The sequence below is a fragment of the Pseudofrankia sp. EUN1h genome (genome assembly GCF_001854645.1).
In the GTDB taxonomy this organism is placed as follows: domain Bacteria; phylum Actinomycetota; class Actinomycetes; order Frankiales; family Frankiaceae; genus Pseudofrankia; species Pseudofrankia saprophytica.
In genome coordinates, this window is sequence record NZ_MBLN01000051.1 from 1 (window position 1) to 57671 (window position 57671).

Annotated in this window: 52 protein-coding genes (1 of these 52 running past the window's edge); 17 read left to right on the plus strand and 35 right to left on the minus strand. The window is 72.4% G+C overall.

Annotation, left to right across the window (positions count from 1 at the left end):
* From BCD49_RS16615 to BCD49_RS16625, 3 genes are all read left to right on the plus strand, one after another.
* On the plus strand, nt 1-608 hold a 608-nt coding region (locus tag BCD49_RS16615; RefSeq protein ID WP_131803475.1), incomplete at its 5' end, for a WD40 repeat domain-containing protein.
* Nucleotides 609-807: 199 nt separating this feature from the next.
* Nucleotides 808-2046, plus strand: a complete 1239-nt coding sequence (locus BCD49_RS16620) for an LLM class flavin-dependent oxidoreductase (RefSeq protein WP_007514232.1) — start codon at nt 808-810, stop codon at nt 2044-2046.
* Between the two features lie 177 nt (nt 2047-2223).
* A complete protein-coding gene (locus BCD49_RS16625; protein WP_027141246.1) occupies nt 2224-3039 on the plus strand; it encodes an IclR family transcriptional regulator in 816 nt (271 codons plus the stop codon).
* Between the two features lie 124 nt (nt 3040-3163).
* On the opposite strand, the gene BCD49_RS40695 is transcribed toward BCD49_RS16625, so the two are convergent.
* On the minus strand, nt 3164-4339 hold the full coding sequence (locus BCD49_RS40695) for a DUF222 domain-containing protein (protein WP_007514234.1): 1176 nt from the start codon (nt 4337-4339) through the stop codon (nt 3164-3166).
* Nucleotides 4340-5088: 749 nt separating this feature from the next.
* Here BCD49_RS40695 and BCD49_RS16635 point away from each other — a divergent pair.
* The gene (locus BCD49_RS16635) at nt 5089-5430 is read left to right on the plus strand and encodes a hypothetical protein (protein ID WP_131803477.1); all 342 of its coding nucleotides are present in this window, start codon (nt 5089-5091) and stop codon (nt 5428-5430) included.
* Nucleotides 5431-5687: 257 nt separating this feature from the next.
* Here BCD49_RS16635 and BCD49_RS16640 read toward each other — a convergent pair whose 3' ends face one another.
* From BCD49_RS16640 to BCD49_RS16665, 6 genes are all read right to left on the minus strand, one after another.
* Nucleotides 5688-6137, minus strand: a complete 450-nt coding sequence (locus BCD49_RS16640; protein ID WP_007514236.1) for a peroxiredoxin — start codon at nt 6135-6137, stop codon at nt 5688-5690.
* Nucleotides 6138-6479: 342 nt separating this feature from the next.
* Entirely contained in the window at nt 6480-7253 is a 774-nt protein-coding gene (locus tag BCD49_RS16645) for a class I SAM-dependent methyltransferase (protein WP_007514237.1), read from the minus strand.
* A 51-nt stretch (nt 7254-7304) separates the two neighbouring features.
* On the minus strand, nt 7305-7982 hold the full coding sequence (locus BCD49_RS16650; RefSeq protein WP_007514238.1) for a response regulator: 678 nt from the start codon (nt 7980-7982) through the stop codon (nt 7305-7307).
* Nucleotides 7979-9271: a sensor histidine kinase gene (locus BCD49_RS16655; RefSeq protein ID WP_007514239.1), complete on the minus strand. Its 1293-nt coding sequence runs from the start codon at nt 9269-9271 to the stop codon at nt 7979-7981. The genes BCD49_RS16650 and BCD49_RS16655 overlap by 4 nt, the downstream gene beginning before the upstream one ends.
* Entirely contained in the window at nt 9268-9990 is a 723-nt protein-coding gene (locus tag BCD49_RS16660; protein ID WP_007514240.1) for a hypothetical protein, read from the minus strand. The genes BCD49_RS16655 and BCD49_RS16660 overlap by 4 nt, the downstream gene beginning before the upstream one ends.
* The gene (locus BCD49_RS16665) at nt 9987-10736 is read right to left on the minus strand and encodes an ABC transporter ATP-binding protein (protein ID WP_071041651.1); all 750 of its coding nucleotides are present in this window, start codon (nt 10734-10736) and stop codon (nt 9987-9989) included. Before BCD49_RS16665 ends, BCD49_RS16660 begins: the two co-directional genes overlap by 4 nt.
* Nucleotides 10737-11011: 275 nt before the next feature.
* Here BCD49_RS16665 and BCD49_RS16670 point away from each other — a divergent pair, with 275 nt between their 5' ends.
* Nucleotides 11012-12175: a methyltransferase domain-containing protein gene (locus BCD49_RS16670; protein WP_007514242.1), complete on the plus strand. Its 1164-nt coding sequence runs from the start codon at nt 11012-11014 to the stop codon at nt 12173-12175.
* 155 nt (nt 12176-12330) lie between these two features.
* Entirely contained in the window at nt 12331-13350 is a 1020-nt protein-coding gene (locus BCD49_RS16675; protein ID WP_063630330.1) for an SDR family NAD(P)-dependent oxidoreductase, read from the plus strand.
* Between the two features lie 64 nt (nt 13351-13414).
* Here BCD49_RS16675 and BCD49_RS16680 read toward each other — a convergent pair whose 3' ends face one another.
* Nucleotides 13415-14677, minus strand: coding sequence for an amidohydrolase family protein (locus tag BCD49_RS16680; protein WP_007514244.1), 1263 nt, complete (start codon nt 14675-14677; stop codon nt 13415-13417).
* Nucleotides 14678-14780: 103 nt separating this feature from the next.
* Between BCD49_RS16680 and BCD49_RS16685 the strand changes: the two genes are divergently transcribed.
* Nucleotides 14781-15716, plus strand: coding sequence for an AraC family transcriptional regulator (locus BCD49_RS16685; RefSeq protein WP_083401509.1), 936 nt, complete (start codon nt 14781-14783; stop codon nt 15714-15716).
* A 16-nt stretch (nt 15717-15732) separates the two neighbouring features.
* On the opposite strand, the gene BCD49_RS16690 is transcribed toward BCD49_RS16685, so the two are convergent.
* Nucleotides 15733-17199, minus strand: a complete 1467-nt coding sequence (locus tag BCD49_RS16690) for an MFS transporter (RefSeq protein ID WP_007514246.1) — start codon at nt 17197-17199, stop codon at nt 15733-15735.
* Nucleotides 17200-17285: 86 nt separating this feature from the next.
* Between BCD49_RS16690 and BCD49_RS16695 the strand changes: the two genes are divergently transcribed.
* The gene (locus BCD49_RS16695; RefSeq protein WP_241832345.1) at nt 17286-19190 is read left to right on the plus strand and encodes a glycoside hydrolase family 3 protein; all 1905 of its coding nucleotides are present in this window, start codon (nt 17286-17288) and stop codon (nt 19188-19190) included.
* A gap of 11 nt (nt 19191-19201) precedes the next feature.
* On the opposite strand, the gene BCD49_RS16700 is transcribed toward BCD49_RS16695, so the two are convergent.
* Nucleotides 19202-19957, minus strand: a complete 756-nt coding sequence (locus BCD49_RS16700) for an SDR family NAD(P)-dependent oxidoreductase (protein ID WP_007514248.1) — start codon at nt 19955-19957, stop codon at nt 19202-19204.
* A gap of 66 nt (nt 19958-20023) precedes the next feature.
* Between BCD49_RS16700 and BCD49_RS16705 the strand changes: the two genes are divergently transcribed.
* Entirely contained in the window at nt 20024-20890 is an 867-nt protein-coding gene (locus BCD49_RS16705) for an SDR family NAD(P)-dependent oxidoreductase (protein WP_007514249.1), read from the plus strand.
* Between the two features lie 36 nt (nt 20891-20926).
* On the opposite strand, the gene BCD49_RS16710 is transcribed toward BCD49_RS16705, so the two are convergent.
* A complete protein-coding gene (locus tag BCD49_RS16710) occupies nt 20927-21808 on the minus strand; it encodes a bifunctional 5,10-methylenetetrahydrofolate dehydrogenase/5,10-methenyltetrahydrofolate cyclohydrolase (protein WP_007514250.1) in 882 nt (293 codons plus the stop codon).
* A 113-nt stretch (nt 21809-21921) separates the two neighbouring features.
* On the opposite strand from BCD49_RS16710, the gene BCD49_RS16715 reads away from it, so the two are divergent.
* Entirely contained in the window at nt 21922-23103 is a 1182-nt protein-coding gene (locus tag BCD49_RS16715; RefSeq protein WP_071041652.1) for a lactate 2-monooxygenase, read from the plus strand.
* A 9-nt stretch (nt 23104-23112) separates the two neighbouring features.
* Here the strand turns inward: BCD49_RS16715 and BCD49_RS16720 are convergent, their stop codons facing one another.
* Nucleotides 23113-23616: a hemerythrin domain-containing protein gene (locus BCD49_RS16720; RefSeq protein WP_007514252.1), complete on the minus strand. Its 504-nt coding sequence runs from the start codon at nt 23614-23616 to the stop codon at nt 23113-23115.
* Nucleotides 23617-24012: 396 nt separating this feature from the next.
* On the opposite strand from BCD49_RS16720, the gene BCD49_RS16725 reads away from it, so the two are divergent.
* Both BCD49_RS16725 and BCD49_RS16730 read left to right on the plus strand, forming a co-directional pair.
* On the plus strand, nt 24013-24282 hold the full coding sequence (locus tag BCD49_RS16725; RefSeq protein ID WP_007514253.1) for a GlsB/YeaQ/YmgE family stress response membrane protein: 270 nt from the start codon (nt 24013-24015) through the stop codon (nt 24280-24282).
* A 378-nt stretch (nt 24283-24660) separates the two neighbouring features.
* Nucleotides 24661-25083 carry an ATP-binding protein gene (locus BCD49_RS16730; RefSeq protein ID WP_232794353.1) on the plus strand — a complete coding sequence of 141 codons (423 nt, stop codon included), beginning with the start codon at nt 24661-24663 and terminating at the stop codon, nt 25081-25083.
* Between the two features lie 65 nt (nt 25084-25148).
* Here BCD49_RS16730 and BCD49_RS16735 read toward each other — a convergent pair whose 3' ends face one another.
* Complete coding sequence (locus tag BCD49_RS16735; protein WP_007514255.1) at nt 25149-26459, minus strand: PP2C family protein-serine/threonine phosphatase; 1311 nt, start codon at nt 26457-26459, stop codon at nt 25149-25151.
* Nucleotides 26460-26594: 135 nt separating this feature from the next.
* Nucleotides 26595-27893, minus strand: a complete 1299-nt coding sequence (locus BCD49_RS16740; protein WP_241832346.1) for an acyltransferase family protein — start codon at nt 27891-27893, stop codon at nt 26595-26597.
* Nucleotides 27894-28910: 1017 nt separating this feature from the next.
* Between BCD49_RS16740 and BCD49_RS16745 the strand changes: the two genes are divergently transcribed.
* Nucleotides 28911-29837, plus strand: a complete 927-nt coding sequence (locus tag BCD49_RS16745; protein ID WP_007514257.1) for a TauD/TfdA dioxygenase family protein — start codon at nt 28911-28913, stop codon at nt 29835-29837.
* Here the strand turns inward: BCD49_RS16745 and BCD49_RS16750 are convergent.
* From BCD49_RS16750 to BCD49_RS16790, 9 genes are all read right to left on the minus strand, one after another.
* Nucleotides 29809-30855, minus strand: a complete 1047-nt coding sequence (locus BCD49_RS16750) for an isopenicillin N synthase family dioxygenase (protein ID WP_007514258.1) — start codon at nt 30853-30855, stop codon at nt 29809-29811. The two genes, BCD49_RS16745 and BCD49_RS16750, sit on opposite strands and share 29 nt — an antisense overlap.
* Nucleotides 30856-30862: 7 nt before the next feature.
* A complete protein-coding gene (locus BCD49_RS16755; protein ID WP_071041653.1) occupies nt 30863-31936 on the minus strand; it encodes an isopenicillin N synthase family dioxygenase in 1074 nt (357 codons plus the stop codon).
* A 100-nt stretch (nt 31937-32036) separates the two neighbouring features.
* Nucleotides 32037-33641 (minus strand): ABC transporter substrate-binding protein, encoded by a 1605-nt coding sequence (locus tag BCD49_RS16760; protein WP_007514260.1) that lies wholly within the window; start codon nt 33639-33641, stop codon nt 32037-32039.
* A 138-nt stretch (nt 33642-33779) separates the two neighbouring features.
* Complete coding sequence (locus BCD49_RS16765; protein WP_071041654.1) at nt 33780-34766, minus strand: ABC transporter permease; 987 nt, start codon at nt 34764-34766, stop codon at nt 33780-33782.
* Nucleotides 34763-35638, minus strand: a complete 876-nt coding sequence (locus BCD49_RS16770; RefSeq protein ID WP_007514262.1) for an ABC transporter permease — start codon at nt 35636-35638, stop codon at nt 34763-34765. The genes BCD49_RS16765 and BCD49_RS16770 overlap by 4 nt, the downstream gene beginning before the upstream one ends.
* Nucleotides 35635-37572: an oligopeptide/dipeptide ABC transporter ATP-binding protein gene (locus BCD49_RS16775; RefSeq protein ID WP_083401515.1), complete on the minus strand. Its 1938-nt coding sequence runs from the start codon at nt 37570-37572 to the stop codon at nt 35635-35637. Before BCD49_RS16775 ends, BCD49_RS16770 begins: the two co-directional genes overlap by 4 nt.
* The gene (locus tag BCD49_RS16780) at nt 37565-38557 is read right to left on the minus strand and encodes a polysaccharide deacetylase family protein (RefSeq protein WP_007514264.1); all 993 of its coding nucleotides are present in this window, start codon (nt 38555-38557) and stop codon (nt 37565-37567) included. Before BCD49_RS16780 ends, BCD49_RS16775 begins: the two co-directional genes overlap by 8 nt.
* Nucleotides 38554-40089 (minus strand): amidohydrolase family protein, encoded by a 1536-nt coding sequence (locus BCD49_RS16785; protein WP_007514265.1) that lies wholly within the window; start codon nt 40087-40089, stop codon nt 38554-38556. Before BCD49_RS16785 ends, BCD49_RS16780 begins: the two co-directional genes overlap by 4 nt.
* The gene (locus tag BCD49_RS16790) at nt 40086-40808 is read right to left on the minus strand and encodes an aspartate/glutamate racemase family protein (protein ID WP_232794355.1); all 723 of its coding nucleotides are present in this window, start codon (nt 40806-40808) and stop codon (nt 40086-40088) included. Before BCD49_RS16790 ends, BCD49_RS16785 begins: the two co-directional genes overlap by 4 nt.
* A 244-nt stretch (nt 40809-41052) precedes the next feature.
* Here BCD49_RS16790 and BCD49_RS16795 point away from each other — a divergent pair, with 244 nt between their 5' ends.
* Nucleotides 41053-41778 (plus strand): GntR family transcriptional regulator, encoded by a 726-nt coding sequence (locus tag BCD49_RS16795; protein ID WP_083401511.1) that lies wholly within the window; start codon nt 41053-41055, stop codon nt 41776-41778.
* Here BCD49_RS16795 and pabB read toward each other — a convergent pair.
* The 3 genes from pabB to BCD49_RS16810 all read right to left on the minus strand — a co-directional run bounded on the left by pabB (nt 41775) and on the right by BCD49_RS16810 (nt 43871).
* Complete coding sequence (pabB, locus tag BCD49_RS16800) at nt 41775-42932, minus strand: aminodeoxychorismate synthase component I (protein WP_007514269.1); 1158 nt, start codon at nt 42930-42932, stop codon at nt 41775-41777. The genes BCD49_RS16795 and pabB overlap by 4 nt on opposite strands.
* Nucleotides 42933-43046: 114 nt before the next feature.
* Nucleotides 43047-43442, minus strand: coding sequence for a DoxX family protein (locus BCD49_RS16805; protein WP_007514271.1), 396 nt, complete (start codon nt 43440-43442; stop codon nt 43047-43049).
* A 57-nt stretch (nt 43443-43499) separates the two neighbouring features.
* On the minus strand, nt 43500-43871 hold the full coding sequence (locus BCD49_RS16810; RefSeq protein WP_007514272.1) for a nuclear transport factor 2 family protein: 372 nt from the start codon (nt 43869-43871) through the stop codon (nt 43500-43502).
* A 620-nt stretch (nt 43872-44491) separates the two neighbouring features.
* Between BCD49_RS16810 and BCD49_RS16815 the strand changes: the two genes are divergently transcribed.
* On the plus strand, nt 44492-44761 hold the full coding sequence (locus BCD49_RS16815) for a GlsB/YeaQ/YmgE family stress response membrane protein (RefSeq protein WP_007514273.1): 270 nt from the start codon (nt 44492-44494) through the stop codon (nt 44759-44761).
* A 123-nt stretch (nt 44762-44884) separates the two neighbouring features.
* On the opposite strand, the gene BCD49_RS16820 is transcribed toward BCD49_RS16815, so the two are convergent.
* The 4 genes from BCD49_RS16820 to BCD49_RS16835 form a co-directional block, all read right to left on the minus strand.
* On the minus strand, nt 44885-45352 hold the full coding sequence (locus BCD49_RS16820; RefSeq protein WP_007514274.1) for a nuclear transport factor 2 family protein: 468 nt from the start codon (nt 45350-45352) through the stop codon (nt 44885-44887).
* 193 nt (nt 45353-45545) lie between these two features.
* Entirely contained in the window at nt 45546-46766 is a 1221-nt protein-coding gene (locus BCD49_RS16825; RefSeq protein ID WP_007514275.1) for a cytochrome P450, read from the minus strand.
* Nucleotides 46767-46832: 66 nt separating this feature from the next.
* Complete coding sequence (locus tag BCD49_RS16830) at nt 46833-47288, minus strand: nuclear transport factor 2 family protein (RefSeq protein WP_007514276.1); 456 nt, start codon at nt 47286-47288, stop codon at nt 46833-46835.
* A gap of 233 nt (nt 47289-47521) precedes the next feature.
* On the minus strand, nt 47522-48181 hold the full coding sequence (locus tag BCD49_RS16835; protein WP_071041655.1) for a DedA family protein: 660 nt from the start codon (nt 48179-48181) through the stop codon (nt 47522-47524).
* Nucleotides 48182-48514: 333 nt separating this feature from the next.
* Between BCD49_RS16835 and BCD49_RS16840 the strand changes: the two genes are divergently transcribed.
* Nucleotides 48515-49489: an aldo/keto reductase gene (locus BCD49_RS16840; protein WP_007514278.1), complete on the plus strand. Its 975-nt coding sequence runs from the start codon at nt 48515-48517 to the stop codon at nt 49487-49489.
* A gap of 144 nt (nt 49490-49633) precedes the next feature.
* On the opposite strand, the gene BCD49_RS16845 is transcribed toward BCD49_RS16840, so the two are convergent.
* Nucleotides 49634-50473, minus strand: a complete 840-nt coding sequence (locus BCD49_RS16845) for an alpha/beta hydrolase (RefSeq protein ID WP_071041656.1) — start codon at nt 50471-50473, stop codon at nt 49634-49636.
* 324 nt (nt 50474-50797) lie between these two features.
* Here BCD49_RS16845 and BCD49_RS16850 point away from each other — a divergent pair, with 324 nt between their 5' ends.
* Nucleotides 50798-51403, plus strand: a complete 606-nt coding sequence (locus tag BCD49_RS16850) for a TetR family transcriptional regulator (protein WP_007514280.1) — start codon at nt 50798-50800, stop codon at nt 51401-51403.
* Nucleotides 51404-51539: 136 nt separating this feature from the next.
* Here the strand turns inward: BCD49_RS16850 and BCD49_RS16855 are convergent, their stop codons facing one another.
* The 4 genes from BCD49_RS16855 to BCD49_RS16870 all read right to left on the minus strand — a co-directional run.
* The gene (locus BCD49_RS16855; RefSeq protein WP_007514281.1) at nt 51540-52352 is read right to left on the minus strand and encodes an MBL fold metallo-hydrolase; all 813 of its coding nucleotides are present in this window, start codon (nt 52350-52352) and stop codon (nt 51540-51542) included.
* A 201-nt stretch (nt 52353-52553) separates the two neighbouring features.
* Nucleotides 52554-55817, minus strand: a complete 3264-nt coding sequence (locus BCD49_RS16860; RefSeq protein WP_158072949.1) for a helix-turn-helix transcriptional regulator — start codon at nt 55815-55817, stop codon at nt 52554-52556.
* Nucleotides 55818-56010: 193 nt separating this feature from the next.
* Nucleotides 56011-57024 (minus strand): SDR family NAD(P)-dependent oxidoreductase, encoded by a 1014-nt coding sequence (locus BCD49_RS16865; RefSeq protein ID WP_071041657.1) that lies wholly within the window; start codon nt 57022-57024, stop codon nt 56011-56013.
* 281 nt (nt 57025-57305) lie between these two features.
* Nucleotides 57306-57671, minus strand: the end of a protein-coding gene (locus tag BCD49_RS16870) for a nucleotide disphospho-sugar-binding domain-containing protein (RefSeq protein ID WP_007514285.1). The gene runs 783 nt beyond the window's last position; the window shows 366 of its 1149 coding nt (coding positions 784-1149); its start codon lies off the right edge, out of view — the gene reads right to left on this strand; it ends in the stop codon at nt 57306-57308.

Genomic DNA, 57671 nt, shown 5'->3' on the forward strand with positions numbered 1-57671 from the left:
GCACCGTCCGCCTGTGGGACGTCGCCACCGGCCGGGAGACCCGCACCCTCACCGGCCACCGCGGCGTCGTCTGGTCGGTGGCGTTCTCCCCGGACGGCAACGCCCTCGCCACCGCCGGAAGCGACGGCACCGCGCGCCTCTGGGATCTCGCCACCGGCCAGGAGACCCGCACCTTCAGCGGCCACCGCGGCATCGTCTGGTCGGTGGCGTTCACGCCGGACGGCGGCAGCCTCGCCACCGCGGCGGACGACGGCGTCGCACGGCTCTGGGAGGTGGCCACCGGCCGGGAGATCCGCACGATCGCCGGTCATCAGGACTGGCTGCTCGGGGTGGCGTTCTCTCCGGACGGACGCACCCTCGCCACCGCCGCGGACGACGGCACCGCACGGCTCTGGGACGTCGAGTCGGGGCTGCTGGTCGCCACGTTGACGGGCTTCGGTGACGGTGGTTGGGCGGCGTTGCTACCGGACGGGTCCTACCAGCTGGAGGGCGACGCCGGCGACCGGTTGTGGTGGGTGATGAAGCAGCGACGGTTCGCGCCCGGAGAACTCGATGGGCTGGCTCCCGAGGTCCGCCGGCGTGGGTGGGACGAGCCAATCGCGCGGTAGACGGCGACCAGGCGACGAGACCCGGCGGTCGCGTCGCCCGGCCGGGTATCCGCGTGCTATGACACCGCCCACATCGACAGCCCACGAACAGGCATATTGCGCCCACCGCAACAAGGCTGTTGCGGCGTGAGGGACCAATCCGGGACCGTGCTGTGCCAAACGGCCCGCATCTCTGGCTTTGCCGGTCCCGGAGGCTCCCGTGCAGTTCTCGTTGTTCTATCCCGTGGCCGTCGCCCGTAGCGACCAGCTCGGCACCGGTCTTCTCGGACTCGACAACGCGCTCTATGGCACCGCGATCGCGGAACTCAGGGAACAGGCGGTCTGCGCGGACGAGTACGGCTGGACGTCGCTGATGCTCGCCGAACACCATTTCGAGGTCGAGGGCTACCAGGTGACCCCGAACCCGCTGATGCTCAACGTCTATCTGGCGCAGCACACCACACGGCTGCGCCACGGCCAGATGGGGCTCGTCCTGCCCAACTGGAACCCGCTGCGGCTCGCCGAGGACATCGCGATGGCCGACCACCTGACCGGCGGCCGCCTCGACATCGGGCTCAGCCGCGGCTATCAGACCAGGTCCGTCGGCACGCTGGCCCAGCACCACGGAGTCGGCGCCGCCGGCACCGACCGGGCCGAGGCCGAGGCGCGCAACCGGGAGGTCTTCGAGGAGTGGTTCGAGGTCATGCACCGCTCCTGGACGCGGGACCTGTGGTCGTACTCCGGCGCGTTCATCCAGGTCCCGCCGCCGGGCCTCGCCTGGCCGCACCCGATCTCGGCGCGGCTCGGCGCCGGGATCACCGACGGTGAGGTCACCCAGGTCGCGACGGTTCCCAAACCGCTGCAGACGCCGCACCCGCCGCTGTTCACCACCCTGACGCAGAGCCCACGCACCCTCGACTGGGCGGCCCGGGTGGGCAGCACCATCGTCACGATCGCCACCGATCCGGGGATGACCCGCGGCCTGTTCGAGGCCTACGCGGCGGCGGCCGCGACCCATGGCCGCGAGGTCCGCGTCGGTGAGTACCGCCGCGACGGCGGGGTCGCGCTGTGCAGGATGCTGGCCGTGGGTGCCACGCACGAGGAGGCGTGGGAGACGGCGCGGCAGAGCGTCGTGTTCGCTACCGACTGGCTCGGCGAGTTCGGTTTCTTCGAGGCCTGGCGGCTACCCGGCCAGGTGGGCCCGGTACCTCGCACGCTCGAGCAGATGGTCGCCGCCGGCGCCATCCTCGTCGGCACTCCGGACGAGGTGGGCGAACAGATCGAGAAGCTGCGTGACGCGACGGGCGTCGAGTACATCATCTTTCAGGGCATGGGTGGTCTGGTCGAGCACCAGCGCATGCTCGACACGATCTCGCTGTTCGGCGAACGAGTGATCCCGGCGCTGTCGGCGCGGGAGACGCCACCCGCGAGCGAGATCCCGGCATCGGCGGTGCGCTGATTCTTTTCGGCGAAAAGAGACCGCCGGGCGCTTGGGCGTGCGAGCCTGATCGCACGGGCGAGGTCTTGGTTTCTCGGCCTGGGTTGCGTGCGTGCAATGAATCGTAACGCGTCGGAAACAAACATCCGCTGGAACCCGTCCTTGTCGAAGTCAGCCACTGCGGTATGTGAAGGAGCCATGAGCGTCGACGGACACTCGAGCCGGATGGACGGGGTGCGCTCGGTCGACCGGGCCTTCAACGCGTTGGAACTGCTCGTCGAGGCCGCGCCGCACACGGTGCGAGTGGTGGACGTGGCCGCTCGGATTGGAGCGGATCCGGCGACCGCGTCCCGTCTCCTGGCGACGTTGACCAACCGCGGCTACGCCAGCCGCACGCCGCAGCGGCGCTACACGGTCGGGCCGCGCTCGCTACGGATGGCATCCGGCTGGGTGGAGCGTCTCCAGGTGGCGAGCGCGGGGCCGATGGAGCGGATGTCGCGCGCCACCGGCGAGGTCGTCATGCTCACCCAGTTGCTCGGTACGCACGCCGTGCCCATCGCGAGCCGGGTGCCGCCGGGCCGGGGCGTCGACTCGCTTCCCGCCTTCGACGACGGCATTCCCGGCGACGGTGGCATGGGCGCCGCCTACCCCGTCTGGGCAACGGCGGCCGGGCGCGCGCTGCTCGCCGCCCTGCCGCCGGTGGAACGGCGCCGGGCGTTGCCACTCGAGCCGTATCCCAGCTTCACCGCCCGGACCCCGACCAACTGGCCCGACCTCCGTGACCTGGTGCGGACCGGCGTACGTGACGGCATGCATTTCGAACAGGGTGAGGCGGTCGCCGGACTCTGGTGCTACGCGCTGCCATTACCCCGGGGCACCCAGGGCGAGGTCCTCTCGCTCTCCGTCCTCGCCACCGGCGACCTGAACCCGTCCAGGCATGCCCGCATCCTGCGCGCCCTGCGCGCCGAAAGCCGAACGCTGGGCGACCACATCGCGCTCGTTCCCACCCCGTAACCCCGGCGGCGCTCACGCCGCCCCCGCCAAGAGGTCGGCCGCGGGCTGCCTGAGGCATACCGACTCGACAAGCCCGGCGTCTACCGCCGGCCCGACGTCTACCACCAGCGCCGATCGGGCGTGGTCATGCAGCCCTTCCGCCCGCGAGCGGTTGGTCGGGTAGGCGCCGGTGCTGCATGAGGACATAGAGCGAGTCGTCCCAGCTGAGCCGGCCGCCGGCACGGGTGTGGATCGCGTGAGGCGCCACCTGCCCGACCGCGCCGGCGAGCGTCTCGGCAGGCCGGGCACCCGGGTCGAGACGGGGCGCCGGCAGGAGGACGAATCCATCGATCCCCGGCTCGTCGATCCCCGGCTCGTCGATCTCCCGCTCCGCGGCGGTCGGCCCGGCAGCCCCATGCCCGGCGGAGTCAGTCCGGTCCGCGGCCTCCGGGCCGGTTCCGACGATCTCGCCGCCCGCCCCGCCCGCCCCGCCCGCCCCGCGCACGGCGAGCAGGGTGTCCGCGTCGATGTGCACGGTCAGCGTGTGTACCTGGTCCAGCAGGCCGGGTGCCGGACGACGCAGAAACCCATCCGCCAAGACCACCAGCGCGTCGGCGTCGGCGCGACGGTCGCGCGGCGCGACCACCACTTCTCCATCGGACAACGCCGCCTCGCTCCCGGCCGGCGCAGAGACGTCGTCCAGGCTGGCCCGAGCCGCGTCGATCGCCGCCGCGAGCCGGGCGCCTTCCTGGGCCGTCAGCACCGCTGACAACCGAAACAGGCCATCCGAACGGGTACTCCAGGTCGCCTTCCGCGCCGCCCGCTGCGCGGTGGGGTCGGCCGTCAACTGGTGATACCGCGACGCCAGGCGTTCCAGCTGCCCCGCCGAGCAGTGCAGGGCATGCGCCAGCCAGGTCGACTCCGTATCCGCGTCAGCGACCCGTGCCACGGCGCGCACCTTCGAGTACGACAGCTGTCCCGCCGCGAACGCCGCCCGCACCGCCGGCAGCTTCTCCAGCGCGCGCCCGACCGCCACGTGCTCCTGCGCCGTGCGCACGCTCAGCCCGCACCGCCACGCCAGCCAGTGCCCGCACGACGCCATCCCCAGCCCCGACCAGCCACCCCGGCGGTCGAACTCCGCGAGCAGCAGCAACATCCGACACGTCGCCGCCGCGATCCGCCCCGCCCATCCGCAGATCTCCCGCTCCAGCACCTCCAACGGTGCCGAGTCCGCATCACCCGCCTGGACCGTCACCTCGTCAAAGGCCGCCGGACCAGTCGTCGCCGGACCAGTCGCCGCATCGATCATGAGAGTGGCCATCAAGATCCCCCAGGTCCAAGGGCTGGATCAACCGCACGCCAAGGCTCCCACCCGCCTCCGACAATCTCGGGACGCCGAGCCCTCCCCCGTCAGGTGCTCGCCATGACCGCGTCCACTACCGCGACCGCGACCGCGGCTGCGGCTGCGGCTGCGGCTGCGGCTGGATCTTCGCCGGCTCTCGGGAGGCGACAGGCAGCAAGCCCGGCCGAGCGTGCCGGTCTTCCATCAGCGGCTCTGATCCACCATGCGCCGATCTTCGCGTTCCGCGGAACGCGAGTGGGGCGAGGCAGAGCGCACGGAACCCGGGCCAGGCGGGGTCGGCCGCGGCGCCCTGCGCCTCCACCATGCGCCGATCTTCGCGTTCCGCGGAACGCGAGTGGGGCGAGGCAGAGCGCACGGAACCCGGGCCAGGCGGGGTTGGCCGCGGCGCCCTGCGCCTCCGCCGCCGGAACAGCGCTCGCTCCCGCCGATCGAGCGGCAGCCGGGCGGGCGAGCGGCTGCCGGGCGGGCGAGCAGCGGCCACTACCTCCGCGGAACGATGGTCGGGCGGCGGAGGAGGGCGACTGAGAGAGTAGGAGCCGGGGAACGGACCAGGACGCGCAGGCGGGCTAGGAGCGCGCGCCGGAGGAACGACAGTGGGAACTGGCGGAAAAGGCACCGTGATCACCCTCGCCCTTCCTCGCCCTGAGTTTCCCGGCCCTGAGTTTCCCGCCGTGACCGGAGAGAACGCCGTGACCAGAGAGAACGCCGTGACTGGAAAGAACGAACGGAACGACGTCGACGACTTCGGGGGGATCAGCCGCGGCGGGGCGGTCCTTGTCGTGACGGCCGTGACCATCGCGCACCCCTGGCAGGCGCTCAGGGAGCTGCTCGCGCTCGCCCGTCGCCTGGGCCGCCGCGCGCTCAATCTCGCCATGGCCCCCATCGTGCTCGTGGCCGCGGCCCTCTGGGGGCGCCGAGGAGACCGACGTCCGACCTTCGAGGACTACCTGCATAACGTCCGCGACGAGGTTGACCACCCGCGACCGACATCGACGGTCACGGATACCGAGCTCCCGCAGGCTCCGCCGGGAGACTCGCGGCAGGGGTAGACGTCACCTCGCCGCCGGCCCAATGTCCTCGGTCGAGCGGTCGAGCGGTCGAGCGGTCGAGCGCCGAGCAGCGGAGCCGTGGGGCAAAAGTAGAAAGGCCGGAGGTCGTCCGCAGGCAGCCGGCCCCACCGCCAGGACGCGCGTCAACCGCTCCCGCGGCCGGGCCGGAACCACCAGAGTCAGGTGGCCCGGCTCGCGGAACCGTCGGGCATTGCCGAGGCGGACGCCACTTCGAGGCCGGCTACTTCCCAGCCGGGCTACTTGGCAGCCGAGCGGAGCGCCTCCAGTGCCTCGTCCGCATGCTTGTTCATGGCGAACTCGGACTCGATACGCGCCAGCACCACGCCGTCCGCGCCGAGGACGAAGGTGGCGCGCTTGTTCGGGCCCCGCTTGCGGCGGACGCCGAACGCGTCGGCGATCTTCCGGTCCGTGTCGGCGATGAGTGGGAAACCCAACGAATGCTTCGCGCTGAAGGCCGCCTGCTTCTCGACGTCATCGGCGCTGATTCCGACGAGGCCGGCGCCGACGGCGGCGAACTCATCGGCCAGGTCACGGAAGTGGCAGCTCTCCTTGGTGCATCCGTAGGTCATCGCCGCCGGGTAGAAGAAGACCACCAGTGGCCCCTTGGCCAACAGGTCGGCCAGGCGCAGGGTCGCGCCCGTCTCGTCCACTCCGGACAGATCCTCGATGTGGTCGCCGACGTTCATTTCCGGCTGATCCTCTCCTCATTTGGTCGGCAGCACCGGCCGCCGGACGAGCACTCCGTGTCCGTGCGCCAGTTGTCTGGTCCGGGCCGAGCCACCACACGCCGACGCGGTCCGTCACGGCTCCCGGTGCCGACGCGTCGGGTGGCGGGACGTATCCGTTGGCTCACGGCCTATCAGGTAAGCCCCAGGGCGCGGGCGATGTTCCCAAGCCGCCGGCGTTTCTCGAGCCGCCCGCACGCCTGCATTTCCATTCCGGCGGTGACAACGCCTGGACGCCCCCGGTACCGGCCGTCGCAGCCTCGCGGCCTCGCAGTTTCGCGACCTCGCGCCGCCCGCGGGCCGTCATTCCGGCCGACGGGCCTCGACCAGGAACCGCTGGGCGTGGGTGACGAAGGGACCGTCCTGGCGGATCCGTTCGTGCAGCGCGAACAGTCGGTCCCGGTAGCGGTCGACGGTGAAGCCCGGGATCGTCCAGAGGACCTTGCGCAGGAAGTGGACGACCGCGCCGACGTCGTTGAAGGTGGCGCGTAGCGCCGCCTGGCGCAGGTCGACCACGACGAGCCCGGCCGCCTCGGCCTCCCGGACGGCCCGGTCGGAGCTCCGGGCGTCGCCGATCGGCTGGGGACCCATGAGGAAGTCGATGAGCTCGCGGTTCGAGCCGGCGCCGATCTGCTGGGAGAGGTAGCTTCCCCCGGGCCGCAGCACCCGGGAGATCTCGCTCCACCCGGTGACCACCGGATGCCGGCTCACGATGAGGTCGAAGGATCCGGCGACGAACGGCAGGGCGCCGTCGTCCGCCGCCCCGACCACATGGACCCCGCGGGGGCGCAGCCGGTCCCGGGCGAGCCGCCGGTTTGGCGGCCAGGACTCCGTCGCGGCCAGCCTCGGCGGCACCCGGCCGGCCTGGCCCAGCGCCCAGCCGAACACCTCGCCGCCCCCGGTCTGCACCTCGAGCACGGAGTCGACGGCGCCGATCCGCCCGGCGATGGTCCCGGCGTAGCCCCACGGTGCCCGTTCCTCGGTGGCCCTCCCCGCGAACCAGGAGAAGTCCCACCCCTCGACCGGAACGGACGCGCCTTCCTCGATCAGCTCCTCGAAGGTCCCGAGTCCGTCCACACCGCCCGACGCTACCGAGCGGCGGCACCCCGCGAACCCGGGGCGGCCCTCTCAGGCTGGCTCGCCCGCGACGACGACGCCGTTCTCGTAGGCGAGTACCACGGCCTGGACCCGGTCGCGCAGACCGAGCTTGGTGAGGACGGCGCCCACGTGGCTCTTCACCGTCGCCTCGGTCACGACCAGACGCCCGGCGATCTCGGTGTTCGACAGTCCGCGGGCGATCAGTACCAGCACCTCACGCTCGCGTGGCGTCAGGGCGTCGAGCAGGCCGGGCGGCGTTGGCGGCGTGGGCGGCCGAGCGCGCGCGGCGAACGTCTCGACCAACCGCCGGGTGATGGCGGGCGACAGCAGCGCGTCGCCGGCGTTCAGCACGCGGATCGCCTCGATCAGGCGTTCGCGGGAGGCGTCCTTGAGCAGGAACCCGGCCGCGCCCGCGCGCAGCGCGCCGAACACGTACTCGTCCAGGTCGAAGGTGGTCAGGATGAGCACCCGCGGCGGTGGGGTGAGCCCGCCGGCGGTCAGGCGGGCGGTGGTCTCCACGCCGTCCATGCGCGGCATGCGGATGTCGAGCAGGACGACGTCGGGCCGCAGCTCCTGAGCGCGTGCGAGCGCCTCCTGGCCATCCGCCGCCTCGCCGACCACCTCGAAGTCGTCCTGGGCCTCGAGAATCAACCGCAGGCCTATCCGGATCAGCTCCTGGTCGTCCACGATCAACAGGCGGATGCTCATCCGGTACTCGTTTCCGGGAGGCGGACGGCGACGCGGAACCCGCCGCCGGGGCGGGGCCCGAACGCCAGCTCGCCGCCCAGCACGGCGGCCCGCTCCCGCATCCCGATGAGACCGTGCCCGGCCGGGCCGACGGTCACGGGCGCGTTCCCAGGCGCGTTCCCGGGCACGTTTTCGGGGACGGCCACGGGGGCGTTTGCGGCGGCGCCGAACGCCGCCGCCCGCATCGGCTCGGTGGCCGTCCCGTCGTTGACCACCTCGATGTCGATGCCTTGGTCACCATAGGCGAGTCCGACCGTGACCTGGCTCGGGTGCGCGTGCTTCACGGCGTTGGTCAGCGCCTCCTCGATGATGCGGTAGGCGGACAGCTCCAGCCCTCCGGGCAGCGGGCGCCGCTCCCCCGTCACCCGCAGCTCGACGGGGATCCCCGCGGCACCGTACTCGGCTACGAGCCCGTCCAGGTCTCCCAGGCAGGGGGCGGGTCGGGAGTCGGCGGGCGTTCCCGGGGCGCGTAGCACGGTCAGCATCCGGCGGAGCTCGGTGAGGCTCTGCTCTCCGCTGGTCTCGACCCGTGCCAGCGTGTCGTCGGCCCGGTCCGGTGAGGTGCGCAGCACGTCCCGGGCGCCGCGCACGCCGAGCAGCATCACGGTCACCGAATGGGCGACGATGTCGTGCAGCTCGCGGGCGATCGACGCGCGTTCCTCGTGGGCCGCGATCCGGGCGAGCTGGTCCCGCTCGCGCTGGAGATGGCGGGCGCGTTCCTCGAGTGCCCGGACGTAGCGCCGGCGGGTCCGCGCGTAGCAGCCCAGCGCCAGGGCACCCGCCGTCACCGGGACGGAGACGATGGACCACACCGCGAGCAGTACCGAGGTCGGCACGAAGGCGACGAGCCCGAGCCGCCAGTCGTCACGTTCGCCGATCGAGTAGAGCGCCACCAGGACGGGCACCCCGGCCGGCGCGTCCCCGGTGGCCATGAGAGTCCCGGCCAGGGCGAGCGTCGCGAGAAGCACCAGCCACGGTGCTCGGCGGCGGGCCGTGAGCAGGGCACCGGAGCCGACCGCCAGCAGCACCGTCGACACGCGCGCGGTGTGGCCGTCGTCGAGGAGGAGGCTGAGCTCGGCGACCGTGGCGGCCACCGCGACGAGGAGATCGAAGGCCAGCGCGCGCCGGTTGCGGGGGCCGTCCTCCCGCGCGTCGCGCGGTGCCAGGACGGCCGCCCGTACCCGTGCCCAGACGGGGCTCCACCCCTCGTGGTCCCGCCTCCGCCGCGGCCCAGCCTCCTCGGCGGTCATGCCAGGTCGCGGCGACGTTCGCCGGCCAGCGCCGCGGCCAGGAGCCCCACCGTCCACGTGCCCAGGACGATCGCGGCCGCGAGCAGGGAGATCCGGTCCGGCCCGTGGGACATGCGGGTCAGCACCGCGACCGCGCCGAGCGGCGTGTAGTCCGACCCGCCCGCCCGGACGAGATCGATCATCGGGTTCACGACGAAGGTCAGGACCAGCGCACCCACTACGGCCAGGACCTGGTTGCGGATCAGCGCCCCGACGGCCACACCGATCAGCACCGCCAGCACCGAGGACGCCAGCAGTCCCACCGCGACACCGGCCGCCTCACCGGCGCCCAGCGCGGGCCCGGGCTGCCGGGCCAGCAACGGCAGGCCCGCGCCGAGCGACACCCCCGCCATCAGCAGCCCGACGGCCAGGCCGGCGACCGCGTAGGCCGCGGCGCGCCCGAGCAGCAGCAGGGCCCGGGAGGCGCCGGAGGCGAGCGCCGCCGGGGCGGCGGTGCGGTGGCGGTACTCGCCGGCGGCGCCGACCGCGCCGAGCAGGAGCAACAGGATCGGCATGCCGGAGAGGGCCTCCTCCTTCTCCCCCACCTCGTCGAGCGTCCCCGAGGCAACAGCGACGAGCACGACGTTGGCGGCCGTCAGGACGACCGAGGCAGCCGCGAAGGCCGGCGCCGTGCGCGTGCTCAGAATTTTGATCAGCTCACCGCGGACCAGCCGGTTCATGCGTCCCGCGCTCCGGTCAGGTTAAGGAAAATGTCCTCGAGCGACGACCCCCGCGCGGTGAGGGCACCGATCGGGCCCTCATGCGCGACACGTCCCCGGTGGATGACGATGACGTCGTCGACCAGCCGCTCGGCATCGAGTAGCGAGTGGCTGGAGAGCAGGACGGTGCGGCCGGCGTCCGCCCGTTCCCGCAGCAGGGTCCGCAGCCACCGGATCCCATGCGGGTCCAGCCCGTTCGTCGGTTCGTCCAGCATCAGGATGTCCGGATCCGCCAGCAGCGCCGCCGCGAGCCCGAGCCGCTGGCGCATACCGAGCGAGTACTTTCCGACCGGGCGGCGGGCGTCCCGCTCCAGGCCGACCAGCGTGAGCACCTCGGACACCCGCGTTCGGGGCAGCCCGGCCACGGCCGCCAGCGAGCGCAGGTGCGCGTGGGCCGTGCGGCCCGGATGGGCGCCGCAGGGCTCGATGAGGACCCCCAGCGTGCGCGCGTCCCCGGTGCGCGCCGACCGGCCGTGCAGCAGCACCTTCCCGGCGTTCGCCCTGGCCAGTCCACTGATCACCTTGAGTACCGTGGTCTTCCCGGCGCCATTGGKACCGAAAAAGCCGGTGATGGCGCCGCTACGCACGCTGAAGGACACATCCTCGATCGCGGCACGCCCGCCGTAGCGTTTCGTCAGCCCTTCGGCGGCTATCGCGGCCTCGGTCGTGGCGGCCGCGGGCGATTCAGCCGTTCGTGAGATTTCCATGGTCGGAAGAATCCAGCCGGGCGATCTCGCGGTCATCGGTACGCGGACTGATCTCTGGATTCGACCGCGGGCGGAGGCCCGGCGGCGGCCGCTGCGCCCAGGGACGGAGACGGGCGGGCGACGCGGCGCGATCGGCGCGAACAGACCGGGCCGCACGCTGTCTGTCAAAATCTACACATCTGTGGTAATTCGCGTGACTAATGACCTGAGGATGGGGAAGAGAAACAGCATTGAGTGCCCGCGGGACGACGCGGACGACGAAGGAGCGCAACGCCATGCGGCGACACCTGCACGATGGTCGGCCCGATCTGGACCAGGCATCTCCCGAGCAGCCTCGCGGCGGCCCGGTCGCCGGCGGCCCGGCCCGGCTGCGCCCAACCCCMGGCCGCGCTCCGGCCCGCGCCGCGACGAGCTCTCGGACCGACACCGTCGCGAGAACGGGCGATGCCGACACCGTCGCCGGAGGCACCGTCGACGGGCACAGCGTCAACGGACACAGCGTCAACGGACACGGGGACGGGGACGACGTCGAGGTCGGTCGTCGCTCCGTCGACGAGCCCGACGGCCGCCAGCTTCTCGCCCTGGTCGACGGCGTCCCCGACTACGACTATGTCGCCCATACGGCCACGTTGCGCGGAGTCGTGCGGCAGCGTCTCGTCACCCGGGCGCTACGTACCCATCTGCCGCCCGCCCCCGCCCGCATCGTCGACGTCGGCGGCGGGACCGGCGTCCAGGCGCTCGCGCTGGCCAGCCTCGGCTACGAGGTGACCGTCTGCGAACCGGATCGGCGGATGATGGCCGAGGCCACCCACGCCGTCGCCGCCGCGCCCCGGGCCGTCCGGGACCGGATCCAGCTCGTCCAGGGCGATGGCCTCGACGTGGCCAACCTGGTGGGACGCGACTTCGACGCGGCCCTCTGCCACGGGGTCATCATGTTCATCCCGGAGCCGGAGGAGCTCCTGCGCGTCCTCGTCGACGTGACCCGGCCGGGCGGCACGATCTCGGTCGTCGGCAAGAACGGCCCTGCCCTGGCGCTGCGCGCCGGCCTGCAGGGGCGCTGGAGCGATGTGCTGGAGCAGCTCGCGGACGCCGGCGCCGGCGATTCCGGCGCCCCCGGCCGGGCGCCCGGCGACCATCACGACCGTGATGACCAGGCGGCGCGCCGTGACACCGACGGCACGCACCCCGGGCCCGTCGTGCTCGGCCCGGCCCCGACCAACCGCGGCGACGACCCGTCCCACGTCCGGGCCGTGCTCGCCGCCGAGGGCGCCGAACCGCTCGCCTGGTACGGGATCAGGACGTTCACCGACCACCTGGCCGACGAGCCCCCCGGTGCCGACCTCGACGAGGTCGTCGACGCCGAATGGCTCGCGGGCTCCCGCGACCCCTATCGGCAGCTTGCCCGCCTGGTCCATCTCGTCCACCGCCGCCGGCCCTGAACCGCCGATCGCGACCTCGGCCGCGGCGACTCGGGGCGCCGCGGCCGGCCGGACGGCACGAAGCCGCCGGCACCGGTCGTCAGCCGGTCGACATGTCTTATCAGCATGGTGACAATGCCGCTCCGGGCGGAGGGCAACGCTTTACGGTCGGCGTTGTGAAGCAGCAGAAGGTCATCGTCGTCACCGGGGCGAACGGCGGTATCGGTGCAGCGGCTGCGCGCGAGCTGGCGCGGCAGGGGCACCGACTGGCGCTGATCGGACTCGAGCGGGCGGACACCGAGCGGATCGCGGCAGAGCTCGGGGCGACGGCATACGTCGCGGATTTCTCCTCGTTCGCGCAGGTGCGCGAGCTGGGCCGGCGGCTGCTGGCCGACCTGCCACGCATCGACGTCCTGGTGAACAACGCCGGGATGATGAGCGGCGCGCGGCGCGCGGTCACCGAGGACGGCAACGAGTGGACCCTGCAGGTCAACCACCTCGCGCCGTTTCTCCTGACCCAGCTGCTCGCGCCGCGCCTCGCCGAGTGGGACGGCCGGGTGGTCGTCACGGCCAGCCTGATGAGCAGCAGCCGACTCGCCCGTTTCGATCCCGAACGGATGGTCAACGGCCGCCGCTATCGGGCGCTCGACGCGTATGCCGCCTCAAAGCTGGCGAACATCGCGTTCGCCGCCGAGATGCCCGAACGAATTGGCGGGGTCCGGGCGGTGTCGTTTCATCCGGGCATCGTGCGCACGAACTTCGGGGCCGAGGGCCCGATGTTCGTGCGCACGTTCATGCGCTCCCCGTTCCGCGCGCTCCTGCGCTCGCCCGAGCAGGCCGCCGACACGCTGGTGTGGCTCGCCACCGTCGAGGGCACGCGGCTCGTCGACGGCGCCTACTACTTCGACCGCCGTCCGGCCCAGCCGAACCCGCTCGTGTTCGACCGCCGGTTCCGGCGCGCCCTGTGGCGGCGTACGTCCGAGCTGGTGAACGCGACTGGGGCGCACGCGCCCATGGCCGAGGCCGGCCAGGTCAACGCGGCGTCGGCGGCCGCGGCGCTGACCGATGCGGCCCACACAGCCAGGTTGGACGCGGCCCGGTTCGAGGCCGTCCGGCTGGACGCGGTGAGCGCGGCGCTGGCCAACGTTCGGCAACGTGCCGGCGAACCCGACTCGCTGACCGCCGGCGCTCTCTGAGACGGACGAGGGGCCCGGGGGCGGCTTTCGCCGCCCCCGGGCCCCTCGTCGACTGCTGCGCCGGCTACGCGGCCGCCGCGTGCTTCGCGGCGTAGCGACGGGCCCACTCGGCGCGGGGGACGATGGCCGTCTCCACGTCGGTGGCGGTCGCGCGCAGAGCGCCGACCGTGGCCTTCTCCTTCGGGATCTGCGCGAACGTGTCCCAGTTGAAGAAGCGGGAGGCGTTCTCCCAGGTGATCTTGTTGATGTCCGCGTCGTCGGCGCCGGCGTTGTTCAGCTCGTTCAGGACGAACTCGGGAGCGGTCGGCCAGATCGAGTCGGAGTGCGGGTAGTCGCACTCCCAGGCGATGTTGTCGATGCCGATCTCGTGGCGCAGCTTCAGCGTGGTCGGGTCGGTGACGTAGCAGGCCAGCGTGTGCTCGCGGAAGACCTCGCTCGGCAGCCTTCCGCCGAAGTCCCGGCGCAGCCAGCGCTGGTTCGTGTAATGGCGGTCGCAGCGGTCCAGGTAGAACGGGATCCAGCCGATGCCGCCCTCGGAGAACGCGAACTTCAGGTCGGGGTAGGAGCGCATCGCCGGGCCCCACAGGACGTCCTGCGCGGCCAGCGCCGAGATCTGGCAGGCCAGGATGATCAGGTTGTCGATCGGCGCGTCCGGCGCGCCCTTGATGGCGCCGAAGCCCTGGCCGATGTGCAGGCACCAGACCAGGCCGGTGTCGGACATCGCCTTGAAGACCGGGCCCCAGTAGTCGATGTCGTGGTAGCTCGGCAGGCCTTCGAGGTGGGGCTGCTCGGGCATCGTGACGGCCTTGACCCCGCGGGCGGCGACCCGGTGGATCTCGTTGACCATCAGCTGCGGGTCCCAGGTCGGCACCAGCGCGATCGGGATGAACCGGCCCGGGTAGGCGCCCGCCCAGCCGTCGACGTGCCAGTCGTTGTACGCCTCGATCATCGAGACGGTGATCTCGTCCTTGTAGTGGGTGAGATGACCGGCAGAGAAGCCCGTGAAGGTCGGGAAGCACATCGAGGCGAGGATGCCGTTGCGGTCCATGTCGCGGACGCGGGCGTGGATGTCGTAGGCGCCGGGACGCATCTCGGCGAAGCTCGCCGGGTTCTTGTCCCACTCCTCGGCGGGCCAGGAGACGACGGCGTTCAGGCCGGAGACGCCGGTCGGGCGGCCGCGGTAGATCCACCGCTCGATGCCGTCCTCGCCCTTCTCGACGTGCGGCGCGAGGTCCGCCCACTTCGCCGGCACACGGCCGTCGAACATGTCCGGCGGCTCGACCACATGATCATCGATGCTGACCAGGATCATCTCGTCGATGTTCATCTGGCACTTACCTCCTCAAACGCGGGGCGACGGGGCCAGGCGGCTGGGCACGGAAGAACATCGGCCTGTGCCTGACCCTCAGCTAGTTGTACGCTTCGTCACCATGTCCGTCTCCGCACGTTCGGCCAGGAATCCCACCGAAACGGCCACGGACCAGGCTACGGCACAAATCGTCGACGCGAGGTGGCTGGCCGAAAGCCCGCGGTCACGGTTCTCGCCGGGACCACCCACCACCGACCAGGGGCGGATCCACCGTGGCACGGTCGACCTGCGCCAGGGTGGGGCCGCGCTTGGCRGCGGCTACCAGTACGAGGGCGAGCGGCTGGTCACCGGCTGGCACTCACACGACATGCACCAGATCGAGTACGGCGTCTCCGGCGTCGTCGAGGTGGAGACCGCCGCCGGCCACTACCTGCTGCCGCCGCAGCAGGCCGCCTGGATCCCGGCGGGCCTGGAGCACCAGGCGACGATGAACGCCGCGGTGCGCACGGTGTCGGTGATGTTCGACCCGCGCATCGTGCCGTACCCCGGCGACCGGGCCCGCATCCTCGCGGTCTCCCCGTTGATCCGGGAGATGATGCTCTACGCCCTGCGCTGGCCGATCTCGCGGCCCGAGTCCAACGAGGTCTCCGACGGGTTCTTCCGGACGCTCGCCCACCTGGTCGCCGAGTCGCTCGATCACGAGGAGCCGCTGAGCCTGCCGACCTCGACCGACCCGGTGGTGGCGGCGGCGATGGTCTACACCCGCGAGCATCTCGACACGGTCACCGCGGCCGCGGTGAGCCATGCGATCGGGGTGTCCGAGCGGACGCTGCGCCGCCAGTTCGCCGCCGAGCTGGGCATGCCCTGGCGCGGCTACCTGCTACAGGCCCGGCTGCTGCGGGCGATGGCGCTGCTCGCCGAGCCGGGCCCTTCGGTGCTGGACGTGTCGCTGGCGGTCGGCTTCGAGAACGTCAGCGCCTTCGCCCGCGCGTTCGCCCAGCGCTGCGGCGAGACCCCGTCGGCCTACCGCCGCCGCGTGGCCGGCGCGCCAGGCTGATCACGCGCCAGGCTGATCACGGGCCCGGCAGGGTTATCTGGACCTCCGGGCTGGCGGCGATCGACGGGGCGCTGGTGTCGGCGATCCGGCGCGCGACGCGCCACCACAGGGCCAGCTGGGCGAGTGCGAGCAGGATGGCGAACGGGAACAACGTCCACGCTCCCGCGACCTGCAGCAGCGTGCCGGCCAACCAGGGCAGCAGTGCGCCGCCCACCAGCCCGCCGGCGGTGAGCACCCCGATGGCGGTCGGCACGAGGCCCGCGGAGGTCAGGCGCGGCGTGACCGCCATGGCCGTCGGGAAGATCGGGCCGAGGAAGAAGCCGAGCAGCAGGAACGCGGCGCTCGCCAGGCCCGCCGTGCCCGGCGCCGCCCACGCGAGCACGCCCGCGACCGTCGTCCCGGCCATGCACGCGTACATCAGGCCGGTCTGGGTCAGCCGCAGCCGGGCGGTGACCGGGGTGGTGAGGAACCGGCCGGCGGTGAGGCCGAGCCAGTACCCGCTGGTCGTGTAGCCCGCCAGCAGGCCGGAAACGGACCGTTCCTCGACAAGGTAGGTATAACCCCAGTTTCCGACGGCGATCTCCAGGCCGACGTAGACGGCCAGCATGCCCGCGCCGAGCAGCACCGCCGGCTGGCGCAGCACCGCGGGAAGGCCAGCGGCCGGCCGCCCGCCGCCGCCCGCCGCTGACCCGGTCGACCCGTCCGGGGGTGCGGACGCGGTCAGCAGCGGGTCGGCGGCGGGTGCCGGGAAGGTGACGGCGGCGGCCAGGAGTGTCGGCGCGGTGACGACCGCGAGCACCAGCATCACGGTCGGCCAGCCGGTGAACGTCAGCAGCCACGCCGCGAGCAGCGGGCCGATCAGCGCGCCGACGCCGAAGAAGGCGTGCAACCGGTTGAGCAACGCCGTCGACCCCGGCCGAGCGGTGAGGTAGACGTTCAGGACGCATTCCAGCAGGCCCGTCGCGAAGCCCATGAGCAGCGACAGCACGACGAACACGAGGAAGGGCGGCCGCGTCGAGGTGAAGAGCCACGCACACAGGAGCAGCGCGCCGAAGCCGAGCAGCATGCGCCGGGTACCGAGCCGGCCGACGATGGGTCCGGTCAGCGAGCTGGCGATGACGTAGCCGGCCGCGCTGGTGAAGAACGTCGCGCCGATCGTCGCCTCGTCCACGCCGTAGTCGGCCATCTGCGCCGGCAGCAGCACGCCGCCGACGCCGGCGGAGATACCGAACACCACGAACAGCGCATAGGAGACGGCCACCGACGCCAGCCGCGTCGCCGACCACTTCTCCGCGACGGTGGCACTCGCGGCGGTGGCCCCGGTCCCGCCCTCTGTCCCAGCCGCGGCTATGACGACTCCCTCGCGCGTCCGCCGGCCGGGCCCGGCCGGCGACGCCGCCCGCGGAAACCGGCCTGTAACGAGTTCACCATCACGGCCGGGCCCCGTGGCGGATTCGAGTGCGAGCACCGCCTCGATGATCACCAGATCGTCCCTGAGACCGTCTGTGAGCGCGCCCGGCCACCGGGTTAAATTCCACCGTGCCGTCAACGAGACTGTCCAGAACGCTCTTGTCCCGGCTGTCGAACGGACACGCCCTGGTCGCGCTCGCGATTGCCGCGGTCGTTCTGCCCGTCGTGGCGGYCGGATGCGCAAAAGGGAAGGCACCCGCTTCTTTTCCCTATCTCGACCCGGCGGTGCCGGTCGACCAGCGGGTTTCCGACCTGCTCGGCCGGATGACGCTGGACGAGAAGGTCGGCCAGATGACGCAGGCCGACCGTGGCGCCGTCGCCAAGGACCCGTCCATGGTCACGTCACTCGGGCTCGGCTCGGTGCTGTCCGGTCCGGCCCTGGTGCCAGCCGACGACACCCCGTCCGCCTGGGCCAACCTGGTCGACGGCCTCCAGTCGCGCGCGCTCACCACCAGGCTGCGGATTCCGCTGCTGTACGGCACCGACTCGGTGCACGGGGACAACAACCTCATCGGCGCCACGATCTTCCCGCACAACATCGCGATGGGCGCGACCCGCGACCCGGACCTCGTCCGCGAGGCGGCGCGGGTCACCGCCACCGAGACCAGGGCGACCGGCCCGCAGTGGGTCTTCGCGCCCTGCCTGTGCGTCTCCCGCGACCTGCGCTGGGGCCGCACCTACGAGAGCTTCGGCGAGGACCCGAACCTCGTCATCCAGATGGAGACGGTCCTGGAAGGTCTCCAGGGCAAGGGCACCGGGGATCTCGCCGACCCGACGCGCGTTCTCGCCACCGCCAAACACTTCGCGGGCGACGGCGACACCGCCTACGGGACGTCCACCAGTTTCGCGTACACCATCGACCAGGGCGTCACGGTCACCGACCGCGCCCACTTCGACCAGGTCGACCTCGCGCCCTACGTGACGGCCGTCGAGAAGTACCACGTCGGCAGCATCATGCCGTCGTACTCCAGCGTCGACTGGACGGAGGACGGCGTCGGCAACCCGGTGCGGATGAGCGCGAACAAGGAGCTGCTCACCGACGTCCTCAAGGAGAAGATCGGGTTCGACGGGTTCCTCGTCAGCGACCTGATGGCGATCCAGCAGCTCCCCGGTGACTACGCCGCCCAGGTCCGTGCCGGCGTCAATGCCGGGATCGACATGTTCATGGAACCCAACAGCGCGCCGCGGTTCGCCCGGACGCTGCTGGACGAGGTACGGGCCGGGCGGGTCCCGATGTCGCGCATCGACGACGCGGTGGGCCGGATCCTCACGGCCAAGTTCGAGCTGGGCCTCTTCGAGCGTCCCTTCACCAACCGCGGGAACATCGGCACGGTCGGCTCGCCAGAGCACCGCGCCGTCGCCCGCCGGGCCGTCGCCGCGTCGCAGGTGCTCCTGAAGAACGACGGCGACACGCTGCCGCTGCGGTCCTCCCAGCGCGTCTACGTGGCCGGGGTGAACGCGAGCGACCTCGGCAACCAGGCGGGCGGCTGGACCGCCACCTGGCAGGGAGCCCCCGGGAACACCATCCCCGGGACCACGATCCTGCAGGGCGTTCAGCATTACGCAGCGAACGTGACCTACAGCGCCGACGCGTCCGCGCCGACCGCGGGCCACGACGTCGGCGTCGTCGTCATCGGCGAGACTCCGTACGCGGAGGGGTTGGGCGACGTCGGCAACGGCCACACGCTGAACCTGTCCGGCACCGACCGCGCGAACATCGACCACGTGTGCGGCGCCATCAGCACCTGCGTCGTCCTGGACGTCGCCGGCCGCCCGCAGATCGTCACCGACGAGCTCGCGAAGATGGACGCGTTCGTCATGTCGTGGCTGCCGGGCAGCGAGGGCGCCGGCGTCGCCGACACCCTGTTCGGCGACCGCCCCTACTCCGGTCGCCTCCCGGTCACCTGGCCGCGCGCCGAGTCCCAGGAACCCATCAACATCGGCGACAAGGACTACGACCCGCTCTTCCCCTACGACTACGGCCTGACCACCGCCCGTCGCTGACCGGGCGGCTGTCAGTTCGTCGTGGCGCCGCCGTTGAGGTTGATGGTCTGCCCGGTCAGCCAGGACGCCTCCGGGGAGGCGAGGAAGACGACCGCGGCGCCCACGTCCTCGGGGGTGCCGAGGCGCTTCGCCGGGACCGAGGCCGCCAGGTGGGCGGTGACCGACGCGTCGCCCCGGGCCGCGTTGTTCATCAGTCCGAGGGCCAGGCTGTTCGCCGTCACGCCCTGGGCCGCGACCTCCTGGGAGAGGTGCCGGATGAAGCCCTCGATGCCGCTCTTGCCGGTGCCATAGACCGCGACGCCGATGTTCAGGCCCGTGCGGCCGGCGCCGGAGGAGATCTGCACGATCCGTCCCCAGCCCGCCGTGCACATGTCCTCGAGCACGGCGTGAATGCAGTGCAGCGAGCCGTAGATGTTCAGGTCGATCGGCCCACGCCACCGGGCCGGGTCGAGCTGGCGGAACGGGACGGCTCCCATGTCCGGGTGAATGCCGGCATTGTTCACCAGGATGTCGACKGGCCGGCCGACCTCGGCCCGGATCCGCGCCACCGCCGCCCGCACCGCGTCGGCGTCCAGGACATCGAACGCGATCGCGATCGCCGTCCCGCCGGCCGCCTCGATCTCCTTGCGCGTGGCCTCGGCCCGCTCGAGAGAAAGATCGTTCACGGCGACCATGGCCCCCTGGGCGGCTAACGCGCGCGCCGCGCCCGCGCCCATGTTCTGCCCAGCCCCGGTCACCAGCGCCACATGCCCCGCCAGTTCGAACATCCCGCACCTCTCCCCTACTAGAACTCTGTTCTCGCCGCCCGCTTCGGAGAAGGGTACGGTGCCCCGATGATTGGGCGCGAGGAACGGCGGGCCACGCAGGTGCCGTCGATAGAGAACTGGAACCGGCTTCTTGAAGGGCGGGTCGCCGTGGTCACCGGGGGTGGCGACGGGATCGGCGGCGCCATCGCTCGGCTGTTCGCCGAGCATGGCGCTCTCGTCGAGGTYGCCGAGATCGACCCGGAGCGGGCCGAACGGTTACGCGCCGAGGTGACGGGTGCGGGCGGGACGGTACGCGCGCACGTTGTCGACGTCAGGGCCGAGCAGGACGTGGCACGGCTGGCGGACACGGTGCTCTCCGAGCACGGGCGGGTCGACGTGCTGGTGAACAACGTCGGCGACTACCGGCCGCTGGCGCGGTTCCCCCAGTCGTCGACCGAGTCGTGGCGGCAGATGTACGAGACCAACCTGCTGCACGTCTTCGCCGTCACGCGCGCGTTCATCCCGTCGATGATGGAGCGGCGTAGCGGGAGCATCGTCAACATCCACTCGGTCGAGGGGATGCGCGGCTACCCGGGTGACCCGGTCTACGGCGCCATGAAGGCCGGCGCAGCCCATTTCACGACCGGCCTGGCGGTGACCATGGGCCGCCACGGCATCCGGGTCAACGGAATCGGYCCCGACCTCACCCAGACGCCACAGGTCGACTACCTCACCGGCTACGAGGACCACGACGACCTCTGGGCCTCCTGGGCGCCCGTCGGTCGGCTCGGCTGGCCCGAGGACCAGGCCCGCGTCGCGCTCTTCCTCGCCAGCGACCTCTCGTCGTTCGTCACCGGCCACAACATCCCCGTCGACGGCGGCACGAAGGCCGGCGCCGGCTGGTTCTACTCGCCGAAGGAAGGCCGCTTCGTCAACCGCCCCAGACACCTGTGACCGGGCGGCACAGCCGCCAGCACGGGGCAGGCCCGCCTAGTTCTCAGGGGTGCCGGCGGGGGTGAGGTCACCGGCGCGGGCGGACTCGCGTGCACGGGCGGCCTGCATGGTCTGGTCGATGAGGACGGCGATGGTCATCGGGCCGACGCCGCCGGGGACCGGGGTGATGTAGGCGGCGCGCTCCGCGGCCGGGGCGTATTCGACATCGCCCTGGTTGTCGGCGTAGCCGGCGTCGACGACCACGGCGCCGGGCTTGATCCAGTCACCCTTGATCAGGGCCGGACGACCGACGGCGGCGACGACGACATCGGCACGGGCGACGTGGTCGGCCAGGTCCGCGGTGCGGGAGTGGCAGTAGGTGACGGTGGCGTTGCGGGCCAGCAGCAGCATGCCGACCGGCTTGCCGAGGATGGGGCTGCGCCCGACGACGACGGCGTGCTTGCCGGCCAGCGGAATGTCGTAGGCGTCGATCAACGCCATGATCCCGCCCGGCGTGGCCGACCGGAAGCCGCCCTCGTCGAACGCCATCATCGCGAACGACGTCCTCGTGACGCCGTCGACGTCCTTCGACGGGGCGATCGCCTCGAAGGCCGCCCGCTCGTCGATCTGGTCAGGCACCGGGTGCTGCAGCAGGATGCCGTCGACCTCCGGGTCGGCGGACAGCTCCCGGATCGCCTCGATCAGGGTCTCCGTCGAGATCGACGCGTCCAGCTCCAGGCGGCGCGACTGCATGCCGACCTTGGCGCAGCGGTTCGCCTTCATCCGGACATAGGTGCGGGAGGCCGGATCGTCGCCGACGAGCACCGTCGCGAGCACCGGGACGCGGCCGTGGGCGGTGACGAACTCGGTCACCTCCCGCTCGACGCGATCAAGAATCGCCGTCGACTGGGCCCTGCCGTCAAGGATCTGCGCGGTCATACGGTCTCGGTCTCCTGGGAGTCGGTCCTGGCGCCGGGCGCGCCGCGATGCCAGGCTACGGCGCGGGCGAGCACCAGGCGTGCCACGCCAGCCCGGAACGGAGGGGATCAGGGGTGGGTGACGGGCTTCCGCGGCCGTTCGGTGACTACCAGGTGGAGATCTACCTCCAGGGCCTGAGCGGTGTCCTGCCGACGCTGCCGATGGTCTTCGACGAGCTGGAGCGGCGGGCGGCGAGCGCGCTGTCACCGTCGGTCTGGTCGTATGTGGCCGGTGGGGCGGGTGACGAGGCGACCCAGCGGGCCAACCACGCGGCCTTCGGCGGCTGGGGACTGGTACCGCGGATGCTGGTCGGCGCGACGGAACGCGACCTGTCGGTGGAACTGTGGGGTCGGCGGTGGCCGGCACCGGTGTTCCTCGCGCCTATCGGCGTCATCGGGTTGTGCGCGCAGAGCGGGCACGGCGACCTCGAGACCGCCCGGGCAGCGGCCAGGGCCGGCGTCCCGATGGTCGCCTCGACGCTGACCGTTGATCCGCTGGAGGAGGTCGCGGCCGAGCTCGGCGAGACACCGGGTTTCTTCCAGCTGTACACGCCCAAGGACCGCGAACTCGCCGAAAGCCTGGTGAGCCGCGCCGAGCGGGCCGGTTTCGCTGGCATCGTCGTCACCCTGGACACCTGGGTCACCGGGTGGCGGCCCCGCGACCTGGCCACGTCGAACTTCCCGCAGCTGCGCGGACACTGCCTGGCGAACTACTACACCGATCCCCGGTTCAGGGCGATGCTCGGCGCCGACCCCGCGTCCGACCCTMAGGCCGCCGTCCTGCAGTGGGTGATGACGTTCGGCCACGCGGTGACCTGGGACGACCTGCGCTGGCTGCGCTCGCTCACCAGGCTCCCGCTGATCCTCAAGGGGATCCAGCACCCGGACGACGCCCGCCGCGCCGCCGACGCGGGCGTCGACGGCATCTACTGCTCGAACCACGGCGGCCGGCAGGCCAACGGCGGCCTGCCCGCCCTCGACTGCCTGCCCGGCGTCGTCGCGGCGGCGGGCGGCCTGCCCGTCCTGTTCGACTCGGGCATCCGCTCCGGCGCCGACGTGGTCAAGGCGCTGGCCCTGGGCGCGTCCGCGGTCGGGATCGGTCGGCCATACGCGTACGGCCTCGCCCTCGGCGGCGTCGAAGGCGTCATCCACGTGCTCCGCTCCATCCTCGCCGAGGCCGACCTGATCATGGCCGTCGACGGCTATCGCGCCCTGGTCGACCTCACTCCGGACGCTCTGCGCCGCGTCAGCGGCTAGGCGGCAGGGTCAGCTGTTGGTCTCGATGTAGTCCGCCGCGTCCTTGCTTTTCGTGTTCACCCCTGCGCCGGCCTGGTGGTCGGCGTAGAACTGCAGCCACCGCATTGCCAGCTGGTGACGCAGTTCCGGGCTGGTGCTCTTGATGAAATCCGGGATCGCCTCGCGTTCCTCCTCGTCCAGGTGTTTGCCGTTCTCGGTCCGGGCCTCACCCACCGCCTCGAACCAGACCTTGCTCCCGGCCCGGTGGGAGCGGGCCTCGGCGACCGCGTCGCGGATCTTGTTGTGGTCATCGATCGCGTCCTCGGTCTCGTCTTCCGGATCACCGGCTTCACCCTTCTTCAGCAGAGTCGGGTAGAACACCGTCTCCTCCGCGTCCGCGTGGGTGTCCAACCGGATCGCCAGCACCTCCCACACCGCCTTCAACTCGGCGTTGCTGGTGGCGTAGTCGAGGTAGAAGAACTGGCGCCGCAACCAATCGTGATCCGCGTAGACCAAATCGACAATGTCAGCCATACAAGATCTCCCTAATTTGTTGATCCACGGTCATCGTTACCACCGGCGATCACCGCCCAAACGCTTTGATGGCCGCCGCCCGATGCGCGGGCGGGCCTGCTGGTCGCCTGCCGGTGCGCATACGGCCGGAGGCCGGTCGAGGCTGGGTGGCCGGTCGAGGCTGGGTGGCGACGCGCTCGCCACCGTTCGTGGCGAACCGGCCCGCCGGGTCCATACCTACGCGCGCGGACGCCGCGCCCAGGCGACGCGCGCCCCGCCACCTCGGCCGGCCCCTGACTGGGGCGGCGGAAAATAGCGTTTCACGGCGCGAGATTTCAGCAATTGAGCGGGATTAGGCGGAGGTCCGCCGGGTAGACCCCTCGGCAGCAGACATCATCAACAGGCGGGAAAGTGAACATGGGTATTATCGCGTGGATCGCGCTCGGTCTGGTCGCCGGAATCATCGCCGAAAAGCTGACCGGTGAGCGGACGAGCTGGGTGGTCGCCGGGGTCGTCGGGATTGTCGGCGCCCTGCTGGGTGGCTGGCTCGCCAAGGTGATTTTCCATGTGCACTCGCTGAACACGTTCTTCAACATCTCCACCTGGATCACCGCGATCGTCGGCGCCGTGGTTCTCCTGCTCATCGTGCGCGCGGTGACCGGCGGCCGGCGTGGAGCCCGGATCTAGCACCACAGGAAGATCGCCGATCCACCTCCGCGCGATGTTCCCGCGCCGTCTCCTCGGGCTCGTCGCCGATGGGGCGGAGATCGGCGGCCGACCCGACCTCGGGCCGGCCGCCGACTTCGCGTTGGTGGGTCGCGGCCCCGACAGGGCCCGACCGTTCCACGCCATCCGTGTGACTCTCGTCGAGAGCAATGCCGCCGCAACGCGGCGGAGCATCCGCAGGGCACCGGTTTCGGCCCGCGGTGAGCAAGGGGAGGACGGAGTGACTCGGCACCGGCAACGTCCACCMGCCCATCCGCGTCCCGTCCTCACCGCCTCGCGGCCCGACAAGTCCGGCCTGAATCGGACGCCATCTCGGACGCGGCTGCGACTCCTCACATGATGACCGAGCGGATCGAGGAGTTCAGGATCGGGCGTGATCCCATGGCCGTCCGGGACATGCGCCACGCCGTGCGCCGAATGTGCTGCAGCGCCGATCTACCCGCCGATACCTGCGATACCGCCATGCTGCTGACCAGTGAGACCGTCACCAACGCGATCGTGCACGCAGGCACGTCCGCGCGCCTGGTCATCCGGGCCTCATCGGGCTGTATCCGCGTCGAGGTCACCGATGACAACAACCGCTCACCCACCACCGCCCCCACCAGGACCGACGCGACGCATGGCCGGGGCATCGGGCTGATAGACACCCTCGCGACCCGCTGGGGCATCCAGCGACACACCCATGGAAAAACCGTGTGGTTCGAGATCGTCCCGGAATCCTCGATCGCGCCGCACCACCTGGTCCTGCCGCCAACCGGCTGACGCGCCGGCCTCGGTGGCGTTGGGCCGGCCAACCGGGGCGGGCCGGCGCGGGGCCGGACGGACGGTTATCCGGTGGGGACGTGCAGGATGAGCAGAGCGGTGTCGTCGGTAGCGTGGCCCTCGGTGAATTCCAGAATGGCGGCTTCCAGGGCGTGCGCGAGGTGCGCGGCGCCCTGGCCGCCGTTGGCGTGCAGGACGTGGCGCAGCCGGGTGTCGCCGAAGAACTCCCGTGTATGTGGGTGGCGTGCCTCGGTCACGCCGTCGGTGTAAAGCAGGAGGCTGTCGCCGGGTCGCAGCGCGAAGCGGGTGTCGGTCAGGTCGGGATCGGGCACGATGCCGAGCGCGGTTCCCGGCTCACCCACGGCGCTGATCCCGCCGTCGGCACGGCGCAGCAGCGGTGGTTCGTGGCCGCCAAGCGCAAGACTCCCGTGGACCGAGCCGTCACCCCGCGGCGGGTGCAGCACCGCGTAGATCGCCGTAAGGAAGCGATGATCGTCGACTCGTTGCGTCGCCAGAGCGTCGTTCAGGTGTGCCAGCACCTGGGCGGGTGACCGTTGCCGGGTCGCGGCGGCCCGGATCGTGTAACGCGCCAACGCCGTCACCTTCGCCGCGTCGAGCCCCTTGCCGCAGACATCGCCCAGCGCGACGCCCCACAACCGGTCGTGATGCGGGAACAGGTCATAGAAGTCGCCGACCACCTCGGTGCCGCTCGCCGTGGCCGGGAGGTACCGGGCAGCGATCTCGACGCCGGGCACGGCCGGCAGCATCGGCGGCAGGAGGCTGTCCTGCAAGGTGCGGGCCAACGCCACGGCCTGCGTCGCGCTGCGCTGGGCACGACTCGCGGTCTCTCGAAGCTCCACCTCGCTGGAGGCGGCCTTCGCCAGACCGGAGATCGTCAGAATGTCCCGGTCACTCCACTGCCGGCTGCGGCGGTCCACCGCGCACAGCGTGCCCAGGATCAACCCGTCGGGCGAGCGGACGGGAAACCCGATCCAGGCGCCGATGCCCATCGACGCCACCGACGGGTTGTCCCTGGTCCGAGGATCGACCGCCGCGTCCGTCACGATCAACTCGGCGCCCGAATCGATGACGTACTGGCAGAAGCTCTCACTGACCGCGTTCTGCCGCTCGGCCGGGTCGGTCACATCGACACCGATACAACTCTTCCAGAACGAACGACGATCATCGACGAGCGTGACGAACGCCCACGGCGTCCCCAGCAGCGCCGCCGCCAAGCCAGAAAGGTTGTCGAACGGCGCTTCCGCCGGCGTGTCCAGCAAGCCCGTGGCCCGCACCGCCGCAAGCCGGCGCGGGTCGAACACGGCACGTGGCAACGGAGCGCGGTTCTCCAGGGTCAGAACGTCAATGGCGGCCATTTTAGGGCAGCGCCCGCTTCGCGCGGCGCGCAAAGCGGCCGAACTCCCCCGCGGCCGCTTACGGTCCACGGCGTCGGCGAGGTTCGCAGTCTGGACGGGACCGTCACCCGCCTCCGCCGGTCCTCGCCCTCCGCCTCACGCCGACCGGTCTGAGCCGGCCCGTCTCAGAGGCCACGTCGCTGCCCCCGCCGCGCTTCCGGCAAGGTCGTGCGCACCGTACGCCGGGCCGACACCCGCGCCGGCCGCTGCCCAATCGGGTTCGACCGGGCGCACGGCGAGATCGACCCGTTGATCGCGCGGGCCTCGGAACCTACGCAGCAGGTACCGGTGGGCCGGCTTTTCCACGGTGTGGTGCAGGAACGCGCCAAGTGCGATGGAGAAGGAAAAACCCGCGAGTATGGCGAGAGCCGCCGCGGGCGCGCTGGCCGTGTCGAACCAGCCGAGTTCGGTGACGACCGCGAGTGCGCCGGGGTGGATGAGATAGAAGGCGTAGGAGACCACGCCGAAATAGACGAGAGGGCGGGCACTCGCGATGGGTACTCGGCGGCCGTCCGCCTCCCGGGTGGCGACCAGGAAGATGATTGCCGCGAACGACGGCAGGGTGAGGGTGTCGATGAGCCCCGAGTGGTCACCATAGCGGTACCCGAGCATGATCGGGACCGCTAGCCAGGCGGTCGCGAGGACGGCGAGCGTCCGGCGCTGTCCCGCTGTGCCGCGCACGCCGTCCTGCGCCAGAAGGCCCAGCACGATACCGAGGACAAACTCGCCGACCCGCACCGCCGGGTTGGCGTAGAGGGCGAGGTCGAGGCGGGAATCCACCACGCCGGCCAGGCAGGCCACGGCCGCCGTCGGCAGGACGACGAGGAGGGCCGCGCGGATCCGGGCCGCGTTGGTCCGGGCCACGAGCCGCTGGTAGACGAGTGGGAAGACGAGGTAGAAGAACGCCTCACAGGACAGCGACCACAGCACTGCGCCGCCCCAGCCGAAGTAGATGGACTGGGTGGGAATCCAGGCCTGAACGAGCAAAAGACTCGGAAGAATGGCGGCGGGTTTCGATCCGAAATCGCCGATCATCCCAAACCGCCAGGCGACGACGAGCCACAACACGATCGCGACGAGGTACAGCGGGTAGATCCTGGCGAACCGACGCCAGTAGAACTGGGCACGTGTCCCCGGACGGGCAGACCAGGTGAGCACGAATCCCGAGAGCATGAAGAAGAACATGACACCGACGTATCCGATGTTGCCGAGTGGCACCATGGGAATTGCTTCCTCGACATCCGCGTCGATGTGGCGGACAAACACGAGGGTGGCGGCGGCGCCTCGGAGACCGGTCAGCGACGGCAGGTCGCGGCGAGCCTGAGATCGCGGGGTAGCTCTGGGTCTGGACGCGGCCCGGTGGCGGCCGGACGATGGCGACATCCTCTCGGTCACCGTGCCCTTCTCGATTGTCGGGAGACATGCAGGGGCGGTCGGCGCCGGTGCGGAGGAGGACCGTGCCAGTCACACGGGCGGGCTGGTGTCATGCGCGGCGCACAGCCGGATGCCACCGTGAACACCGAGGCAGACACCAGCCGCGGCGCCGGATCAGGTCGTGACGGCACAACCCGACGCGACCGAGGCAGYGGACCACCAGGAGCTCGCGCCTCCGGCTCGCCCCAGTCCTGCCCTTCGATTCACGACCGCCCGGTCCGGGATCTTGCTGGCCGCCATGGACCAACCCTACCCATACGTTAATGTCAGGTTCGCCTGGACTGGCGCAATGCTACTACAGCCGAGTAGATGATTACTCGGCGTGAGAGTCCTCGGTCACAAGGGACACGCAGTAGCCGGACGCCGCATATGTCGGGCGGCCCGGGGTGTGACGTCAGCCCGCGGTCGGGAGGGCGGAAGGCAGCCCRCTCGGGGCGCCCATCCGCCGACGGGACCCTGTCGAGAGGGTGCCCGGGGTGCGCCTCCCCGAGTGCGCGGCGACCCATCTGTTGACAAACCCGATCGGGTTGGTCGACTATCGGAATCGTGTCGACGACTGATTACAGCGGAGGGCTGACCTCGCGCCGTTGCGTCGACTTCAAGCGCATCTGTAGCGCTCTGTGTTCGAGCTGACGACCAGGCGCATCTCGACGCCCTGACCCCTGGGGCAGCTGGCCGCGTGCCACCCCGCCGCGTGCCCACTTCTCGCTGGCCGCCGTCTCACTGGCGCCGTCTCACTGGCGCCTTGTCGCGTGCCCACGCTGTGGCACATCCACGCCACCCAGTTTTCTTGTCGGCCTTCGGCTCCCGGCGGCCGCAGCCTGGCTGCGGCTTGTGTTCGCCGAGCAGATGAATGCCCACAGCGGGATCGGCTACCTCATGATCCATGCACCGACGTTCTTGCGGTCGGACGTGATCGTGCTCTGTCTCCCTGTACGGAGTCTCACACCCCCGCCCACCTCGCTAGGAGATCCGTCCATGACCGTCACCACTGAGGCAGCGGCCGTCGCCGGCGCCATCCCGACCGTGTCCTCGCCGCCCGACGTGCCGTTCGAGGTCGTCCCGCTCTCGGGCAACCTTGGTGCCGAGATCCTCGGCCTCGACCTGCGCACCCTCGACGACGGCGTGACCGCGGCGGTCCGTGCCGCCTGGCTTCATTACAAGGTGGTCTTCTTCCCTGGCCAGAACCTGACGCCGCGGGAGCACCTCGCCTTCGCCCGTCGCTTCGGCGAGCCGACGGAGGGTCACCCGGTCATCCCCGGTCTGGCCGACCAGCCCGAGGTGTTCCAGATCGACTACACCCAGGTCAGGGAGCTGGCGGCGGTCTACGGCAATGTCAGCGACGTGTCACGCGGACTGGACTGGCATACCGACGTGACCTTCGTGAAGCGCCCACCGCTCGGCTCGATCCTCCGTGCGGTCGAGGTGCCCCGGGCCGGGGGCGACACGCTGTTCTCCAACCAGGAGGCCGCGTTCGACGATCTCAGCCCGGCGCTTCAGGGGTTTCTGAGCACGCTGACCGCCGTCCACGACGGCGAGGACCAGTTCAAGGCCGTCCTCGACCTGCTCGGCGAAGGCCGTTGGGAGGGCAAGACCTTCACCAAGCTCGAGGCGGTCGAGCACCCGGTCGTCCGCACGCACCCGGAGACCGGAAAGCGGTCGCTGTTCGTGAACCCGGGCTTCACCTCCCACATCAAGGAGCTGCAGCGCGCCGAGAGCGACGCGCTGCTCGCGTTCCTCTACCAGCACTCGGTACGCCCCGAGTTCACGGTGCGCTACCACTGGCAGCCGGGGACCATCGGCTTCTGGGACAACCGCGCGACCCAGCACGCCGTCGTCGGCGACTTCGGTGACGCGCACCGCGTGATCCAGCGCGTCACCCTGCGAGGCGACGAACCCCGCTGAAGTTGCTGGTGGCGCCGGCGCTGGCGGCGGTGCTGGCGGCGGTGCTGGCGAGCTGGCGGCGGGCCCGGAGGTTGAGCCAATCGCCGGCGAGGATCGGGGCGAAGCGGGCCGGGTTGTCGGCGGTGACGCAGGTGGGGACGGGCTCGATCAGGGTGCCGGGGTAGGCGTCGACGAAGTAGGCGACGCTGCGGCGCGCGGCCGGTCCCGTGGCGTTCGCCGGCGGAGGCAGCACCCGGTGCAGGGTGGAGGTCCAGCGGTCGTTGGTCCACATCGCGAGCAGGTCACCGATGTTCGCCACCAGCTGCCCCGGTCCGGGGTTCACATCGCGCCATTCGTCGCCTTGCCGGATCTGGAGGCCGGGCACGCCGTCGGTCCACAGCAGGGTGAGCACGCCGAAGTCGGTGTGCTCACCGCGACGGAGCTGGCCGGGCAGCGGGTCCCCGGCGTCGGCGGGGCGGGTGTAGAAGTTGGCCCGGGTCGACAGCGGCGCGTCGAGGCACAGGTCGACGAGCCAGCGTTCGCCCATGCCGAGCGCGAGGCCCATCGCGCCGAGCACCGCGCCGGCGAGCCGCGCCATCGCGGTCTCGTAGGCGCGGTACGCCCACTCCCAGCCGGCCGGGCGGGGCGGCCACGCGTTCGCCGGGTACCAGGCTCGGTAGTGATCGAACGGCGCGCGGTCGGCGTCGGACCGGCTGAAGCTCATCGCCTCGAACAGGTCCGGCGGGGTCCGGTTGTCCTCGGCGTAGGCCGACGCCTCCTCGCCGAAGGCGGTGTAGCCGATGTTGTTGCCGTCGGGGACCTTGCGCGCGACGCAGGCGAGTTTCTCCGCCACGGGCAGCGCGAAGAACTCGTCGCAGCGCGTCACGAACGCGCCCATGATCGCGTCCGGCACGCCGTGGCCCTCCAGCAGCAGGAACCCGGTCTCGCGGCAGGCCCGGTCGACGGCCGCGGCGACCGCCTCGCGCCCGGCCGCCTCGCCGGACCACCATCCGCTCAGGTCCACCGGCGCGTCATGCACCGAGCTCTCAGACATTCAGCGCGGCCGTGACGGTGTGGTAGCCGAGCTCCTTGCGGGAGATGTGCTCGCCCGCGACGACCGGGCTGTAGTCGGGCCTGCCCGCGGCGACGGGGAGGGCGGGGGCGACGAGGGCGTCGGGGTTGGGCTGCTGGAAGTAGGCGACCGAGTAGCGGCCGACGCTCGGGTCCTCGCCCTTGACGACGCGGTGCGGGGTGGCCGGCAACAGGCCGCCCGTCCAGCGCTCCAGCATGTCGCCGATGTTGATGACCAGCGATCCGGGGATGAACGGCACCTGCCACCAGCGGCTGTCGGCGAACACCTCCAGCCCGCCCGGCTCGCTGGGCCGGTAGAGGAGGGTGAGCGCCCCGTGGTCGGTGTGCGGGCGGTTGCGCAGCATCGGGCTGTCGGCGAGGCCCCCGACGCGGGGCGGGTAGTGGTTGGCGGCGAGGTTGTTGAAGTGGCGGTCGAACTTGTCGGCGAACCAGTCGCGCGGCAGGCCGACGCCCAGGGCGACGAGCTCGAGGAGCCGGTCACCGAGCGCGGTCATCGCCCGGTAGTAGTCCTCCCACACCGGCCGCAGCGACGCGGGGCGCTCGGGCCACAGGTTCGGCCAGCGCCACAGCTTGGCCTGCGGGCTGCCCACCGGGTAGTCACCCACCGGCTCCAGTTGGTTGATCAGTAGCGACTCCATCAGGTTCGGCGCGCGCGCCGGTCCCGACTGGTCAGGTACCGGCTMGTAACCCCGGATCACCTCGGGCGCGGGGAAACCGACCCGCATCTTCTCGTCCAGCGGCAGCGCGAAGAAGTCCGCCGACTCAGCGCAGAACCGCTCGAACAGGCCGAGGTCGACCTCATGGCCGGTGATGACCGCGAAGCCGGTGTGCCGGAAGGATTCGACGAGGCCCTGGGCGACCGCGGCCTCCCCCGCCGAGCCCGCCGGCGCGCCGATCGCGGCGCTGACGTCGACGACCGTCACCGTCGCGACGCCGGCGCTGGCGTCGCCGTCGGTCGAGCGATCCTCGATGAAGATCGCCGACGGCGACGACGGCGACGGCAGGTCGGCGGCCTCGACATCGTTCATGTGCACGCTCCTTCGCGTCGTGGCCGCCCGACCGGGCCGCCGCCTGGCTCCGGCCCGCCTCCCGGGAGAGCGGGAGGCGGGCCGGGATCGAGAGATGGCGTCAGGACTTGGCGAGGCCGATCTTGCTGAAGTCGACCTCGAAGGCGCCGATGTTGTGCGCCTCCGGAATCCCGGAGATCCACTTCTGGGCAAGGATCCAGTCGTTGTTGTTCGACAGGTGCAGATAGCAGCCGTTCTGGCTGTAGGTCTGCGCCGCCTGGACGTAGGTGTTGACGTCCCCGGTGGCGACCGCCTTGTCGAGCAGCTCGTTCACCTCGGGCAGCTCGCACTGCAGGAAGTCGATGCCGCCGGCGTTGTCCCAGAAGACGTGACCCCACATGTAGGGGTCACCGCCGTCGGGGCCGTTGGAGGCGTCGACGAAGCTGTCCGGGCCCTTGGTCGGGTCCTCGGACCAGGTGAACACCTGGTCGGTGGTGTAGCCCTGGACCTTCGCGTCCAGCCCGTCCGCCGTCAGCGCCGCGGCGATGATGTTGGCCATCTTCTGGCCGTTCGGCTGGTTGGTCTGGAAACCGACGACGAGGCTCTTGTCGGCGGCCGTCTTGGCGTAGGCCTGCATCACCGACGGGTCGTAGCTGATGTTCTGCTTGTCGGCGCCGCCGGGAATCATGCCGCGGGCGTAGACCGTCGTCGCCGGCGAGGCGAACTTCTCGCCGAGCACCTGCGAGACCAGCTGCTCCCGGTTGATCGCCTGCAGGTAGGCCATGCGGGCGTCGCGGGTGGCGAAGAAGTCCTTGTTCGGGTTGGTGGTGATCTGCGCGGCCGCCAGCTGCGGCAGGAAGTAGTTGTCGACGTTCTTGTCCGCGTACCGCGGGATCGCCGACGACGGGAGCGCGTTCACGACCAGGTGGACGTCACCCTTGTCGAACGCCAGCTGCAGCGCCGAGGCGTCGGTGTAGACGGGCAGCCGGATCGTCTTGAACGGGGACGTCCCGCCCCAGTACTTCGCGTACTGCGTGAGCACGTACAGCTGACCCACGTTCGCGGTGGTCAGCTCGTAGGGGCCTGCGCCCAGGTCGTGGGTCTTGAGGTAGGTCTGCGCCTGGTCGCTGCCCGCGTGCTCGGTCAGGCCCGTCGGCGAGAGCATCTTCGGGCCGAACGGCGAGGCCAGGTAGTTCAGGAAGGCCGCGTTCGGCTGCTTGAGGTGCACGACCGCGGTGAGGTCGTCCGGCGTGTCGACCGACGACACGATCGCGGCGAGGTAGGCGGGGCCGCCCTCGAGCGACGCCTGCCGGGCGATCGACGGCATGACCGCGGCCGAGGTGAACGAGGTGCCGTCGTGGAACGTCACGCCGGAGCGCAGGTGGAACGTGTACGTCAGCTTGTCGTCGCTGACCTCCCACGACGTCGCCAGCTGCGGGGCGATCTTGACCTGGTCGGTGTTGTTCTCGTACGTGACCAGACCGTCGTAGACGTTCTTCATGATGGCGATGCCGTTGCCGGCGTAGAAGATCGCCGGGTCGGGCGGCATGCCGATGTCGCCGAGCAGGCCGACGGTCAGCGTGCCATCGGTCGGCGGCGCGCTGACCGCGTCGCCGTCCCCTCCCGAGCCGCCGCCTCCGCAGGCGGCGAGGGTGGCCGCGAGCACGGCCGCGGCGGCCCCCAGGGCGGCGGCTCTGGCCGAGCGCCGTCCGAATGTTCGAGTCATGCGTCCAGTCCAATCAACGAGCGGGCGAAAGCGACGTGTGGGTGACGTGCGGGCAATGCGGCGGGTCACGGTCCGCGGGTCACAGGACGAGAGGTCACAGAACGAGGGGGCAGGACATGGGGTCACGAGGCGGGACGGTCACAGCGCGAGGCGCGGGTCGGCGACGGTCTGCAGGACGTCGACCAGCGCGTTCGCGACGATGTAGATGGCGCCGAGCAGCAACGTCACGCCGGCGATCGCCGGGAAGTCGGCGCTCGCGATGCTGTCGGACAGGTACGAGCCGATCCCGGGCCAGCTGAAGATCTTCTCGACGACGACGACGCCGGCGAACATCGCGCCGAGCTGCAGGCCGGACATCGACAGCGCCGGGCCGAGCGCGTTGCGGACCACGTGCCGGCCGAGAACTCCGGCCTCGGTGACGCCCTTGGCACGGGCGGTGCGGACGTGGTCGGCGCGCAGCGTCGTCTCGATGCTGGACCGCAGGATCCGGCCGATGGCGATCGCCGGCGCGATCGCCAGGGTCAGCGCCGGCAGCAGCAGATGGCGCAGCGCAGCGCCGAACTGGCCGGGGTCGGCGTGCAGCAGGCTGTCGAGCAGCATGAAGCCGGTCGGCGTCGACGTGTCCGCGCCCCGGCCGGCCGCGGGCAGCCAGCCGAGCTCGGAGTAGAACAGCACGATCCCGAGCAGGCCGACCAGGAACGCCGGCGCGGACGCGAACACCAGCAGCACTCCGCGCAGCGGGCCCGTGCCGCGGACGCGCAGCGCGCCGGAGAACGCGTACCCGGCACCGAGCAGCGCCGCCAGCACGAAGGCGGCGAACACCAGCTCCAGCGTCGCTGGGAAGAAATGCCAGAGATCGCCCGCCACGCCGCGGCGGGTGCGCAGCGACGTGCCCAGGTCGCCCTGGAYGGCGTGGCCGACGTAGCGGAAGTACTGCTCGAGCAGCGGCCGGTCCAGGCCCAGCCGGTGGCGGACCTGCGCGATCTGGTCCGGTGAGGCCTTCGCGCCCAGGTAGGCGGCCGCCGGATCGGAGTCCGACAGGTGCGACAGCACGAACAGCACCAGCAGCAGGATCAGCAGCAGCCCGACGGCGACGCCGCCGCGGCGCAGCGCGAACTTGGTCATGACCGGCCTCCGAGCAGCCGGCGCAGCGCGTCGCCGCTGAGGTTGGCGATCAGCGTCAGGGCCAGCACCGCCAGCCCGGGGATGATCGGCACCCATCTCTGGCCGAGCAGCTGGTCGAGGTTGCCGGCCGTGTCGGCGCCGAGCTCGGCCGCCGGCTGCTGCTGGCCGAGGCCGACGAACGACAGGCCGGCGAGCAGCAGGATGACGTTGCCGATGTCCAGGCTCGCGCTCACCACGGCGCTCGGCACGACGCCGGGCAGCAGGTGGCGCAGCAGCAGCCGCAGCGGGCCGACCCCGGCGAGCCGCGCCGCCTCGACGTGCGGCCGCGCCGCCAGCGCCCGCGTCTCGCCGCGCACGATCCGGGCGTAGTACGGCCACCAGACGATCGAGATCCCGACCAGCGTGTGGGCCAGGCTCGGCCCGAGCGCGGACACGATCGCGATCGCGACCAGCGTGCCCGGCATGGCCAGGAACAGGTCGGTGCCGCGCATCAGCACGCTGTCGACCCAGCCGCCGAACGCGCCGGCGACCAGCCCCACCGTCCCGCCGACGGCCAGGCCGACGAGGACGACGAGGAGCGCGGACAGCCAGCTCGCCCTGATCCCGAACAGCACCCGGCTCTCCAGGTCGCGGCCGATCGAGTCGGTGCCGAGCAGGTGGTGCGGCGACAGCGGCCCGAGCGCCAGGTCGCCGACGGGGGCGATCGGGTCGTAGGGCGCGAGGACGGGGGCGAGCAGCGCGACCAGGGTGACCAGGCCGAGCAGCCCGACCAGCCCCCAGTCGGCCCAGCGGGACCGAGACTGCCACAGCCGGCCGGCGCCGAGACCGAACCGGCCGCCGAACCGGGCGGGGACGGCGGCGACCGTGCTCATGCGCGCTCCCCGGCGTCGAGACGGAAACGGGCGCTCTCACCCGACGGCGCGCCCGCCGGGGTGAGGCGTGGGACCGCGGCGAGCAGCGCCCGGGTGCGCTCGTGCGACGGAGTGGTGAGCACGGTGTCGGTGTCACCGATCTCGACGATCTCGCCGCCCGCGACGACGGCGATCCGCTCCCCCATCAGCCGGGCGACCGCCAGGTCGTGGGTGACGAACACGACCGCCATCCCGAACCGGGCGCGCAGGCCGCGGATGAGGTCGAGCACGCTGGCCGCGAGCGACGCGTCGAGCGCGCTCGTCGGCTCGTCGCACAGCAGGACGGCGGGCGGGACGAGCACCGCGCGGGCCAGGCAGATCCGCTGGCGCTGGCCGCCCGACAGCTCGGCCGGCCTCGCCCCCAGCACCGCCGGCGGCAGGCCGAGCAGGTCCATCGTCTCGGCGATCCGGGCAGCCGTCCCCGCCCGGCCGAGTCGCAGCGGCCGCAGCCGCTCGCGCAGCAGGCTGCCGACGGTGAGCCAGGGCGTCAGCGACGAGCCGGCATCCTGGAAGACCATCTGCGCCTCGCCGCGCAGCACGGCGCGCCCGTCGCTCGGCTGGGTGAGCCCGGCGATGACCCGCAGCAGCGTCGACTTGCCGGACCCGCTCTCCCCCACGATCGCCAGCGCCTCGCCCGCGGCGACGTCGAGGTCGACGCCGCGCACCGCGTGCACCACGTGCTTCGGCCCGCGGCCGCCGCGCGTGGTGAACCGGCAGTGCAGGCCGCGGATCTCGACGACCGGCGGCCCAGCGGGCGCCGACACCGCCGTCGTCGGCCCCGCCGCCACGGCGACGGCTGGGACGGCCGGGACGGCCTCGGCCCGCGGGGCCGGAACGGTGGTGGCCGGGGCCGGGGCCGCCGCGACGTCGGACGCGGGGCGCCAGCAGGCCCGCCAGTGGCCGGGACGGTGCTCCTGCGCCGGCGGCTGCTCGACGGCGCAGCGATCGACGGCCAGCGGGCAGCGGGTGTGGTACGCGCAGCCGACGAGCCGCGCGGCGACGTCACCCGGCTCCGGTGGCAGGGTTCGCAGCGCGCCGGAGCGCGGGGTGTCCAGGTCGAGGCGGGAGCCGAGCAGGCCCGCGGTGTACGGATGGACGGCGTCGGCGAGCACGTCGCGGGTCGGCCCCGCCTCGGCGACGCGGCCCTGGTAGAGCACCACGATCCGGTCGGTGATCTGGGCCGCGACCGCGAGGTCGTGCGTGATGAACAGGACGGCGCAGCCGAACTCGTCGCGCAGTTCGGCGAGAAGCGCGAGCAGCTGCGCCTGGACGGTCACGTCCAGCGCCGTGGTCGGCTCGTCGGCGATGACGAGCGCCGGCCGCCCGGTGAGCGCGATCGCGGCCATCACCCGCTGGCGCAGCCCGCCCGACAGCTCGTGCGGGAACGCCCGCAGTCGCCTCACCGGCTCGGGGACGCCGACCGCGGTGAGCAGCCGGACGGCCTCGCCGGCGTCGCCGGTGACCTCGGTGATCTGCCGGCCGACCCGCATCGTCGGGTTCAGCGACGTCATCGGGTCCTGGAAGATCACACCGAGGTGCTCGCGGCGCAGCCGGCGCCGCTGCGCGGGCGTGCCACGCACCGGGTCGGTGCCGGCGACCTCGACCTCGCCGCCGACGCGCGGCCGGGCCGCGGCCGGCAGCAGGCCCATCAGGGTCAGCGCCAGCACGCTCTTGCCCGAGCCGGACTCGCCGACCAGCCCGACGATCTCCCCGGGTGCGATGTCGAGGTCGACGCCGCGCAGCACCGGGGACGTCACCCCGCCCCGGGTGAGCGCGACCGTCAGCCCGCGCACCCGCGCCACCGGCCGACCCGCCGAGGGCTCCGTCGAGGGCTCCGTCGCCGACGCCGCCGCGACCTTCGTCGGGGCCGCCCGCCTGGCCGTCACCTCAGCCATCGCCGCCACCCAGATCGTCGATGCCGCCGAGGCCGCCGAGGCCGTCACCGAGACCGAGGCCGAGGTTGAGGCCGCCGACGGTGGTGGGCCCCGCCGGCGGGGGCGCCAGGGCGGCGAACGCGTCGTGGATCTCGCCGGGCCGCGCGAACCAGGCCCGGTCACGCCGGGACGCCAGGTGCTCGAGCGCCCGGGTGACCTGGCGCAGCCGGAACGGCGCGCCGGAGACGAACGAGTGCAGGACGACGCTCATCACCAGCGGCTGGCCCTCGGACGCGGCCAGCAGTTCGTCGAACTCGTCGACGATCATGTCGGCGAACGTGGCCGCGTCGACCTGACGGCCGATCATGGTGGTGCTGTCGTTGAGCTCCAGCGCGTACGGGATCGCGAGCAGCGGCCCGGCGGCCGCGCGCAGCCAGACCGGGCGGTCGTCGGCCCGCAGGTCCAGCAGGTACCGGTACCCGGTGGCGGCGAGCAGGTCGACGGTGTCCGCGGTGTGGGTGAGCCACGGGCTCGACCAGCCGCCGGGGCGGACGCCCTCCTCCTTCTCGATGCGGCTCGCGACCGCCTCGAGGTAGTCGCGTTCCTGGCCGGGCGGCAGGTCGGCGAGCGAGTCGGAGTTCGACACCCCGTGCCCCACCAGCTCGGCGCCGGCCGCGCGGGCCGCGTCGGTCACGGCCGGGGCGGCGTCGTAGACGCCGGTGTTGAGCAGCAGGGTCGGCGGGATGCCGTGCGCGCGCAGCCGGTCGAGCAGGCGGAACACACCGACCCGGTTGCCGTAGTCGCGCCAGGCCTCGTTGACCAGGTCGGGCTGGGGCACGCCGGGCAGCAGGTCCTCGACGTGGCCGTCGCCCGGCCGGTAGTCCTCGACGCCGACCGCGACGTAGACGGCGAGGCCGTGCCCGCCGGGCCAGCGACCGGGCGACGGCGAGGTGATCGGGTCGTAGGGGTAGCGGCGCGCCCCGCGAGGTCCAGGGTGTCCGGTCACAGGCCGCCTGCCCATCTCGTCATGCCGACGTCGACGCCGGCCGCCTGGCGGACCATCCGCTGGTAGGTGGGGTAGAGCCGGCCCGCGCCCGCCCGGTGGGCGAGCAGGGCGGGGCGCTGCGCGGCGAACAGCTCCCTGGCCTCGGCCAGCAGCGCGGCCTCGTCGACGCTGGTCACCGTCCCGTGCTCGGCGACGACGACGCCGTCGACCATGGTCAGCGCGACGCCGCCGCCGGACTCGCAGTAGACGAGCTGGCCGGCGAGGTCGCCCAGCGGGGTGAACGCCGGCGAGTGCAGGTCGAGCAGCGTGAGGTCGGCGAGGCAGCCGGGCGCGACGCGGCCGAGCTCGCCGGAGCGCAGCATCGCCGCCGCGCCGCCGGCCCACAGCGCGTCGAGCACCTCGGCGGGCCGCGGCCAGCGCTCGCTGTCCAGGCCGGTGATGTTGTGGATCAGGCCGGTGGTCTTGACGACGTTCCACATGTCGGCCGCGTCGTTGCAGATCGCCTCGTCGACGCCGAGGGCGACCGGGATGGCGCGGTCGAGCATCGCCCGCAGCGGCATCACGCCGCTGCCCAGGCGCAGGTTGCTCACCGGGTTGTGGACGACGACCGCGCCGGCGGCGGCGATGGCGTCGAGATCGGCGTCGTCGGTCCACACGGCGTGGATGACGTTGGTCCGCTCGGTCAGCAGGCCGAGGCCGGCGGTGTACTGGACGAGCGAGCGGCCGGCGAAGCGCGGCTGGGCGGCGGCGAGCACCCGCTGCGCCTTGGTCTCCAGCATGTGGGCGTACAGCGGGACGTGGTGGCGGGCGCTCAGCTCGTCGAGCGCCTCGAAGTACTCGACGCTCACCCGCTGCGGCGCGGAGATCGACACGGCCGCCGTCAGCCGGCCGTCGGCGGCGCCGTGCCAGGTGTCGAACAGGTAGGCGTAGAGCTCCAGCAGCTCGTCGCGCGAGCGGGGGCCGGGGGCCAGGACGTCGTCGCGCAGGCCGGCGGGCGCGAGGTCGGCGAGGAACGGGAGCTTGTCGGCCTCGGGCAGCTCCGGCTGGTCGAGGGCGACGGCGGCGCGGATGCCGCAGTCGGCGTAGGCCGAGGCGACCGCGTCGATGATCTCCGGGTCGGGCCAGGGCATGAAGAACGCGTCGTCCTGGACGGACGTGGTGCCGGTGCGCAGCATCTCCAGCGCGGCCAGCATGGTGCGCAGGTAGGCAGCGCGGGGGCTGGGGCGGGGCGCGTCGGCCGGCGTCTCGAAGAGCATGAACAGCTCGAGCGGCATGCTCGGCAGGTCGCCCTTGAGGTGGTTGGCCGGCGAGTGGAAGTGCGCGTTGACCAGGCCGGGGACCAGCAGGTGATGCCCGCGCCCTTCGACGACCCGGTCGGCGCCGTGGGGACCCTCGGTGTCGGCGGCGGTGCCGACGGCCGTGCCGACGGCGGTGATCCGGTTGCCGATGACGTGGACGTCAGTCGGGCCTACGGCGTGCCCGGGGGCGCCGGCCTGATAGACGAGGACGTCGCGAAACAGGGTGGAGGTCACGCGGGCACCGGCCCGAGCCGCGACGGCGGCGCGTAGGTGGCGGCCCGCGAGGTCGACAGGTTCTGGGCGAGCAGGCCCTCGGCCATCGTCACGGCCGCGGCCACCCCCTCGACCACCGGGACGTTCAGCAGCTCCGTCAGCGGCCCGACCAGGTCCGCGAGCCCCGCGCAGCCGAGCACGATCGCCTCGGCCGCGTCCGCGTCGAGCGCCGCCCTGGCCTCGGCGGCGACCGCGCCCAGCAGGTGCAGGGAGCCGTCGTGGACCTCGGCCACCGGTTCCTCGATGGCCCGCACCGTCGCCCGGTGGGCGAGGCCGGTGTCGCGCAGCACCCGGTGGGACTGCTCCCGGGTGCGCGGCGGCAGCGTGACGACGCTGAAGCGGGCCGCGATCAGGGCGGCGGTGAACAGCGCCGCCTCGGTCATGCCGACGACCGGGCCGCGGGCCGTCTCCTTCGCGGCGGCGAGCCCGGTGTCACCGAAGCAGGCGACCACGTAGCCGTCGACGCCGGCGGCCTCCCCCGCGCGCACCTGGTCGAGAACGGCGAGCGCGCCGTAGACCTCGTCGGTGTTGCTCTCGACCGAGTCGACACCGTGGGCCGCCGTCGAACCGACCAGCCGGGTAGCCGGGGCGGCGGCCGATCGGGCGCCCGCCAGCACGGCACGCGTCATCGACGCGGTCGTGTTCGGGTTGACGATCATGATCGTCCGGGGAGCCGTCACGCCACAAACGGTATACAGCTTGCCGTTTCGGCCAGGAAAAATGTGCGCTAAGTTCCCGTACTACCAGCATCAACTCCCAAAAGATCATAAAAACGGTATTCAATCTGGCCTGACACGGCCGATCCGGCGCGCCAGTCAGCAGCGGCCGGCCGCGAGGTCGCGAAGCGGACGACGACCGGCGCGCCGGAAATGGGACGATGAAGCCACCGGGCTGTCGGGACGGCCGGGAGGGACTGGAGGGTCGATGGCCACGCCGATCGCGTCAACGCGGGACCCGAAGGTCTTCGCGGAGTCGCTGTCCCGGCGGATCTACGACGAGCTGCGCGAGGGCATCATCCGCGGCCGCTACCCCCAGGGCAGCCGGCTCGCCGAGCAGCGGCTGGCCGAGGAGCTGCGCGTCTCCCGGGTGCCGCTACGCGAGGCGGTGCCGCTGCTCGCCGTCGACGGCTTCGTGCGGACGCTCCCGCGCCGCGGCGCGGTCGTCACGACGTGGACGCTCGACATGGCCCACGAGCTGTTCGACCTGCGGCTGTGCATGGAGGTCGGCGCCGCCCGGTTCGCCGCGCGCCAGGTCGCGCTCGGCCAGTCCGTCGAACCGCTGCGGGCCGCGCTCGAACGCTGCCGGGACGGGGTCCRCACCGGCGACCCCTACCGGATCTCGGGCGACAGCACCGAGTTCCACGAGGTGGTCGTCGCCCTCACCGGCAACTCGCTGATGCGCTCGGTGATGCGCTCGGTCACCGGCCGGATGATGTGGCTGTTCTACCTGACCTCCGAGCTCAACCCTGATGACGCGCTGGACGGCCACGAGGAGCTGCTGCGCGCGGTCGAGTCGGGCAACGAGCGGGTCGCGGAGAGCATCGCCTACGCACACATCGAGCGCGACCGCGACGAGTCCATGCGCGTCCTCGTGGAACAACGCGGCGTCCCCGTCGAGCAGGGCGACGTTCCCGACCTCCGCGCCCCTTAGCGGCGGACCGCCGGGCGGGCGAGGCGGGTGAGGATCTCGGCCTTGGCGCGCAGCTCGGCGTACTCGGCGGCCGGCACCGAGCTCCAGGTGATGCCACCGCCGGCACCGTAGGTCGCGAGGCCGGCGGCCCGGTCGACGAGCGCGGTGCGGATGGGGACACTGAAGCGAGCCTCGAAGGAGGCGGCGCCCGGTGGCGCGACCATGCCGATCGCCCCGCAGTAGACCCCCCGGGGGCCGTCCTCCAGCTCGCGGATCAGTTCCATCGTCCGCGCCTTGGGCGCACCGGTGACCGAGCCGCAGGGGAACAGCGCCCGGAACACGTCGACGAGCCCGGCCTCGGGGCGCAGCGCCGCGGCGACGCCCGAGGTCAGCTGGTGCACGGTCTCGTAGCGCTCCGCGCGGCACAGCGACGTCACCCGGACGCTCCCGGTGGTCGCGACCCGGGCGAGGTCGTTGCGCACCAGGTCGACGATCATGATGTTCTCGGCTCGTTCCTTCTCGCTGGCGCGTAACGCGGCCACGATCGCGGCGTCCTGGGCGGGAGTCTCCCCGCGGCGCGCGGTGCCCTTCATCGGCCGCATCCGCACGGCGCGCCCGCTGGTCTCGAAGAACAGCTCCGGGCTCGCGCTCGCGACGGCGAAGCGGCCAAGGTCGAGGTAGGCGTTGTAGGAGCCGCGCTGGCCAAGCGCCAGGTCGGCGTACAGGGACCGCTCGTCGCCCTCGGTCTCGGCGGTCAGCCGGGTGGTCAGGTTGCACTGGTAGGTCTCGCCGGCGGCGATCTCGCGACGCACGGCCTCGACCCGCGCGGTGTGCTCGTCCTCGTCCCAGGCCGCGGCCCATTCGCCCACCCGGTAGGCGCCGAGATCGCTCGCGCGCACCGGCGGAACGAGCCTGGGCGGCGGGGAGACCCCGAACCAGGCCAGCGGCAGGCCAGGCACAGGCGCGTCGACCGCGAGCGCCGGGTCGAGCCCCGCCGCCGCCTCGTAGGCGACGAAGCCGTAGGCCCACCAGCCGTCGGCGGCGGCGGCCTCGACGTCGGCCAGCAGTCCGGTGACGTCGCCGGGCCTCGCCGCCTCCAGGGTGAAGGCCGTCCGCGGGAACTCCCAGGCCACCCCGGCACTCAGATCGTCGAACCTCGCGTAAACGGGCGCCATCGTCTCCTCCCTGTCCAGCATCCCCCCATGGCGACGGGACGTGGCCCGTCCACCGACGAGGCTGCCGACGGACGGCGGCGGCGGACCCCATGGGCCGACCGCCGCCGAGACGGTCTACGAGGCCCGGCGGGCGGACAGCGCGGCGCGCAGCATCGGGATCTGCAGCGGCATCCGGGCCCAGGCCAGCGCGGCCAACGCGACGGCCCGCGGCTGGCCGTCGTCCTCGCGGGCCCGGCTGGTGGCGTCCAGCGCCATCTGCAGGTTGCCCGGCCACACGCCCAGGAGCACCGCGGCACTCGCCGGGCCCGCCCAGGACGCCTTCGTCAGCAGCCCCACCGCGCAGACCAGCTCGGCGACGCCGCTGACGTAGACGATCTCACGAGGGCGCGGCAGCGCCCGCGGTATCAGAGGCTCGAAGAAGGAGGGGCGCACCAGGTGCACCGCTCCACTGACCAGGAACGCCCCGGCCACCAACGAGGGGCTCGGCCGGGTGAACCGCTCGGCATTCATGCGGATATCGAACCACCGCGAGCCGCCACACGCGCTCGGCCGGTGAGCCGCGACCTTCTAGGCCGCGGGTGCGGGGACGCGGTCGAGGAAGCCGATCACGGAGCGGATGCGGCCGTCGGGGTCGAGGGTGAGCACGTCGAAGCCGGCGACCGGCGCGGAGCCGTCGGCGCCGACCAGCTCCCAGCCGAAGCGGGCGACGTCGTGGTGGCCGTCGACGGTGCCGGACAACCGGAACCGGTGTCCCGGGAACTGCGCCTGGACGGCGCCGATGAGGCCGAAGATCTCCCGGTGGCCGGTGACGCTAGCCAGCGGGTCGGTGTAAGCGCCGTCGTCAGCCCACGCCACGGCGACAGCCGCCGCGGTTCCCGACGGCTCGGTCGCGTTCCAGGCGGCGAGGTATCGCTCGACGGCTGTCTCGTGCGCACTCATGGCGGTCTCCCCACTGCTTCCAGGAAATGCCACCGGAAATCTCCCGGGTTCCTGGCCGGACGTTCCGGCACGGCAACCATCTCCCGGTTCGGGAAACGGGTCGATTACCACCCGGGTAATGGCCAGGGCCGGGGCAGGACGCGTGGCGGCCGGGTGGGCTCGCCGCCGAATCACCCGGCTCGGCGGACATCCGGGATGGGGTCGCCGGGCGTCGTCACGCGCAGGGCGGGCGTGGCCGCCGGGCGCCCTCGCCGGGCGTCGTCGCCGCGCGTGGCCGCCGGGCGTCGTCGCCGCGCGTCGTCGCCGCGCGTCGTCGCCGGCGCGGGCGGTTGGCCGCGATCGGATCGCGTGTGACCTCGCCGACCGCGGATGGTTGCCCACCAGGATCGCGCGCACACGGAGCATCACCACCGGGCTGGCGCGCCGTCACCCGCCGAGAACATGCGGCGATATTGGACGGTTCCCCGTCTCCCGAAGGTGCCGTCAGACCTGCATAAAGCCCGGTTGGTCGCCAGATTGATACCGATGCCTCCCGGTGCGCCGGGAGAAGGCGGTACTCTGCCGCTTCACACCTTGCCTTCCGAGGTGTTCGGGGCTACGCACGAAACGAGGGCACCACCGTGTTCCAAATCATCTGGATCGTGATCGCCGGTCTGGTCATCGGCGTTCTGGCGCGCGCGGTGCTGCGCGGGCGGCAGCACCTGCCGGTGTGGCTGACCATCGTCGCCGGCATCATCGGCGCGCTGATCGGCAACGTCATCGCCAGCGCGATCAACGTCCGGGACACCGGCGGCGTCGACTGGGTCCGTCACATTCTCCAGATCGCCGTGGCCGCCGTCGCGATCGTCATCCTGCAGCCCATCTGGAGGTCCCGCTCCAGCCGCAGGTAGCCGCGAACCGTTGACCGCCATGGCGGCGTCCTCCCCAGGGGAGGACGCCGCTTTCGCGTCTACGGCCGCGGACGGGCGCCGCCCATGTCCGCGGAGGCCGGCGGAGGCCGCCAGCGGCCGGGCCTACGCGTCCGCCCAGTCGGGGCTGTCGATGCCGTGGACGGGCGACTCGAGGCCGCGGTCGGGCCAGGCGACGATCCCGTCGCCGGTGACGAACCGGCAGACGCAGCCCGCTATCCGCCAACCGTCGGCGGTCCGGACCAGCTCGTCGCGGTAGAAGGTATGGCGCAGCGCGCCGCTGTGCCGGTTGACGAACAAGGCGTTGCGGACGGTGCGTATCCGGTCTGGCCCGTCGGCCTCGATGACCGGCGGCCCGGCCATGTGCAGGCCGCGCTGGGTCCCCTTGAACAGCCGGCGCAGGTCGTCGTGGCCACGGTACGTACGCCCGTCCACGTCGTAGACGGCGTCCGGGGTGAACAGAGCCACCCAGCCCTCGACGTCGACGATGTCGAGCAGCACGCAGTAGCGCGCGAGCAGGCCGGTGATGGCCAGTTGGTCCGCCGCTAACGGCTCCTCAGGAGAGTCGGCCACATTCGCTCCCGTCCACGAGGTGTGGCCGGCGCACCGACACTCCACCCGACACCCGAACCGACACCCGACCCGCCCGGCACTCGACCAACTTGTGAGCTGCGTCACGTCAGTGTAGACCGTCTGGCGCACCCCCGCCCCGCCTTTCCACGCCGAAGTCTCAGGCGGGTGGCCGACCTGGGCCGTCGCGGCCGACCTACCGCCGGCCGCCGAGCGGGGCGGCGGGGGTGAAGCGGACGGGCATGGACTCGATGCCGGAGACGAAGTTGGCGGCACGGCGAGGCAGCGGGGCGGGTGCGGCGAGCTCCAGATCGGGCAGCCGGGCCAGCAGGCGGGTGAACATGGTCGTCAGCTCGTGGCGGGCCAGCTGGTTGCCGAGACAGAAGTGCGTGCCGAAACCGAACGCCAGATGGTCGTTGGACGCGCGGGTGACGTCGAAGCGCTCGGGATCCTCGAAGATCCTCTCGTCGAAGTTGGCCGACTCGTAGAGCAGCAGCATCTGCTGGCCGGCCTTGAGCTCGGCGCCGTACCAGGCCTCGTCGGCGACGACGGTGCGGCACATGTTCTTCACCGGCGAGACCCAGCGCAGCATCTCCTCGACCGCGGCCGGGATCCGCTCGGGTTCGGCGGCGAGCAGGTCCCGCTGGTCGGGATGCAGCAGCAGGGCCTCCATCCCGCCGGACAGCACGTGACGGGTGGTCTCGTCACCGCCAATGAGGATCAGCAGCGACTCGCCGTACACCTCCTGGTCGGCGAGCCGGTCGCCGTCGATCTCGGCGTGCACGAGGACGCTGACGAGGTCGTCCGTCGGCTCGGCCTTACGCTGCTCGACGACGCGGGTGATGTGCTCGGTCCAGCCGGCGAACGCCTCTCCCGAGCGGGCGAGCTGCTCGGCGGACACGTGGGCGTCGAGCGCGCTCAGCATGTCGTCGGACCAGCGCAGCAGCGTCGCCCGGTCCTCGGGGGCGACGCCGAGCATGTCGCCGATCACGATCATCGGCAGCGGGGCGGCGAGGTCACGGACGAAGTCGCACTCCCCCGCCTCGCAGACCTGGTCGATCAGCAGGTCGCAGACTCCGGTGAGGTACTCGTGCCGCGAGCCGACCCGGCGCGGGGTGAAGCCCTTGTTCCCCAGCTTGCGGCGCTTGGTGTGCTCCGGGTCGTCCATGTCGATCATGTGGGGGATGGCGCCGGTGCGCGGCCGGGAGCCGCCGGCGCTGGAGAAACGGCGCGGGTTCCGCTCGGCCTCCAGCACGGCCGCGTAGCTGGCCACGCCCCACAGGCCGCTGTGCTCGTCGAAGAAGACCGGCTCGTTGGCCCGCAGCCAGGCGTATACGGCATGCGGGTCGCCGTGGTCGCCGGCGTAGAAATGGCCGTCGAGCAGGTTGAGGTCGGGCCGCACGGCCGGAGCTGTCATCGGGCGCCCTTCGGGTTCGGGCCGAGTCGGGCGCCGCGCGCCCGACAGCCAGGCGGGTGGGAGCGGTCAGGCCAGGCCGGTGGCGTCGAAGACCCAGGACAGGTCGCCGGCGGCCATGCTCTCCTGCCAGCCGGGCGGGGCCGCCGCCATCAACGTGTTCATGTCCCAGTAGTCGCGCCAGAGGACGATCACACCGTCGACGACGCGCTGGATGGACACGAACGGGAGAGTGACCTTCTCCCCCGTCGGCCAGCCCCAGTGCTCCTCGTGCTCGGTGACGACGAGGTCTCCCTCGGCCACGAACCGCGAGTCGCCGTGGCTGTACTCGGACAGCCCGGCCAGTCCCATCCTGAGCCGGGCCTCGATGCTCTCCGGCCCGCGGGCCGCCGCCGCGGCCGTCGTCGGCACGTCGTAGTAGATCGACTCCGGCCCGAAGAAGCCTCGGATGCGCGGCCAGTCCCGCGCGTACAACGCCTCCCAGAACGCGGCCGCGACCTCCCGAGGAGCCGCCGAGTCACCCATCCCGTCCTCCTGTGACCTCATGAGGCGCATACGGTCACGGCCACGAGCACGCGGAGCGCGCCGGCGAACCGGTGACCGGCGTCACAAGCCGCCCACTTTGTTTACTTTATACATAGCCCAGCCGGCGATCAACACGCTTCGACATCTCCGGCGGCGTCGAGGGATCGCCGACCGGGATGGGTGCTGACCTCCGCCTGGCCGAGGAAGCGACCAGGCGAAGGCGCCGGGCGTTCCTACGCCATCTGGTCGGAGATCGGCTCGTCGGCGACGGGCTCGCCCGAGGCGGRCTCGGCCGTGGCGGCCGCGCGGCGGCGCTTGACGTGGCGGGCGGCGAGGATGATCAGGGCGACCGCGACGACCGCGGCGATGATGTAGGACGGACCATGGAAGGCGTTGGCGATCTTCTCCCAGTGATCACCGACGGCATAGCCGGCGATGCCGAGGGCGGCGGTCCACGGGATGCAGCCGAGGGTCGTGTAGACGCCGAAGCGCAGTGGGGGCATCGCCGCGATGCCGGCAGGCAGGGAGATGAAGGTGCGGATGACCGGCAGCAGCCGGCCGACGAGCACCGACGCCGCGCCGCGCCGCTCGAACCACCGCTCAGCCTTCTCCAGGTCGTGTTCGCGCAGGAAGACGTAGCGACCGAAGCGGCGGATCACGGCCGGTCCGCCGAAACGGCCGACCGCCCAGGCGACGTAACTGCCGACGACGTTGCCGACGACACCGGCGATGATGACCAGCACCAGGCTGGGATGCGCGTCCTCGATCGCCCCGGCCGCCAGCGCACCGCCGATCAGCATGATCACCTCAGAGGGGATCGGGACGCAGGCGGACTCGAGGGCCATCAGCAGGAAGACCGCGAGGACCCCGTGGTTGGCGATGAAGTGCTGCACGGGTGCGTTCGCCTCTCCTGAGAGCAGTGGATCGAGAACTCGTGTCGTCGCCCGCCCGCCCGAGGGCGACGCGCGCGGCGCGGGTCGCGCCGACGGGCAGGCGGCGGACCGCGAACTGGGTCAGCGTACGGGTCTCGGAACAGCGAACGAGAAAGCGGGTCGGCACATCCCCGCGGGCTCGGCCGGGACGCCGTCGGTGCCGGGCGCCGGCCGGTCGACGCCAGCCGGGTCCGCCTCGGCCGGGCCCGCTGCCAGCACGGTCTACGCCAACAGGGTCTACGCCAGCAGGTCTGCGCCTCGAGGCCGGCACCGGCGGCTCCTAGGATCGCCGGCATGGAGCGACGAGTTCTGGGGCGGACGGGGCGGCCGGTGTCGGTCGTCGGGCTGGGCACCTGGCAACTGGGAGCCGACTGGGGGAACGTCGACGAGGACGGCGCGCTCGACGTGCTGGCGGCGGCCACCGAGGCGGGTGTCACGCTGTTCGACACCGCCGACGTCTACGGCGACGGGCGCAGCGAGCAGCTCATCGGCCGGTTCCTGCGGGAGCATCCCGGGTCGGGCGTGGTGGTGGCCACGAAGATGGGCCGCCGGCTCGCGCAGGTGCCGGAGAACTACGTACTCGCCAACTTCCGCGAGTGGAACGACCGGTCCCGGCGCAACCTCGGGGTCGACCGGCTCGATCTCGTCCAGCTGCACTGCCCCCCGACCTCGGTCATCACGGGCGGCGAGGTGTACGACGCGCTCGACACGATGGTCGAGGAGGGACGGATCGCGAGCTACGGGGTGAGCGTGGAGACCGTCGCGGAGGGGCTCGCCGCCGTCAGCCGGCCAAACGTCGCCAGTGTCCAGATCATCCTCAATGCCTTCCGGCAGAAGCCGCTGGAGGAGTTCCTGCCCGCGGCGCTCGCCGCCGGGGTCGGCGTGCTCGCCCGCGTCCCGCTCGCCTCCGGCCTGCTGTCCGGGCGCTACGACGAGAACACCGTCTTCGACCCGTCCGACCACCGCGCCTTCAACCGGCACGGCGAGGCGTTCGACGTCGGCGAGACGTTCGCCGGGGTGGACTACCAGGTCGGGGTCGAGGCGGCACGTGAGTTCGCGGCGCTGTCCGGCCACCCGGCCCGACTGGCGCTGCGCTGGGTGATCGACCAGCCGGGCGTCACCACCGTCATCCCCGGGGCCCGCAACCGGGCGCAGGTCGCCGACAACGTCGCGGCCGCGGCCGCCCCGCCACTCGACGCCGCGACGGCCGCCGCCGTCCGCGACCTTTACGACCGCCGCATCCGCGGCCTCGTCCACCACCGCTGGTAGCCGACGCCCCGGGAGACCGGGTGGGCCGGACCTCCACGTGTGACGGCCGGCCCCGCGGCCGGGTGCCCGGCGCGCCAGCATCGGGCACCGGGCCACCGTTACTCGGCCGGAGTCGCCCGGCCGCGGCCGGTTGACCGGAGCCGGTCAACCGCCGACCGGCGCCGTAGCCTCACCCTTTGCGTGCGCGACCGCCCAGGTCAGGGCGAAGTCGGCGATCTCCTCCCACCCTTCCTGAGCGGGCAGCAGGTGCGCGTAGCCCGGGTACTCCTTCACCTCGGTGACAGTGGCGGTCGACTTGTAGTGCTTGGCGTTCGACCGCTGGACCGCCGGCGGCATGATGTGGTCCTCACCGCCTGAGATGAACAGCAGCGGGGCGCGGTCGTCGTTCTTGTAGTCGACCCAGGCGTCGTGGTGGCCGGGCTCGAAGTTCGCCAGGACGCCGTTCCACACGATCCCGCCAGGAGCCGGGATGGCGTAGCGCTCGTACATCCGCAGCGACTCCTCCTCGGTGAACGTGTTGGTGAACGCGTACCGGAACTGCTCGTGGGTGAACCCGACCGCCTTGTGCCGGTTCGCCGGGTTCTTCAGCACCGGCAGGGTCGAGCGCAGCTGGGACAGCGGCGCGACGAGCACGCCCTCGGTCGGCGCCGAGTTGAGGGCGACCCCGGCGGCCCCGTAGCCGCGGTCGAGAAGGATCTGGGTGAGGGCACCGCCCGCCGAGTGCCCGATCAGGATCGGCGGCGTCGGGAGCGCGCCGATGACGGCAGAGAGATGGTCGACGACCTGGCGCAGCGTCAGGTCGTCCATGATGCTCGGGTCCGCGTTGATCGCCTCGACCTCGATCTCGAAGCCGGGGTACGCCGGCGCGACCACCGTGTACCCCTGGCTCTCGTACCGCTCGACCCAGTGCTCCCAGCTACGGGGTGTGACCCACRGGCCGTGGATGAGAACAATCGTGTCGGGCTTTCCCGTGTCAGCGCTCATGGATGTCACGGTAGGAACCACGTCGTCGGGCTCGCTTCCGTCGGATGACTACAGCGCGGTAGAGGAAGTTCGGCGGTTACCCGGGCACGCGCGACCGGGCGTCAGTCAGATGACACAAGTCGCGGAGCCTCGGCTCTGGCGCTCTGACGCCCTGACGCCCTGGCGCCCAGGGGCGCGGCCGGCGCGGCACGCGACCCGGGGGCGAGGGTCGCCGCCGCCCGGCCGCCGCCGCCCGGCCACCGAGGGCGACGGCGGCACTGTCGCGGCCGAGCACTGGACTTTTGGGCGGAAGTGTCGGGGCGCGGTGCGGCATTATGCAGTGCCATGAGCGCCGAGACCCTCGAGCACCGTCCGAACGGATGGGAGCTACGGCGCGAGCGCGTCGCCCGACAGCTGGAACGCACGGCGCTGACGCTGTTCGCGAGCGAGGCGCCGCAGGACGTGACGGTCGAGCGGATCGCCGCGGCCGCCGGGATCTCGATGCGCACGTTCTTCCGCTACTTCGCGAGCCGCGACGAGGTGCTCGCCTCGCTCCCGCGCAGCCTGATCGAGCTGCTGTGCGCCCGGGTCCGCGCCCGTCCGCCGCACGAGTCGCTGGTCGAGGCGTTCTCGGCCGCCGTCCGGGAGACGAACCACGAGCGTGAGGGCGACCGTGAGTTGCTGCTCACCTGGGGCCTCGCGGTGCACCGCTCGCCGGAGACCGTCATGCTGGCGCTGGCCCGCGGCACCGTCAGCACCTCCGCGGCCTTCCAGGCCGCGGTCACCGCCCGCCTGGGCGTCGGCCCCGACGACCCGCGTGCCGGCGCCTACGCCGCCGCCCTGTCCGGCGTGGTCAGCTACGGCTTCGAGCGCTGGGTCGCCCACGGCGGCACCGACTCCCTGTCCGCGACCCTCCTCGACGCCCTCGCCACCCTCCCCGACCTGCACTGACCGCGCCCGCGCGGCGAACCGTGGCCGATGGTCGACCGCGCGTACACGACCATCGACCACAGTTGGTGATCAGGACTGGGATCGCGGTCGACCATGGTGTCCCTGGAGTCGATGATCGGCCASGGTTCGCCGGTCGTCAGACCATCGCGTCGACGGGCTCGCCGAACGGCAGCCAGCGGACGCGGTCACGCAGGTCCACCGGGGCGCTGGCAAGGGTCCGCTCGACGTCCGCGCGGCCCTGCTTGAAGTGCCGCCAGCCCTCGTAGTGGACCGGGAAGGCGACGGCCGGCTCGGTGAGGCGCAGCAGCGTGACCGCCTCCCGGGCGGTCATGCTGTAGTGCACCGGGCCGGTCAGCGAGAAGCGCACGCAGCCCAGGTGAAGAAGCATCGCGCCGATCCGGAAGCGCTCGGCGACCTGGCGCACGCCCTTGAAGAGCACGGTGTCCCCGGTCACCCACAGCACGCCATCCCGCTGGCCCTCCCAACGCAGCGCGAACCCGATCACATGGCCGGCGACCGGGCGGGACAGCGGCGGGCCGTGGCGCGCCGGCGTGGCAGTGATCTCGATCGTGGTCCGGCCGGGTGCCTCCAGCCGCGTGACCTCCCACGGGGCCAGGCCCCGTGCGGTGACCGCGCCGCCGCTGCCGGCCGCGAGGCGGCGGGCGCCGGGCACCGTCGTGACGACGGTGCCGACGGACGGGAGCAGCGCGCGCCCGGCGTCGTCGAGGTTGTCGCCGTGGTGGTCGTGGCTGAGCAGGACGGCGTCGACGGGGCCGAGGTCGGCGGCGGACAGGGCCGGGCCGGCGAGCTTGCGTGACGACGTGCCCAGGCCGAATGGGTAGACGCGGCCGGGCGGGTCGAACGTCGGGTCCACGAGCAGCCGCCAGCCGGCCGCCTCGATCAGCACCGTCGGTCCGCCGATATGGGTGATACGGATCTTGTCGCTCATGCGGGTCCTCGCCTTCCGGGCTACGGCGGCGTGTCGGTGCCGGCGTCGCGCACCCGTCCCGCCGGTCGGCGCGCACGGCCAGGCCTGGACGCCGATGCCGCGTCAGCGTCGCAGGTAGGAGCCGTTCCGCTCATCTGTCATCTGACTCGGCCGATCACCCAGCGGCCCACGGAGTCGCCGACCGCCGACCCCAGGCCTCGCCTACTCGGCGTCCACGGCGTGGGCGGCGAGCGCGTCGCGCAGGGCCGCTCTGGAGGTGATGCCCAGCTTCGGGAAGATCCGGTAGAGGTGGGCACTGACGCCGCGGTGCCCGACGCCGAGCCGCTCGCCGATCTGCCGGTTGGTCAGCCCGGTCGCCGCGAGGTGGGCGATCTGGAGCTCATGGGGAGTCAGCGACTCCGGCCGACCCGTGTGAGGCCGGTGGTCGGCGACACCACCGCCCGCGGGCACGGCGTGACGCGGCGATGGGACCGTCACCCCGGCGGCCCGCAGCTCGCCTCGGGCGCGCGCCGCCCAGGGCAGGGCACCGAGCCGGTCGAACGTCTCGAGCGCGGCGTGCAGCGGACGGCGCGCCCGTGTGACCTCCCGCTCTCGCCGCAGCCATTCGCCATAGCCGAGCAGCAACCGTGCGTGATCGAACGGCCATTGGTCGGCCCGCGGCGCGGCGAGCGCGGACTCGTAGCAGGTCCGCGCCGCCGCGGAGCGCTCGGCCGCGGCCACCTGGGCGCGCGCCCCGGCGACCAGCAGGGCGAGCCGCGGCGAGATGGCCGGCAGGTCCGCGGCGGTGGCCACGGCGACATGCGCCCGCGCCTCCTGGAGCCGCCCGGTGCGCACCGCTGCCTCGACCAGGTCGCCGACGGTCCACAGCGCCTGCGGGACATAGGAGGCCAGCACCCCCGGCGGACTGATCCGGGCGGCGTGAGCGTACGCCTCCTCGTAGTCGCCCTGGCCGATCGAGACCAGAGCGCGGATGTGCGAGCCGAGTGTCAGGTGCGCCAGCAGCCGGCGCGGCTGCGCCCAGGCGGTGATCGCGTCGCTCCTCGCCACCGCCGCGGTGACGTCGCCGCGGGCCGCGGCGACCGCGGCGAGCACATAGCGGAAGCGGGACGAGAACAGCTGGTAGCCATGCGCGTCGGCCAGTGCCAGGCCCTCGCCCGCGTCGGCCACCGCCTCGTCCCACCGACCGCGCAGGTAGTGGTCGAAACAGAGGAAGGTCAGCCCGCCCACCACGTGGACAACCGCGCCGCCGTCGCGTTCCCGCTCGACCATCCGCCGGCACAGGTCGGCGTACTCGCCAAGCGCGTCGACATACTGCGCCGCGAGGCAGAGCCGCAGGACCAGCCTGGGTACCGGGTCGAAGGGCAGTGCCGCCGCGAGCTCCCGCAGCCGCTCCCGGGCGCCGTGCGCGGTGTTGGCGGGATCTCCGAGCGCGTCGTGACAGACCAGGGTGAGCCCTCCGAGCACTCCGGGGAGGCGGCGCCGGGCGGCGGCGAAGGTCTCCCACAGCTCGGCCCGGCCGCCGTGAGCGCACACGACGAGCAGCATGCTGGCGGTCTCGTCGGCCCAGTCGTCGGCGGCGGCGGTGGCGGTGGCCGTGGCAGCGGTGCCGTCGGCGGTGGCAGTGGCGGCGGACACGGTCGCGGCGTCGAGCGCGGCGCCCAACAGCCGATGGGCGGTGTCGACGTCACCGAGGCGGAAGGCGAGCAGGCCGGCCTCGGTAGCCGCGCCGTGGGTTGACCGGGAGGCAGCGCCTGCCCGATCAGCCGGCCAGAGCGGGCCGTAACCGGGCTGGCCGGCGGCCCCGACGACGGCCTGCGGGCGCTGCGTGTCCGTCGGTCCGGCCGGCCCCGGCGAGTCGGGCGGGACGAACGGGCCCAAGGCCGCGCCGGCGTCGTCGGCGGCGACGACGCCCGCGGCGGCGGGATGCAGCCGGCGAGCGTCGGCGAGCAGCTCGTCGGCCATGTCGAGCCGCCCGCAGTTGCTGGCGTGGTAGGCCGCCTCGGCGAGGCGGCGGGCGCGGTCGACTGGCGTGGGGGTGAGACCGACGGACCGCAGCAGGATGCGAATGGCCTCCGCCGCGTTGCCGCGGCGCGCGGTCCGCCGCGCGGACTCCTCCAGCGCGGCCGCGATCCGCTCGTCCTGCCCGACGGCGGCCTCCGCGAGGTGCCAGGGCCGCCGGTCCGAGTCGACGGGAAGCTCCCGGGCCAGTCGGCGATGCGCGTCGCGGCGCTCCGGGACGGACGACATCTGTACGACCGCCGACCGGATCAGCGGGTGCAGGAAGGCTACCCGCCCGGTGCTGGGGTCGGGGCGGACCAGGCCCGCACGCTCCGCCGGCGCCAGGTCGTCGACCGTCGCGGCGACCGCGGGTCGACCGGGCCCGGCGGCCTCGGCACCATCGACACCAGCGCCATCAACACCAATGCCATCAGCACCAGCGCCATCAGCACCAGCGCCGCGTGCGCAGGGTTCGCCCCTCACGACGGCGAGCAGAGTGCCCAGCTCGGCGACGGGCTCGAGCGCGGCGCCCAGGAGCAGCGCGCGGGTGACGGCCGGCAGGCCCCGCAGCCGGACGGCGAACGCGGCCTGGAGCCGGGCACTCATCGGCAGCTGCGGCGGCATCAGGTCACGGCCAGCGCGCTGCGCCGGGGTGAGCAGGGTCGGCAGCTCACGCAGCGCCAGCGGGTTGCCAGCCGCGTCGGTCAGCAGTCGTTCGCGGGCGGCCGGCGCGAGCCCCGGATGGTGGGAGTCGAGCAGCACCCCCGCCGCCTCGTCGGGCAGTGGCGTGACCGGCAGCTCGGGCAGGCCGATCTGGTCGAAGACGGTCCCACCGGACGGGCGCGCCGCCGTCAGGAAGAGGACCGGATGCCCGGTGATCCGACGGGCGACGAAGCCGAGCACGGTCGCGCTGGCACCGTCGATCCAGGAGACATCGTCCACCAGCAGGAGCAACGGCTGGAGGCGCGTCGCGGTGACGAGCAGCGCGAGCGCCCCGGCCGCCACCACCAGCGGGTCCAGGTACGGCCCGTCGGCCTGGCCCAGCACCTGGTCGATCGCGGTGCGCTGCCGCTCCGGCAGGCCGCCCACCAGGTGCCGCAGCGGGAACAGGAGCTGGTGCAGCGCGGACAGCCCGATCTCGGCCTCGAACTCGACGCCCGAGACGCGCAGCACGCATACCCCGGCCGCCGCGGCCCGTGCGGCGGCCTTGTCCAGCAGCGCGGTCTTGCCGATTCCCGGCTCCCCACGCAGCATCCAGGCGGCGCCGGACGTGCCCAGGCCGGCGAGCAGCATGTCGACCAGTTCGAGCGCCTCGGCCCGGCCGAGCAGCTCGCCGTCCGCTGCCCGCCGCGGACTCGAGTCAGGCGGCGGGCCGACTGGTGCTGGCGAGTCACCGCCGGCGGGGACCTCCGGCCAGTGCGCGCCGGGCGAGCCGCTGTCAGGGCCGGCGAGGTCAGACCCAGCCACGGTGACCACCCCCCGTTCCGCGGTGTCGGTCCTGGCCCGGCATCTACCAACGGGCCGCCGCGCGTTCGGGCACACCGCCCGAAACGCCACCATGATCGTAGGCACGGGCCCGCCGCGGCCACAACGCGACGGCTACGACGGCGCGGACGTCACAAGTCGGCGGACGCACTCCTTCAAGGAAGACGGACAGAGCCTAGGAGCCGACCATCGCGGCGGAGACGTCCCAGAGACGGGCGGCGCTCTGCGGGTCGAGAGCGTGGGGGGCGACGCCGAAGCGGTCGCCAGGACCGGCGACCGTGGCCTCGCCGCAGTCCTCGAAGTACCGGCCGCCGACGCCCTMGAGCAGCGGGGAGACCGCGACCAGGACGGAGGTCGCCGCGCCCTGCGCGACGCTCTTGGGAGCGCCCGGCTTGCGCGCCGCGTACCCGGTGCCGCCTGCGGGCTCGCCACCCGCGGAGCCAGCGGCCTCCTTGGCGGCCACGGCGGCGGCGGAGCCGATGCTGATCCGCTTCAGCTCCTCGCGGGAGAGGTAGCGGCCGAGGTTGGTCGCGATGGTACCGGGGTGCACGGCGTTGGCGGTGATGCCGTCGTCGGCCCAGCGGCGGGTCGCCTCGACGGCGAACAGCACGTTCGCCGTCTTCGACTGGCCGTAGGCGACCCACGGGTTGTACTCGCTGGTCGTGAAGTGGATGTCGTCGAAGAGCACCGGCGAGCGCAGGTGCGCGGCGGAGCTCACGGCCACGACCCGGGCGCCGCCGGCCGCCGCGAGCGCGCCGCGCAGGCCGGTGGCGAGCGTGAAGTGGCCCAGGTGGTTGGTGGCGAACTGGCGCTCCCAGCCCTCGGCGGTGCGGACGAGCGGCGAGGCCATGATCCCGGCGTTGTTGACCAGGAGGTGCAGCGGGCCGGCCCAGGCGGCGACGAACGCGCGCACGGAGGCCTGCTCGGTGAGGTCGAGCGGGGCGACGGTGACGTCGCTGTTCCCGGTGGCCGCGACGAGGTCGGCGGCGGTGCGCTCCCCCGCGGCGACGTCGCGGACCGCCAGGGTGACGGCGGCACCCGCGCCGGCGAGCGCCCGCGCGGTCTCCGTGCCGATGCCGGAGGACGCGCCGGTGACGACGGCGCGCCGGCCGCCGAGGTCCACCCCGGCCACGACCTCGGCCGCGGTCGACGCCGCGCCGAAGGGGGTCACAATCCTCGTTGGCGTCATCGCCCGTCCCGTCCGTCTCGTCCGCGCGCTCCGACGGGCCCGGCCAGTCATGCGACAGGCCCGCGGCGAGATCCCCCGCCCGGGCGACGACCCTAGACGCGCCCGCCGTCCCAGCGCAACTCGTTCTCGCTGGTCAGCAGGCGCTATTCAGTTGGCGAGAGCACCACTCTCGCGGAGGTGTGTCGGGCGGAGCGGTCGCCCGGGGCGTCGCCGCCCCGGGCCGGAACCAGCATGGAATCAACCAGGTCACGCCAAGCGGAACCAGCGTGGCAGCGGCCAGGTCAGCCGGTGGTGAGCTCGGCCAGGGTCGAGGCGACCTGCGCGGGCGAGGGCATGTCGGCGATCTGCGCGGCCACGCCCTTCGCCTTCTCGGCGTAGCCGGGATCGTCGAGCAGCTCCCGGGCCTCGACGAGCACCGCCTCGGCATTCAGCCGGTCGGGCATCAGCAGCCGGCCCGCGCCGATCCCGGCGAGGGTGAACGAGTTGACGAACTGGTCGGAGCTCTGCGGCAGCGCCAGCTGCGGCACGCCATGGGCCAGCGCGGTCAGCAGCGAGCCCGACCCGCCGTGGTGGACGAGCAGGTCGCAGGCGGGCAGCACCAGCGACAGCGGCTGCCAGCCGACGTCGAGCACCCCGTCCGGCAGCTC

Excerpts from the sequence above, each read along its gene's own strand:
- BCD49_RS16830 (WP_007514276.1), bottom strand. The coding sequence starts at position 47,288 with ATGGGTGACTCGGCGGCTCCTCGGGAGGTCGCGGCCGCGTTCTGGGAG.
- BCD49_RS16805 (WP_007514271.1), bottom strand. The coding sequence starts at position 43,442 with ATGAATGCCGAGCGGTTCACCCGGCCGAGCCCCTCGTTGGTGGCCGGG.
- BCD49_RS16725 (WP_007514253.1), top strand. The coding sequence starts at position 24,013 with ATGGGTATTATCGCGTGGATCGCGCTCGGTCTGGTCGCCGGAATCATC.
- BCD49_RS16745 (WP_007514257.1), top strand. The coding sequence starts at position 28,911 with ATGACCGTCACCACTGAGGCAGCGGCCGTCGCCGGCGCCATCCCGACC.
- BCD49_RS16825 (WP_007514275.1), bottom strand. The coding sequence starts at position 46,766 with ATGACAGCTCCGGCCGTGCGGCCCGACCTCAACCTGCTCGACGGCCAT.
- BCD49_RS16730 (WP_232794353.1), top strand. The coding sequence starts at position 24,661 with ATGACCGAGCGGATCGAGGAGTTCAGGATCGGGCGTGATCCCATGGCC.
- BCD49_RS16625 (WP_027141246.1), top strand. The coding sequence starts at position 2,224 with ATGAGCGTCGACGGACACTCGAGCCGGATGGACGGGGTGCGCTCGGTC.
- BCD49_RS16840 (WP_007514278.1), top strand. The coding sequence starts at position 48,515 with ATGGAGCGACGAGTTCTGGGGCGGACGGGGCGGCCGGTGTCGGTCGTC.
- BCD49_RS16775 (WP_083401515.1), bottom strand. The coding sequence starts at position 37,572 with ATGGCTGAGGTGACGGCCAGGCGGGCGGCCCCGACGAAGGTCGCGGCG.
- BCD49_RS40695 (WP_007514234.1), bottom strand. The coding sequence starts at position 4,339 with ATGGCCACTCTCATGATCGATGCGGCGACTGGTCCGGCGACGACTGGT.
- BCD49_RS16650 (WP_007514238.1), bottom strand. The coding sequence starts at position 7,982 with ATGAGCATCCGCCTGTTGATCGTGGACGACCAGGAGCTGATCCGGATA.
- BCD49_RS16850 (WP_007514280.1), top strand. The coding sequence starts at position 50,798 with ATGAGCGCCGAGACCCTCGAGCACCGTCCGAACGGATGGGAGCTACGG.
- BCD49_RS16680 (WP_007514244.1), bottom strand. The coding sequence starts at position 14,677 with ATGAACATCGACGAGATGATCCTGGTCAGCATCGATGATCATGTGGTC.
- BCD49_RS16770 (WP_007514262.1), bottom strand. The coding sequence starts at position 35,638 with ATGAGCACGGTCGCCGCCGTCCCCGCCCGGTTCGGCGGCCGGTTCGGT.
- BCD49_RS16760 (WP_007514260.1), bottom strand. The coding sequence starts at position 33,641 with ATGACTCGAACATTCGGACGGCGCTCGGCCAGAGCCGCCGCCCTGGGG.
- BCD49_RS16855 (WP_007514281.1), bottom strand. The coding sequence starts at position 52,352 with ATGAGCGACAAGATCCGTATCACCCATATCGGCGGACCGACGGTGCTG.
- pabB (WP_007514269.1), bottom strand. The coding sequence starts at position 42,932 with ATGGCGCCCGTTTACGCGAGGTTCGACGATCTGAGTGCCGGGGTGGCC.
- BCD49_RS16640 (WP_007514236.1), bottom strand. The coding sequence starts at position 6,137 with ATGAACGTCGGCGACCACATCGAGGATCTGTCCGGAGTGGACGAGACG.
- BCD49_RS16810 (WP_007514272.1), bottom strand. The coding sequence starts at position 43,871 with ATGAGTGCGCACGAGACAGCCGTCGAGCGATACCTCGCCGCCTGGAAC.
- BCD49_RS16735 (WP_007514255.1), bottom strand. The coding sequence starts at position 26,459 with ATGGCCGCCATTGACGTTCTGACCCTGGAGAACCGCGCTCCGTTGCCA.
- BCD49_RS16655 (WP_007514239.1), bottom strand. The coding sequence starts at position 9,271 with ATGACCGCCGAGGAGGCTGGGCCGCGGCGGAGGCGGGACCACGAGGGG.
- BCD49_RS16720 (WP_007514252.1), bottom strand. The coding sequence starts at position 23,616 with ATGGCTGACATTGTCGATTTGGTCTACGCGGATCACGATTGGTTGCGG.
- BCD49_RS16710 (WP_007514250.1), bottom strand. The coding sequence starts at position 21,808 with ATGACCGCGCAGATCCTTGACGGCAGGGCCCAGTCGACGGCGATTCTT.
- BCD49_RS16660 (WP_007514240.1), bottom strand. The coding sequence starts at position 9,990 with ATGAACCGGCTGGTCCGCGGTGAGCTGATCAAAATTCTGAGCACGCGC.